This is a genomic window from Mucilaginibacter flavidus (genome assembly GCF_024055575.1).
Classification (GTDB): Bacteria; Bacteroidota; Bacteroidia; order Sphingobacteriales; family Sphingobacteriaceae; genus Mucilaginibacter; species Mucilaginibacter flavidus.
Window position 1 is genome coordinate 1 of sequence record NZ_JAMXOE010000007.1, and the last position, 57,671, is coordinate 57,671.

Here is a 57,671-nt window from a genome sequence, read left to right on the forward strand (position 1 = left end):
GCTGACGATAGTAAGCGGACCCGATTATGTAGATTATACAGCAACGGTACCTAATACTACATCGAGTGTTCAAATAATGCCTACATCACAAAGTGCTACTTCAACCATAAAGGTAAATGGTGTAGCGGTGGCCAGCGGGACAGCGTCGGGAGCGATAGCTTTAAATGTGGGAACTACTGTAGTTAATACCGTGGTAACAGCACAGGATGGTGTAACCACTAAAACGTATAGCATAACCTTTACCAGGACGGGGCCGATAGCGGCAATAATGAAGTATGACCAGCAGGAGGCGCCAATTACCGCCAATAGCTTGACTGTACACCAAAACGTATCGCCCAATGGGGACGGAATAGGTGATGTGCTTGTTATTGACGGCATAACAGCGTACCCGGAAAATAAAATACAGATAATGAGCCGCAGCGGCGCTTTGGTGTACGAGGCAAAAGGCTACGATAATGGAACAAAAGCATTTGACGGACACTCAAGCACCAATGGTAAATTACAACAGGCCGGGACTTACTTCTATTCGCTGGACTATAAGGTTGGAGAACAAACCAAACACAAAACAGGTTTTATTATATTGAAGTATTGAGTTGGTCGGAAGAGTTTGGGAATAGGATATGAATATTTTTTTTAGAGTTGGGATAAGGATAAATATGATTTTTGAAAAGGGTTTTTAAATAGAAAGACACTACTTCTCAGTGCCAAATTACCGGGGTTTATGACCGTAAAATTGGTGTATGAACATGCGAATATGAAATCCACGATAATAGTTTAAGCAACCAAGGCTGCAAATTGGTTCTTTGTCAATATTAAGCCGGTGTTTTGTAAAACTCCCATTTTCTATCTGATTTAATAATTTTTCTTAGAATGTGTGTTTAAAAATTATCAGTTTAATTTATTTCAATATTAATAAATACAACATTGCATATAAGTTAATTACTGATAATTAGCTATTTAATTAAAAAATATTGTTTATATTTTACTATTTAATTTACATTAATAAGTAAATCTCTTTCTGTTTCCCGATTGATAAATAGCAAAACAGATGTCGGATTTCCTTTTAATTGAAATTGGCAGGAGGTTTAATAATGGCAGGTTATTTACTATGCCCCGGTTTTTGTTGCCGGTTAGCGAAAAGAGGGATTCTATTTCATTAAGAGCGCATTATACTTCACCCGAAATCTATTTTAGGATGTAACCTGCGGCTTTCGTCCATTAGCAAGACCTTTTTGTTCATTTCCTTTTTGAAATCATAGGCTATCAGGTAATCAACTGTTAAGCAACCAAAAGCGGAAGAAAGCAGGGCTGTCAAGGGAACGTGGAATAAATGGCCAAGTGCGTGAAAGGCTTGCGGGTTTATGCCGCGAAAGCCCCTTTACTGCTTTACTTGCGGAGGCTATCTTTGTTGCAACAGTTGATTTTCTTCGCCGGTGAATCAAGTTCGGACGATCAGCCGATGGTTTTGCGTTCCGGGAATGTGTGTTTCTTTTTGCGAGCCGCCTGCGAGTGCGAGGCAACCCGGCCGGGAAAAGCCCGAAGCTTCTACCAGCGTAGGGCGGCCGGGTGCCAATCCCGCATGCGCGGGGTTGTGAGCCGGCCGGGGGCGGTTGCCGAGCCTGCAGGCGGGCCAAACAAAAGGCAGCGCCTGCAGGCTGTTACCTGCTTCTACCGGCAGGTTGCAGACAGGACAGAAGTAGCTGCCATGAGTAAGAGCGAGGAACGCAAAAAACATGACAGGCTTTCCCCGCTTCTACCAGCCGCTTGGGTTGGAAGCGCTTTTTATCCCCTTAAAAAACTAAGTCGATTCATAAAATGTACTGACCGACCTGGCGTGTATTTTGCTGCCGAGTGATGACGAATGCCTTATGATAATGTTTGTAGTTAATTTACTTACAATATTTAGAGATATATGTATATGCCTCTTTGTTTCCCTGTTCGCCAGAACTGCTCCAATCTTTACAAGCTTCGGTTTTTTGACCTGATTTAAAGTATGCGCGGCCTCTCAAAAGAAGTGAATTCATCGCTTTAGGATTTGAATTTATAACAACATTACAATCTTCAATACATCCTTTGTAGTCTTTTAGTTCCAATTTTAATTCTGCTCTAAATCGATAAGGCAACTTGTCTGTACCGCTAAGTTCAATTGATTTGTTAAAATCTGATAGTGCCAAGGTATATTGCTTTAAATGAGACCTGTCGTATCCACGGGAATAATATGCCTCGTAATTTTCGGGCTCTAAAAAAATTACCTTTGAATAATCAGAAATCGCGCCGGAGTAATCTTTCAATTCGTCTTTAGAGGATGCCCTATTCATAAACGAGTGAAGGTCGGTAGGGACTAATTCGATTGCTTTAGTATAATCGTTAATTGCGCCGCTTTGGTCTTTTAGTTCTACTTTGCAAACAGCCCTATTACTGTAAAAAACAGGGTTTCGAGAGTTCATATCTATTGCTTTTGTGTAGTCTGCAATTGCGGCCATATAGTCACCGAGATTATCTTTTACAATGGCCCTTCTATTATAATCATCGGCCGTTTGGTCACCAGATCTAAAGTAGATATCATAGTCTTTAAGGGCTAGTTCATATTTTTTTACAATTCGATAGGATTCGGCTCGAAAAGCATAAATATGTTTTTTAGCGTCGTCGTCAGTGTAGAGTTCAAGGGCAACACTGAAATCTTTAATGGCACCGTCGTAGTTATTATTTTAAAATTCCAAAATAGCTTGGTTAAAGTAGCCACCCGGTAATTGTGTGTTATATACTTGAACGTATTTTATAATGGTATCTTTTTCATCTGACAAATAGTGGGCACTCATACTGAAATTACCTTGGTGTCTTTTTCCGTAATCAACTAATTGGTCGAATTCCGATGCCCACGCATCACGAAAATCTTTTTCAAAAGGAGCGACTTTAGTTATAATATCATTTAGCCACCCTATTAAAGCTAAATAGTTGGCATAGTTTAGCTGATGCCTTTCATTGATAGTGGCTGCATAATTGATCAGAGCGTCTGAGAAGCCTGGAACGTATTGGCTGACGTATTTAGAATTTGTTTGCGTGTATCCTGAATAAAGGTCTGTTGTTTGAGCCTGTCCGCTGGTTGAAATAAATAAAGAAAAGCTCAAAAAGAAGGGTATTAAATGGCGAAGGTTAGTTTTCATGGTTTTACTGATTAAGTGGATAAAACACACCAAAATGACCCCTTTTGGCCCACTCAAAAAGGCCCCCTTTGCCAGTTGAAAGTGACCACGTTCGCCAAAGCAAAGTGACCCCTCTTCGCCAGGTGAAAGTGACCCCTTAAAAGAGATTAAAGTAATGTATTGATAGGTTTCTGCGGACAAGGTTTTTGTTTAGCTTTTTAGGTAAACAAAACCAGCGAATACATGTCCAATAAACCGATCAAGATGAATAGATTACGACAGATCATCCGTTTGTACTGTCAGGGTACAGGGATCAAAACGATCCACGGGATGGTGGGTATCTCCCGAAACACCATTAAAAAGTATGTCCGAGTGTGGCATACATTGGGCATGACGCACGAAGAGTTTGGCGCCAGGAGTGACAGTGAACTCGCTGTGTTGTTTACTACTCCGGAGGCCAAAGTCACTAGCAGCCCCCGTATGCAGGTATTGGAGGGCCTGCTTCCAGAGATAAGCAAGCGGCTCAAAAAGAAGGGTGTAACCCGTGAGATGCTGCATGCTGAGTACATAGAAAAGCATCCGGATGGCTATGGCCGTTCGCGGTTCAATAATGCAGTCCATACCTATCTTCAACTTTCCCGGCCGGTCATGCATATCGACCATAAGGCGGGTGATAAGATGTATATTGACTTCACGGGAAGCAAGTTACAGCTTACCCCGTCCGAAGATGTGGCGCATGATGTGGAGGTATTTGTGGCCATTCTGGGCTGCAGTCAGCTTACTTATGTGGAAGCTGTAGAAAGCCAGCGAAAAGAAGATCTGATCAAGGCATGTGAGAATGCTTTACACTACTTTGGTGGGGTTCCCGGTGCCATTGTTCCTGATAACCTGCGTTCTGCAGTAACCAGAGGAAGCAAATACGAAGCTATATTGAATGATGAGTTTGCGTCTTTTGCAGAGCATTATGCTGTTACTGTCGTTCCTGCACGCGTTTATAAGCCGCGTGATAAGGCTTTAGTGGAAGGAGCGGTTAAGTTGATCTACCGCAGCATATATGCCAGGCTGGAAGGCCGCAGGTTCAGTGACCTGGAATCGCTGAACTCGGCGATACGGCCTGCATTGGAGATCCATAACAACAAACCCTTCTCCGGGCGGACTTACTCCCGCAGGGAACGGTTCGAGGAGGTCGAAAGGGATGCGCTGGGCCAACTCAACCCATTGCGCTACGAGGTCAATAAACAAGTCATGGTTACCGTGATGAAGAACGGATATGTGCGTTTAGGAGAAGATATCCACTATTACAGTGTTCCTTACAACTACATTGGAAAGAAAGTGAAGGTCTTGTATACCTCCATTGCGGTGAAGATCTATTACCAATGCACTCTGATCGCTTCTCACCGCCGTAACCGGATCAAATACCGTTATACTACAGACGAGAACCACCTGGCCTCGCAGCATCGATATGCAACTGAATGGTCACCTGAAAAGTTCATTCAATAAGCAGAAGCTATCCATGAAGATGTGACCCGGTATATCATCAAAGTACTGGAACATAAGGTTTATCCTGAGCAAGCGTATAAGTCATGCTCAGGTATTCTAAGCTTTGCTCGCCGTGTCGGTGCCGGAAGGCTGGCTGATGCCTGCCGCTGGGCCGATAGCCTTGGCCAGTACAACTATCCGGTTATCGAAGAGATCCTCAAGAAACGACTGGACCAGTTACAGCACGAAGACGAACCCGTGTCGATCCCCACCCATAACAACATCAGAGGAAAAGAATATTACCAGTAAACCCCATAAAACATAGAACAAATGAATAATGAAACATTAGACAAGATGCGTCAACTTCGCCTTTACGGCATGTATGATGCCTTTAAAACCAATCTGGAGACTTCAGTAAAAGAATCGCTTACAGCCGATCAGTTCATCGCTTTGTTGGTCGCCAGTGAATGGGATGACAGGCGTAACCGTTACGTAGAACGGGCCATCAGGGGCGCAGGCTTCCGATATAAAGCCTCGCTGGAACAGATCGACTACGCTATCGACCGGGGCCTGGAAAAGAACCAGGTCCACAGGCTTGCTGCCCTGGACTTTGTTAAGGAACATAAGGACCTGTTCATTACAGGTTCCACCGGAACAGGTAAAAGCTACCTGGCAACGGCGCTTGGCTATCAGGCTTGTCAAAATGGTTACAAGGTCTTGTACGTCAATACAGCTAAGCTTATGGGCCAGCTGAAGCTGGCCAAAGCAAAGGGTACCATTCTGGCAGAACTGAAAAGAATAGAACGGGCCGATCTGCTGATCCTGGATGACTTCGGGTTACAGCCTTTTGATGCGCAGAGCAGGGCCTCTTTACTGGATATCATAGAAGACCGGCACCAAAAGCGCTCTACGGTAGTCACTTCGCAGATACCGGTTAAGGAATGGTATGATATTATTGGTGAGAAAACCATCGCTGACGCTATTCTGGACCGCATTGTTCACCATTCATTAAGGGTCGAACTTTACGGCGAATCACTAAGGAGAAGAAACTCTAAATCAGAAAATGTATTTTTGTAATAATAATAGTTGTTAAACCGGACAAAAACATCCGCTCTCAGGAGCCTATCTGTACAACAACTTTACTCTCTTTCAAACCCTAACTCAGAGGGGTCACTTTAGATTGGCGAAGAGGGGTCAATATCATTGGTATATCCAACAAGAGGGGTGAAAAGGGGATTTCGGTACACCGTAAAAGCATTGCGGCTTACAAGAACAAAATCCGGCAGATAACCTGCCGGAGCAAACCCTATGCAATGGAAGACCGGATGATGCAAATCAGGCGTTTAAACCAAGGCTGGGGGAATTACTTTAAGCGAAGCGAAATCTGTGTTTTCGGAGCTGGATGAATGGGTTAGAAGCCGTATCCGGCTATGCTACTGGAAACAGTGGAAGAAGGTGAAGACCCGTGTCAGGCAACTGGAAAAGTTGGGAATAAAACCCAACCAAGCCTACCAATGGGGTAATACCCGAAAGGGTCACTGGCGAACGGTACATAGTCCAATCCTTACCAGCGCCTTAAACAACGCACTTCTAAAGAGAGCGGGGTTTGTAAGTCTGAAAGACATCACAACCCCGCTGAAAACTGTTAATGTTTAATGAACCGCCGTATGCCGAACGGCACGTACGGTGGTGTGAGAGGACAGTAAGGGAAATAATCCCTTACTTCCTACTCGATGTCGGGTTTCGGATGTTCGATTTCGGAATTAGAAAAATCCAATAATTTCTAAATTCGCCTAAATTCGAAATAGAAACGACTATGAACCATCAACTACGAACTCCTCATAACTTTAACAATCTATCAACGGCTTTATCCAGCGTTTCTTGCCTTTTGGCGAAACAAAAACGTAAAACATGGTGGTCGGTACCCTGGGTGTAAAACACCGATGTGGGTATGGCTGCCACCCCAATTTCCTTTGTTAAGCGCAGGGCAAAGTCACTGTCTTTTTCGTCTGTTATTTTATTAAATGTTACCGATTGAAAATATGTTCCTGAACATGGCAGCAATTCAAACTTTGTCTGCTCCAGCCCTTTACGGAAATAATCGCGCTTTTGTTGGAAAAAATCAGGCAGCGACAAATAGGTGTTCTCATCCTTTAAATGTTCGGCAATTGCATACTGTAAAGGCGCGTTTACGCTGAACACCAAAAACTGGTGCACTTTCCTGAATTCCTGCATTAAAAAAGCTGGTGCCATACAATAGCCAACCTTCCAGCCGGTAGCGTGGAATGGCTTACCAAATGACGCCACAATAAAGCTGCGCTGCTGTAATTCCGGGTAACGGGCCATTCCATGGTGCATCTCCCCGTCGAATATTAAATGCTCGTAAACCTCGTCGCTCAAAATCAGTATGTCCTGATTTTTTACTAAGGCACTTAGCTCGTCGATGTCTTCCTTATGCAATATGGTAGCAGTAGGATTATGCGGCGTGTTAAGGATAATCATCCTTGTTTTGCTGTTTATCAGTCGTTTTACCATATCCCAGGGGATGCGGTAATCGGGCGGCGACAACTCCAGCGATTTCACAATACCGCCGGCCAGTTTTATGGCTGGGGCGTAGCAATCAAAAGCCGGTTCAAATATTATTACTTCGTCGTTGGGGTTAATAACGGCGGTTATAGCAGTAAAAATTGCCTGCGTGCCACCTGCAGTAATGGTAATCTCGGTGTCGGGGTTATAAACTGCGCCGTAAAGTTTTTCTGTTTTTTTTGCGATTTCCTCGCGCAGGGCCATAACGCCTGGCATCGGCGCGTATTGGTTATGCCCATTCTTCATTGCATTATTTACCAGCTTTATCAGTTCGGGCGAAGTATCGAAGTCGGGAAAACCCTGCGACAGGTTTATGGCTCCAACCTCGGCCGCCAGGGCCGACATTAAGGTAAAAATTGTGGTACCCACCTGGGGTAATTTAGAAATAATAGGTGTCATGCAGGGGCTAAATTACGTTTTTGAGGTGAAAGGTGAAAGGGAAAAGGCGAAAGGTGGGGATTTTGGGTATGCCCGGAGTGCAGGCCTGCGACCTGTGCTGGTGTATTGCGACCTTTCGGGCCTTTTATTTAAATACAATTGTTCCTAGCGGGTGTTGGCTCTAGAAGCGTAGAGAAACCTAGCCCCAACGGGGTGGCATTCGTCAGAGCGGGTCGCAGGCCTGCTCTGAAATACCGAAAAATGTATTTCCTGTCACCTTTTCCCTTTAACCTTTTGCCTTTCACCTCTATTTTCTACCTTAGTGCCATGAAGCACCTAAAATACCTTCCTGTAATTTTATTAACGGCTTTGATCGCATCATGCCAGCAAGGCGAAAAGAAAACAGAAATACCTGTTGTGGGTTTCGTCGATGCCTTCCAGGATGCATCGATTGCGCCGGCACGCACAGGTTTTATCGATGCCCTGAAAAAGAATGGCTTCGAGGACAAAAAGAATATAACCATCGACTATAGCAACGCCCTTGGCAGCATCCCTACGCTTACACAGATAGTAAACCGCTTTGTATCTCATAAAGTTGATTTAATGGCGACATGCACTACCTTATCGTCTATAACCGCGGCTCAGAAAACCAAAACCATCCCCATTTTTATGATGGTATCGCCAACAGTAAAGCTGATGAACATGGAAGACGCCAGCGGCAAAGGACAAGCTAACCTGTTTGGTGCGGTTGAGGACTTGAATTATATCGATACTTCATTTTCAAACATTCCAAAATTTATGAAGCCAAAGGCTGGCAAGCTGGTTGTGGGGATGATCTATAACCAAAGCGAGCCGCAGTCTGTTGATGCGAAAAAAAGGATACAGGCTGACGCTGATAAATTAAATATCACGTTGGTTGCATTGCCGTTAAACTCGTCGGCCGAGGCGCAGCTGGTTACCAAATCGTTATTGTCGAAAAATATTGATGCGTTTTTTGCTAATCCTGATAACAGTGTGTTCGCGTCCTTCGAAACCATTTTAAAGAGCTGCGACCAGGCCAACGTGCCTATATTTACCAGTGAGGCAGGTTTGGTACAGCGTGGTGCAGTTGCTGCCTTTGGCGCGGATATTTACCAATGGGGCTACCAGGCGGGCGAGCAGGCAGCGCAATATTTAAAAACAAAAAGTACTGCCGGCCTACAACCCGAAATGGTAAAAGTACGGCGCAGGGTGTATAATGCTGCTGCTGCAAAAAAATATAAAATTACCGTACCATCAAACTTCGAGGCTGTTAAATAATGGATTTTTACCTTACCGCGCTACTACAGGGGCTTTGCTTTTCGGCATTGGCATTGGGGATTTTTATATCGATGAAGATATTCAATATCCCCGACATCACTACCGATGGAAGCTACACGTTAGGTGGTGTGGTTACGGCGGTAATGATAACCCATCATCAGCCAGCATATATTATTTTACCTGCGGTGATAGTGGCCGGAGGTTTGGCCGGGGCGTTAACGGGCATAATCCATACCAAGCTGAAAATTAATGCCCTCCTTGCCGGGATTTTGGTAATGACAGCGATGTATTCTGTTAACCTTTCGATAATGGGCACCTCAAACCTGCCGTTAAATAGCTTGCCATCACTGTTTTCGTTGCTGCAGATCAGTGCCGATGCCAACCACAATGCATTTTTTATAGTAGCGACATTTGTGCTGGTAATAGTTGTTCTTATCAGTTACCTGCTTAAAACCGACTTCGGTATAGCCATGCGCGCAACCGGCAACAGTGAATCGATGATACGGGCGTTGGGCGTAAATACAGACAGGATGAAAATTACCGGCCTGGCGCTCGCCAATGCTTTAACGGCTGTCAGCGGTTACCTCATCAGCCAGTACCAGGGGTTTACTGATATTAGCATGGGCATTGGCATAGTGATTATCGGCCTTGGCTCGGTAATTATTGCCGAAACTTTGATTAACTGGTTTAAGATTACATCAGTTTGGTTGAGTTTAGGTTTAGTATTGACCGGTGCAATAATATTTCAACTGGTACTGGCATTAACGTTGGATGTTGGGGTGGATGCAAATTTGCTGAAATTGGTAACAGCGGCATTTGTGTTGATAATAGTGAGTCTGCCGAGGTTGAAATTTGGACGAACCAGGTAAGCATAGGGGTAGGGAATCAGTTTAAGAAAAGACGCAAAGCGTTCCATTTTTGCACGTGGAACACCCGGAACGTTATGAAACATGTTGATTATCAAGATGCTTCATTTTGTTCCAAATCTCAAAAATCGCTATAACGCCAACTCTTATATCGAACTTACGTTAATAGGCACTCCTAAGGGAACTTAAAAAAGGACTAAATGATAAACATTACCAACATCCATAAAATCTTCAACCCCGGTAAACCCAACCAGGTGAACGCCGTTAATGGCATCGACCTGAAAATAAATACCGGCGAGTTTTTAGTGATTGTTGGTTCCAACGGCTCGGGCAAAACAACCTTGCTTGATATGGTTGCCGGCAGCGTGTTCCCGACCTCAGGCACAATAGCCATCGACGACGAAAACGTAACCAAACTGCACGACTACCAGCGCAGCAAATGGATTGCCCGCGTTTTTCAAAACCCAATGAGCGGTACCGCATCCGATTTAAGCATCCTGGATAATTTTCGGCTGGCTGCTATCCGTACAAGGGCGAAGGGCCTCGGCATTGGTGTGAACGAAGTTTTTAAAAACCAGGTAAAAGAGAAGATTAGCACGCTCGGTTTAGGGCTTGAAAATAAAGTCGACCAGCAAATGGGCACACTATCCGGCGGGCAGCGCCAGGCGTTAACCTTGCTGATGAGCGTGATGGATAGCTGTAAAGTTTTATTGCTCGATGAACCCACCGCAGCACTCGATCCGCGGTCGGCAGACGTGGTAATGCGCACTGCCGATGAATTGATAAAAGATTACCGGCTAACAGCCATACTAATAACCCACAACCTTAAAGATGCTTTTACCTACGGTAACCGAATCATACTGATGGGCGAGGGGCACATCCGGAAAGACCTTGATACAAAAAACAAACAAAACCTGAAACAAAGCGATTTGTTCGATTGGTTCTCGTGAAGAGACGCAAGAAGTCAAGAATCAAGAAGTCAAGAATCAAGAAGAGAGCTTCATCATAAGCGGCGCAAACTGTGACTGCCACTTGTTTTTTTATCTTGACTCTTGACTTCTTGACTTCTTGTATCTGTTTTATCTTGATTCCTGGCTCTTGTATCTTGCTTCTGTTTTTTATCTTGACTCCTGATTCTTGACTTCTTCCATCTATTTTCTATCTTGCCTTAAAATTAACTGACTTCTATAAATGAAATACGCTAAACTACCCCTCTGCCTGTTGTTATTTGCAGGTATGTTCAATGCCCGTGCACAAAACGCAGATGAACCAAAATCAAATTACGATCAGCATAAAGTTTTTAATCCGCTGTTTTATCCCGAAAAAGGGAATGAATACCGTACTGCAAGTGGCGCGCCCGGTGCAAAATACTGGCAAAACCATGCTGATTATAAGCTAAATGTTACACTGGATACTGCCAAACATAGCGTAACCGGTACCACGCTGATAACCTATACCAACAACAGCCCCGATGCACTGGGCTTTTTATGGTTGCAGGTTGATCAGAATATCTACAAAGAAGATTCGCGTGGCGTGGCTACCAGCCCGGTTGAAGGCGGACGCTTCAGTAACAAAACTTTTACACAGGGCGATGAGATAAAAGGCGTTTACGTTGTAACAAACGGCAAAGCCGAAAAGGTGGACTACCTAGTTACCGATACCCGTATGCAAATTAAATTGAAAGATAATTTAGCTGCTGGCGGAGCAAAAATCCAGCTTAAAATTGACTACAAGTTTGATGTGCCTGAATATGGAACAGACCGTATGGGCCGCAAACTCTACAAAAATGGCTGGGTGTATGAAATTGCCCAGTGGTACCCCCGTATGGAAGTTTATGATGATGTTACGGGCTGGAACGTAATACCATACATGGGCGCATCCGAGTTTTATCTCGAATATGGCGATTTTGATTATACCGTTACGGCCCCGGCCAACCTGTTAGTTGTAGGTTCGGGCGAGTTGCTGAACCCGCTGGAAGTTTATTCGCCAAAGATTTTAGCGCGTGTTAATGCTGCTAAAATTAGCGACAAAACTATCATGATAAAGGACTCGGTGGATTTAAACAGCGCTGATTCTTATCCTAAAAAAGCAAGCGTGACCTGGCATTTCTTCTGTAAAAACGCCCGCGATGTTTCATGGGCCGCTTCAAAAGCCTTTATATGGGATGCAGCTCGTATTAATCTGCCAAGCGGAAAAAAAGCGGTTGCTCAGTCGGTTTATCCACTTGAGAGTAAAGGCCAGGGCGCCTGGAGCCGTTCGACAGAATTTGTAAAAGCCTGTATTGAACTGTATTCGTCTGAATGGTTTGAATATACTTACCCGGTAGCCACCAATGTTGGCGGTATAGTAGGAGGAATGGAATATCCCGGTATAGTATTCTGCAGCTCACAAAGCCAGGGTGGCGGTTTATGGGAAGTTACCAATCACGAATTTGGCCATAACTGGTTCCCGATGATAGTAGGCTCGAACGAGCGCAAATACGCCTGGATGGATGAAGGTTTCAATACCTTTATTAATGGGGTTGATACCAAAGTGTTTAATAAAGGCGAATACTGGGAACCGGCAGACCAGCAAAAGGCAGCAACAGCAATGTTTGCGCCTGGGGCAGATCCGATTATGAGTACGCCCGATGTGATACAACCTGATTATTTAGGCTATGCTGCGTACGAAAAACCGGCCTTAGGACTTAAAATTTTGCGTGAACAAATATTGGGCGAACAGCGTTTTGACTACGCGTTTAAAACCTATATTAAACGCTGGGCCTTTAAGCATCCAACCCCATGGGACTTTTTTCATACCATGGATAACGCCGCCGGCGAAGACTTAAGCTGGTTTTGGAATGAGTGGTTTACCAAAACGTTAACGCTCGACCAATCGGTAAAAGCAATTGACTATGTTGAAAATGATCCGACAAAAGGCTCGCTGATAACCATTGAGAACAACGAGGGTATGGCATTGCCGGCGATCATAAACATAAAAGAAGAAAACGGCAACTCAAGCACGGTTAAATTACCTGCCGAAATATGGCAGCGCGGTGGTGTCTGGACATTTGCGTGCAAATCAACATCAAAAATAACTTTTGCCACGCTCGATCCCGACCATGTTTTGCCGGACATTAAGCCGGACAATAACTCGTTAAGCGGTCTGTCGATGGCGAAAGATGTAACGGTAAACTCAGTGGTTAAAAAATATCTGGACGCCGTTGGTGGCGAACAGCGTTTAAAGGATATAACCGACCTGACTATAACTGCCGAAGGCAATGTACAGGGCTATACATTTGTAAAAGTGAGCAAATACAAAACTCCGAATAAGGAGCTTATTGATGTTACCGTGCCTAAGTACAATAACTTCAGCCTTAGCCATGTAATTGTTAATGGCGATAGCGTTACCGTTACGCAAAATGGCCGCCCTGCACCACTTGCAGGCAAAAGCGAAAAAGGAGCTGTGCTGGCCCGTTATAAACTATTCCCCGAATTGGATTTTAGCAAGCAGGGATACACTGCAGTGCTCGATACAAACTACCAGGTGGTAAACGGACAGCTGGCTTACCTGGTAACAGTAACCGGCCCCGATAATATAACCGTGAAGTATTTTTACGACCAAAAAACCGGGTTAAAGGTTAAACAATATACCGATGTTGTAAACGCTACGATAATGGAATTTAGTAACTATCAAAACGTAAACACCGGTATTAAACTTCCATTCAGCGAAATGAATAGTGTTAATGGCCAGCCTATTGAATTTAAGGTTCAAAGTGCAACGGCTAATACAGGAATTGGCGCCGATGTGTTTAAATAGTGAAAGTTGATTAAGGTGGATTGAGTTATTCAGGTTGATAAAGTTGAGAAGTACATTAGCAAAACAACGTGAACTCAATATATGAACACGATCCTATAAGTTGCGGGCGACACCACAATAGCTGGTCGTCGCCTTACCCTGCCCTCTCCAAAGGAGAGGGTTCTGAAAGGGAATTACTTAAGAGCGAAGCTCAAGTCGTCTCCTTTGGAGAGGATTTAGGTGAGGCCAAACGCAAGCTGTAAGTAAAACGATGTTGATTTATTAGTGCCCATTTTTATATCGAATTCATGTTAAACTATCTAACTTTTATTTCCATTTAAGTCTTTATTTTTATATTTATAAAAAATAGCGAGCAGGTATAATTTGTACTTGCCTGCTATTTTATAACAACCGTAAAATACCTTATTACCTAATCAATTGTTATGAAACCTGTCACATTTTTTTTAAGCTGCGCGTTTGCATTGTCAATTTGCTGTGGCTGTCACGGACCTAAGCATGAAGAAGAAACAGTTGCCGGCGCATCGAACGGGCATTGTCTTTTTATTTCAGATATGCACTTCAATCCGTTTTACACAAATGACGGAAAACACAATATCGATACTAAGCTGCGAGACGTGCTTGCGGCGGCTGACGTTACCAAATGGGATTCTATTCTCACCGCATATAATGGCGCCAAACTTGATACCGTTCGCGGGTTCGACTCAGATTATAATTTGATTAAGTCGGCTATGGATAATATTAGCGCAACCTATCCTCACCCGGATTTTATTGCGATAACAGGCGATTTTCTATTTCACAGCAATTATAATAGTACTGACACAATCCCTTTCAAAAACCCTCAGCAAGAACGGTTGCTAAGGTTCAAAACCATGGCTTTTTTAGCCGGTTTGTTTAATAAAAAATTTCCGGGAGTTCCGGTGATACCCGCATTTGGTAATAACGACACCGACAATGGCGATTACGTATTTCCGACAGATGCTTTTTTATCAGCTTATCTTAAAGATTGGAACCTGGTACCTTCGCCCACCAGTAAGTTCAAAGTAGATACATCAACTATTCATACCGGGGGCTATTACAAAGCGCAACTTGGTAACCAGGTTTTTTTATCAATTAATACCACCATACTAAGCAATAGCAAATCCAATGTGACCTATAGTCCCAAGGTTAATGCGGCGTTATTTGCGTGGCTCAATAAGGAACTGTCTGCACCTAACCAAAATGTATGGATAGTTTCACACATACCGCCAGGAGCTGATTTTTTAAAAGGCGCCGACTCTGACACGCTTGAATCTATAATTAAGGCACACAGCTCAAACGTGAAGCTTTACCTCGCAGCGCATACGCACTTTAATGACCTGAGGGTTATTTATAAGGACTCAACAACGCAGTATGCCTTTATACGTATGGTATCGTCCATCACAGCAGACCACAGTAATACGCCCGGTTATATTTACGCCGACTTTGATCAAAACGGAAATGTCACCAATGAGACCCAGCGCTATTTAGACTTTAAGAGCCTTACCTGGAAGACCGGGTTTGGTATCGGCACGCTGAAAATGGGAGAAGTTAACACAGCAAATGTTTTCAAATTTTTGCACACAACCCAGGATCCGTTTAAATCAACGCCTTATATACAGTTCCACAGTTTAGATAGCATTAACCGCGATAGTTACCTGAAACATACTTTTGCGCCTAATTTATTGCAAGTGAAATAAAGTTAATTGTAATAATTTGATTACGGTAAAAAAGTGCATCGGAGTAAGTTTGAATTGAAGATAATCTGAAAACAAATATTATCTTCATACTTAAATTATATCACGATGAATAAAATTTTACTTTTTTTGGTGTTCGGGATATTTCTTTCATCGGTAGCTATGGCGCAAACAGACAGCCTTGCTACGGAAAAAGTCTATACTTCTGTGGAGACTGTGCCGTCTTTTCCGGGAGGATTAAATGCATTTTATAATTTTCTAGGTAAAAATGTTCAATACCCCGTAGAAGCTGTAATGCATCATACGCAAGGTAAAGTAATAGTGTCGTTTGTTGTTGAAAAAAACGGGCGGTTAAGCAATGTAACGGTAACGAAGGGTATCGGAAGTGGATGCGATGAAGAGGCAGCAAGGGTACTGAAACATTCACCAAAATGGAAACCGGGAACACAGGGCGGTAAACCTGTAAGGGTAGCTTATAGCGTTCCGATATCCTTTTCACTAACAAACTAAACCCTTATGATAAAAATTGTTATCGCTTTAATTTTAAGCTTGTTTTTATATTCTGCTTCATTTGCGCAGCAAAGCAACCTGGTTTATTACCTCACTAATAAGGGCCGGCTGGTGCAGACAAAAGACAGCGCCGATTATTCAATGGTGGTATCGCCGCCTGACAGTAGTATTGACAAAACTATGTACGTTGTACGCGAGTACGACAAAAACGGGAAAGTGAGATTGGTAACCGGCTCAAAAACCAACGACGTTAACCTGCAATATTGGGGGCGTTATGTGGCCTATTATCCAACCGGCAAAAAGAAAAGTACAGGAACTTTTATTGACGGCAAACTTTCCGGTAGCCGTGTTGAATATTATCCGACCGGTAAGTTTTATAATTCGATTAATTGTTTGCCCGGTGACCGGGTATTATACAATACTTGTATGGATTCGCTGGGCAAAACCCTTGCCGAAAACGGTATAGGTGACTGGATTGATTTTAATGAAAGTTTTACTAAAATAATAGCACAAGGAAAAATAACAAATGGGGTTAGGGTCGGAGAATGGCACGAAAAAAAGAATGACACTGTAACCAAAATCAATAATTATAACAACGGAATGCTGGTGTCATCGGATGAGGTTGATACGATAGGTAAGAAAGTATTTAAACCTGTTGAGGTTGTTCCTTCATTCCCCGGTGGGCTGGAGGCGTTTTACCAGTTTATAGGCAAAAATACGAAATACCCCCGGACGGCATATGAAAACAACACGTCAGGCAAAGTCATAATTTCTTTTGTTGTTGAAAGGGATGGTAGCTTAACCGATGTAAAAGTCAAACGCGGAATTGGCGATGGCTGCGATGAAGAAGCAATGCGGATAATAAAATTATCTTCCCCGTGGATACCAGGTACGCAGGGGGGCAAACCGGTGCGAGTTGCTTACAGCGTTCCTATATCTTTCGGATTATCAAACTAGACTATAATGACAAAACCTATTATATCGTTAATTTTAACCTTGGTTTTGTACTTGCCTTCCTATGCCCAGCAAAGCGGCTTAATCTATTATCTTAAAAACAACGGTACCCTTGTCTCAGCAAAAGATAGCGCTGATTACTCAATGGTTGTTTTTCCGCCGGATACCAGCGCGGATAAAAACCTGTACTTAGTACGTGAATATTATAAAGATGGTAAGCTGAAATTAGTAACGACTTCAAAAACTAACGACCTTAACCTAAAATACCAGGGCGCTTATGTTTCTTATTTTTCTTCGGGACGTAAAATGAGGATTGGAACATTTGATAATGGTGAGCCGGCCGGCCATGAAATTGAATATTTTCCCAATGGCCAACTGTACAATACAAAAGATTATTCCACGGACAAAAAGGTGTTGCTAATGACTTGTAAAGATCAGGCGGGAGGAACGTTAGCCGAAAACGGTAACGGTAAATGGATAGAATACGATGAGAACTTTAAGGACACCACTGCACAAGGCGACGTGTTAGGAGGGGTTATGCAGGGTAAATGGCGAGGAAAGATCAATGATTCGGTAAGCTTTGAAAATGAATATATTAACGGACGATTAAAATCGGCTGCCAAAAGGTTCAAATACCAGCTGCCTAAAGATGTAATTGTTAAAGTTGACGTTTTTCCCCAATTTGTCGGCGGAATGGAAGCCTTTTACAAGTATCTTGGCCGCACCATGATGTACCCTGTAGCAGCACGGGAGAACAATATACAAGGCAAGGTGATAGTGTCTTTTATTGTAGAGAAAGACGGTTCACTATCAGATTTTAAAATGACGAGAAGTATTCCGGCCTTAGATGCTGAAGCTTTGCGGGTATTAAAATTGAGCCCACGCTGGTCACCGGGCCTTGTGAAAAATGAACCGGTTAGGGTTTTCTATAGCGTCCCGATTTCTTTTGCCTTAGCACCATAATTATTATGAATAAAACTATTTCAATTTTAACTTATTCTGCATTATTAGTGTCTCTGCTTGCCACAGGGTTCCGGGCACATGCGCAAAATCGCGAAGCAAAGTATTACAATAAAATATTCCCCTCCCATGCTCAGGAAGAGATGGACGTTAAACAGGTAGTGTTGCCACCCGACTCTAACTCAGGCCCGGGCATGTACCGTGTGAATGAATTTTTCTCTAACGGCAAACCTAAGCTGGTGACCACCTCCAGGACAAATGATGTTAATTTGAAATACGATGGCCCTTTCGTAGCCTACTATTATAAAGGCGGTAGAAAAACCATCGGCCGTTTTAATAATGGTGTGCTTTCGGGAAAAGTTTCTACTTTTTATCCTAATGGGAAGCTTTACCAGGCCCTTGTATATAAGGACGGAGACACAGTCCGTTACGGCGACTGCGGCGATTTGACTGGCGCCGGCCTGGCAGAAAACGGGAAAGGTAAGTGGATTGAATACAGTTATGATTTTAAACAAATTTACGAGGAAGGGCCTATAGAGAATGGCGTTAGGGCTGGAATATGGCGGATTAGCGGAAATAAAAAAAATATTATATTAGAGAATTACCAGGGTGGGAAATTGATTTCTGCGTCTTATGAAGATACTGTTATTCGTAATAAAGAATATCCACACACCGATCATATTCCAATATTTGCCGAAGGGATGCGAGGTTTTTGGAATTTCCTTACTAAAAATGCCCGCTATCCCGTATCTGCCCGCAGGGAGGGTATTTCCGGAAAGGTAGTGGTTGGATTTATGGTTGAGGTAGATGGCTCGCTAACAAATTTCAGAATTATTAAAGGCGTTAATGACGACTTAAACAACGCCGTTATCGACGCGTTAAAGCGATCCCCAAAATGGATTCCGGCCTCATACAAGGGTGTACCGGTTCGTGTTGAATCCCAGGTGCCGTTTACCTTTGCTCTATCTGACTAATTAACACAAAAACAAAAAAGGCTTCCACCAATTAGTGAAAACCTTTTCTCAATAAATAAAGTTCCTTATTAAATAACGCCGGTATCAACCAAAACCTGGTTCATGTTACGTACAGCGTCAGCGCTCTTATTAAACTCAGCCTGCTCGGCATCGCTTAATTTAAAGTCGAGGATTTTCTCCCAGCCGCCTTTGCCTAAAATTACCGGAACAACCAGCGAGATGTCTTTCTGGCCGTATTCGCCATCAAGGGCAACACCGCATGATATTAGTTTTTTCTCATCGCGTACAATGCTTTCAACCATTGCGGCAGTACCTGCGCCTGGTGCATACCATGCAGACGTACCAATCAAAGCTGTTAAAGTTGCGCCGCCAACCATGGTTGCTTTTACAACTTTATCCTGTTGCTCTTTGCTTAACAACTGTGTTACCGGGATACTGTTCCAGGTAGCGTGGTTAATTAAAGGTATCATTGTTGTATCACCGTGACCACCAATAACAACCGCGTTTAAGTCGGCAGGCGAGCAGCCAAGTTCCTGGCTCAGGTAATATTTAAAACGTGATGAATCCAAAGCGCCACCCATACCCAGAATTTTATTTTTGGGTAAGCCCGAAGTTTTAAGGGTAAGGTAGTTCATGGTATCCATTGGGTTTGATACCACGATGATGATGGTATCAGGCGAATACTTTAATATATTTTCGGTAACGCTTTTTACTATACCAGCGTTAACACCGATCAATTCTTCGCGTGTCATCCCCGGTTTGCGCGGCAGGCCTGAAGTAATTACTACAACTTCCGAACCGGCAGTTGCGGCGTAGTCGTTAGTAACACCTTTAATTTTAGTGTCGAACCCCAACAGGGCCGATGTTTGCATCATATCGATTGCTTTACCTTCGGCAACGCCTTCTTTGATGTCTAATAAAATAAGTTCTTCGGCCAATTCTTTCCTGGCGATATTATCTGCGCAGGTTGCTCCAACAGCACCGGCGCCAACAACAGTTATTTTCATAATATATTTGATTTTGCGGATAGAAAATTAAATTGGCCGAAGATAGATATTTATATTTTTTCCGCGTGTAAAAATTATACAATAAGTAGGAGAAGCGCAGATTTCGGATTTCGGATGTTCGATTTCGGATTTATTTTGGTGTATTGGATAATTTGCAGGTAAACAAACTAATTGATGGTTTGTATACATATAAAGCCTTTGTTATGAAAATCAACTATTTATTTTTAATTCTTTCCGCCGTTACTGCCTTATCGGCCTGCAATCGCTCCAAGCCTAAACCTATATCTAAAGACGTAACCAAAACAACCGTTAACATTAACGGGAGAAAGGACAGTGTTATTAACAATCCGCAAAAAAATTATGGCAACGCCACGGTTTCCGAACCCTGTGTTAAATGCCTGCTGCAGGTTATCCAAAATACGGCAAGCTATAAAACGACGACTGGTACCTTATCCGCCCAAAGTATTATTTATAAAGTAAACTGGATCACCTCATCAAAACCTGTTAATTTAAGTGATGGCAGCAAAATTATTAATGGAATGGCCGTTGATATTAACCAAAAAACCGGGAATTCTACAAAAAAGCTCATTACCTACCTTTATAATAATGCAAAAGGCACTATTTACACCTCCTTGAATGGTGATAATTTGCACAAGGACGAGAATGTTAGCGATACCTCGCTTAAGAAAATACGAAATAGTTGCTTTTGGGGCGTCGCATCCGCAAAATAGCTTTTATTGCGTTGGAAAAAAATAAGAAAATTACTTTTCAGTTGCCACTGTTTGCCTTTTGGGGATAATTTTTAATTGGTTGTTAATAACTTCTGGTATCAATACTCTGTTTTAGTGAATTTCGCAGTATAGATGCACGTTTTTAAAAAATATTAGAATTTTTTTAACATTTTATGATGAAATTTATAAAAATAGTTTAAATTCGCCTCATTATTCGTAGATAACTCTACAAAATTTAAGATTTCAACCCATATTATAAATTAATTAAACAATGGCAACTAAACTCGAGTACATCTGGCTTGATGGATACAAACCCACTCAAAGCCTGCGCAGCAAAACAAAAATTGTAAGTGATTTCGGCGGCACATTAGAAGAATGTCCAAACTGGAGCTTTGACGGTTCATCAACCGAGCAGGCACCGGGCGGTTCGTCTGATTGCGTGTTGAAACCTGTATTTATTTGTAAAGATCCGGGAAGGCTGGATGCTTACCTTGTAATGTGCGAAGTACTTGATTCAACCGGGGCAGCTCATGAGTCGAACGGCCGTGCGCTTATCCAGGATGATGACAATGATTTCTGGTTCGGTTTTGAGCAGGAATACTTCCTGTGGGATCCTGAAACCAACAAACCGCTTGGTTTCCCAGCTGGTGGCTATCCTGGTCCGCAAGGCCCTTACTATTGCTCGGTTGGCGCCAACAACGCTTACGGCCGCGACATAGTTGAAGAGCATCTTGACCTTTGCCTTGAGGCTGGTTTAAATGTTGAAGGTATCAACGCTGAGGTTGCTGCAGGTCAGTGGGAATTCCAGATATTTGCTAAAGGCGCTAAAGAAGCCGGTGACCAGATTTGGGTTGCACGTTACCTGCTTGAAAGAGTTGGCGAGGCTCATGGCGTTTCTATCAACTGGCATTGCAAACCGCTTGGTCAATTAGACTGGAACGGTTCAGGCATGCACGCAAACTTCTCGAACACTACTTTAAGAACTTGCGGAAGCCAGGATATCTATACCAAAATTTGCGAAGCTTTCCGTCCGGCTGTTGCTGAATGTATCGCTGTATACGGTGCCGATAACGATCAGCGTTTAACCGGTAAACACGAAACTGCTTCTATACATGACTACAGCTATGGTGTTTCTGACCGTGGTGCATCAATCCGCATCCCGCTTTACACTGTACAAAAAGGCTGGAACGGTTACCTGGAAGATCGTCGTCCTAACTCGGCTGCTGATCCATACAAAGTAGCTGCAGTTATTATCAAAACCGTTAAATCGGCAAAACTGTAATTCCTGACTAAAAACTGATATGTTCTTATCCCCTGGTGGTAACACACCGGGGGATTTTTTTTGTTGGGATTTTTCGCGGTTGATTGTTTTATAGGAGCTCAAGAGGGCTTCGCCGTTACACCGATTGGGGGATGATTTCACCGATTGCCACTGTAAACCCCCGATTCAATCAACCAATATTCATCCACAGGTAAATTGTATAAATAAACCCAACACTCAACTGTTGTGTCAGCCGCCTCTACCGAAACCAATTCTCTCACAAATAAGTTTGGCTGCGCTTCTTTCGGTCCAAACGCTTCGTAGTGATCCAGTTGTTTGAATACCTGTTTTGTATTGATCAATTGGTAAATTTTTCCATGGACATAACTACGGCCTTTGTTGTCTATAACAGCTCCGGGATATTCGCCCATATCATAAAGTCTGCCTTTAAATTTGCCATCAGCATAAAAAGTACAATTGGCGTTTAGGTACGCGCCAAATTCGTTCTGCTTATCCAGCAGTGTGCCATAGACAAATAAATAGGCGCTTTCGTTTTTCATTTCAACCGTAAAGATATTGCCTGTTGGCTACGGACGCAATATTTTCCGCCTTTGGTGAATGATTTCGTTATTGTTTAACACATTAATTTTATCTTGCTTAAATTGCCACGCCAATTAGTTGATGCGCCATGAACGAAGAACAGGTAAAAGCCTATATACAGGATAACGATATAAAAAAAATAAAATTTGCCTTTGCAGATATCGACGGGGTATTGCGGGGTAAGGTAATTCACCCCAAAAAGTTCCTGGACGGGCTTGAGGGTGGTTACGGTTTTTGCGATGTAGTATGGGGTTGGGATAGCAGCGACGCCTGTTATGATAACGTAAAGCTTACCGGCTGGCACACCGGCTACCCCGACCAAATGTGCCGTATCGACCTTTCAACTTTCCGCACTGTGCCATGGGATGAAAATATTCCTTTCTTTTTAGGGGACTTCAGCAAAGCAGATGGCAATGATTTGCCGGCCTGTGGGCGCAGCCTGTTAAAACGTATTGCTAAACAATGCGCTGATATGGGCTATCATGCAGAGTTTGCCCAGGAGTTTGAGTGGTTCAACTTTAGCGAAACACCGCAAAGCCTTAAGGAAAAGAGCTTTACCAATTTAGAAAGCCTTACACCGGGCATGTTTGGCTACTCGATACTGCGTACATCATTAAACGATGAGTTTTATAATGACTTGTTTGATTTGCTGCTACAATTTAACGTCCCGCTTGAAGGTTTGCACACCGAAACAGGTCCTGGCGTGTACGAAGCTGCCATACTGCATGATGGCGTTTTAGAAGCAGCCGATAAAGCTGTGCTTTTTAAAACAGCGGTAAAAGAGATTGCCAACAAACACGGCATAATGGCCACCTTTATGGCGAAGTGGAACGAAAACCTGCCCGGTTGCAGCGGTCACCTTCACCAAAGCCTTTGGACAAAAGACAAAGCAAAAAACCTGTTTTACAGCGCGGACGATGAGTTTAACATGAGCGACTTGCATAAGCATTACCTTGCCGGTCAGCTGCATTGCCTTCCGCAAATATTGCCCATGTACGCGCCTACAATAAACAGCTACAAACGCCTGGTTGAAGGCGCCTGGGCGCCAACCACTGTAACATGGGGCATTGATAACCGAACAACAGCGTTACGCGTTATCCACACATCCGAAAATTATACCCGGCTGGAAACCCGCATCCCGGGTTCTGATACCAACCCGTACCTGGCCATGGCCGCGGCACTGGCATCGGGCTTGTATGGTATTAAAAATAAACTGCCCTTAAATATTCCGGCAACAGTTGGCAATGGTTACCAGGATAAACGCAATGGCAGCCTGTCATCAAACCTATTTGATGCAACCAATATCATGAAAGATTCGGCACTGGCTAAAGAACTATTTGGAGAGGCCTTTGTTGACCATTTTACAAATACCCGGCTTTGGGAATGCAGGCAGTTTGGGAAAAGCGTTACGGATTGGGAGTTGAAAAGGTATTTCGAAATAATATAATTTGATGCTATAATCTCGGAATTGGGCTACTTTTGAATCCCGGTTCAGATAATTGGACAAATAAATAAAAAATCGTGACTGATATACTTGATATAAATTTAGAAGAATCCGAAAATACCATCCTTCCATCCTTCCCGGTTCGTGCATCTAAGGTTCAAATTAAAATTGATTATGAAGCCGTATTAAAAAAAGCATGGGAGGGATACGATTCGTCAAAAACGATAAGGGAAATAGAGGACATCAGTGCGATGGTTTCAACCAACCATGTGTTCCGAATTACGTTCGAGGATGATGATATCATTATTGCAAAGCTGTCGTATTTTGGTAAATATGAACACTTTAAAGAAGATCACCGTATTATCCATGCACTATCGAACAACCTGCTCTATCCTTTCGAAAACCTGCTTTCAAAATCACTTTTAAAGAATAACAGGGTATACGTTTATCGATACAAACAAGGTAAAACAGATGCCTGGGTTATTTTTTACAACCCAACGCGCATACTTGAACGTTTACCGCGGCGGCTGGAAGAACATCACATTATAAAATTAGGCCAACAGGTTGGCAAGTTCCACAAAGCCTGCTCAAGGGTAAAAAACGTGCTGCCAAAATCGTCGAAGACATTACGCACCGATATTTTTGCATTGCAAAAGGAACTGGAAACCAACGAAAAGCAGTTTGGTACCCCAATGCAGGTCGATTTGCTAAAATACCATTGTGATCTTTTCCTTAAAAACCGCTCGAAGTACAACATGCACTCCTTCGAAATTATACCGGTTTTTATCGATTGGAACATCGGCAATTTTTCGGTAACATCAGATTTGGAACTGTATTCGCGCTGGGACTATGACTGGTTCAGGATGAGTTACCGGATACTGGATTTTTACTTTTTCAGCCGTGTATGTTCCGACAGGGGCGACCGTACGGTATTCAGCTACGTGATAACTACCATGATGGAAGACAGGTTTATCCTGTTTTTAAAGGAATACCACAAGGTAAACCCCATAACTGCCGACGAAATTCGTTTTTTGAAAGAGGCTTACCGCTTTTTTATTTTAAATTACGTGATAAAGGATGGCAAATACTTTTTTAACGAACAATATGCCAAAAAACTGCAGTCCGAAGCTTTTTCAATCTACCTGCCATCAGTCGACCGTGATTTTGATGCGGAAAAGATAATTGCAGCTTTGGGTCTGTAGCTCATGGTTAATCCCGGACGTGCGGGATGGTTCATAGCCGAAGCGAAATATCGAATTAATTTTTAACTAATCTATAATCCCCAACCTCTAATCTCTACTCATGAAACGCATAGAAAACTTTAAATCGATAATTGATAAATACGATATCATATTTTTTGATGCGTTCGGCGTAATAAAAACCTACCAGGGGTTAATGCCCGGGATAGAAAAGACGTTTGAGTATTTACTGGCGCAGGGTAAAGAGTATTACATAGTAACTAACGATGCATCGCGCAGCCCGGCGCAGTTGGCCGAAAGCTACCACAAAAATGGCCTGTCCGTTATCACTGCCGATAGGATCATATCATCCGGCATGCTTACCAAAGAGTATTTGGATTTAAAGGTTGATGATGGCATTGTGGCTTTTTTAGGCACACCGGAGTCGTCGCATTATATCGAGAGTTCGGGACTGCATACCTTACCGGTTCGCGAAATTGACAGCAGCAATATCGACAAGGTTAACGCCCTTGCTTTTTTGGATGACGAGGGTTTCGATTGGTGTGCCGATTTAAATAAAACCGTCAACATCCTGCGTAAACGCACTATCCCGGTAATAGTTGCTAATACCGACAGGGCGTACCCGGTATCTATTCATGACGTGGGCATAGCGATAGGGGGTATAGCCGCAATGATTGAGAGTATTATCGGTAAACAGTTTATTCGGTTTGGCAAACCCGATTCGCAGATGTTTATGTTTGCTTATGATATGATACGGGAATACAGGCCAATTACCAAAAAACAAATAGTTATGGTGGGCGATACGCTACAGACAGATATTTTAGGCGGCAATAAATTCGGGCTGGATACAGTACTCGTATTGTCGGGCAATACACTGGCGAAGGACGCTGATAACCGGATAACATCTACCGGCATTGTGCCTACCTATATCTGTGATTCGGCAGTGATTGACATTAGCGGCTTAGGGTTTTAATGTTAATAGTTTTCGATATTTAATACCGTTAATTAAAATGGGAAGAGATTTAACAATTGAATTTCAGACGATAATAAAAACAGTTGTGTCGCCGCTTTTAAAAAGACGGGGATTTAAAAAGAAAAATTTTAATTATAACCGCGCAATCAACGGATTAGTTCAATCAATTAATATTCAAAGAAGTCAATATAATCATAGCGAAAGTATTTCGTTTACCATAAACCTTGGATTTTATAATAGTCGAATATTTCAGATATCAAAAAATAGGTTAGAACCCCAATTCGTGACTTCAGACAATTGCTTCGTTTGGGGCAGGAGCGGCATGTTAATTTATAATAAAGATTACTGGTATAAACTTAATTTAAATGACAGTTATAATTTGGTGTTACTGCAAGTTGAGAATGATTTTAATAATCACATAATTCCGTTATTTGCAAAATTGGATACCTTAACTTCGATCATCGAATTTTCACGAATTGACTATGAGAATCGACCATTTAGGCTAATTGCAAACATTGATGAGGTGTCAATTTTAGAATTAGAATATGGTGATTTTGATAGAGGTAAAGATATTTTAAGTAAAGAGTATAATAAAGCAATTATCCCGAAATCGACAAAACATACGACTGTCTATCCTGACGGCCGTGAAGAAATAAGGTGGTCTGAGCCAGGCGTGAATAAGTTCCATATTGAGTTACTGCAGCGGATAGCCAATAATTACGGCGTAGAATTGTAGAGAGAAACAGAAAAATCAAATTTTTTAGCAGGTTATTTAAATAAAAACCTACCTTTAAAATTCAACCAATTTTATAATCGAACACCCAAACCTGCTTAGGCAGGCCGCCTTTATGAAAAAACTTTTAAGTGTACTTTTAACAGTTCTGCTTTTTAATACTGCTTTTGCGCAAACTCATAAAGGTGAATTCACTAACCCGTTACTTCATTCAGGCGCCGACCCCTGGGTTATTTTTCACGGAGGGTATTATTACTATACAAATTCAATGGGCAGTAAACTGATCCTGTATGAAACAAAAAATATGGCTGATTTGAAATCGGCACCGAATAAAACCATCTGGACGCCGCCGGCCGGCACCATGTATTCAAAAGAACTTTGGGCGCCCGAACTGCACTTTATCAACCATAAATGGTATATGTATTTTGCTGCTGATGACGGCGATAACGACCATCACCGTATTTACGTGCTGGAAAATCCATCTGCCGATCCCATGCAGGGCGATTGGACTTTTAAAGGAAAGGTGGGCGACGAAACCAATAAATGGGCCATTGATGTTTCTGTATTTGAAAATAAAGGCAAACTATACATGATTTGGGCCGGCTGGGAAGGCGATAAGAACGGTGAACAGGATATCTACATCGCGCAGCTAAAGAATCCGTGGACAATCGGCAGTAAACGGGTTAAAATATCGAGCCCGAAATACGACTGGGAAAAATACGGCGACCTGGGCGAAAAGAGCAACCCGCCGCATGTAAATGTAAATGAAGGCCCGGAGATTTTAAAACACGGAAACAGGCTGTTCTTAATATATTCTGCTAGTGGCTGCTGGACAGACTATTATGCATTAGGAATGCTAAGCACATCGGCAAATAAAAACCTGCTTGATTCCGCGTCGTGGGCGAAATCGGATACGCCGGTTTTTAAACAATCCATCGCCAATAAAGTGTACGCACCGGGGCATAACTCGTTTTTTAAGTCGGCCGATGGCAAGCAGGATTGGATAATTTACCACGCCAATTCGCAGCCGGGGCAGGGGTGCGGCAAAGAACGCTCGCCGCGGATGCAGCAATTTATGTGGAATAAGGATGGTTCGCCAAATTTTGGTATGCCGGTTAAAGAGGGTGTTTATTTAAAAGCACCATCGCAATAGAGAATTATGAAAATAAAAAATGTATTGATTGCGGGTTTAATGCTGTTGAGCAGCGCCGCCAGTATCGCCCAAAAGCCACCTGTTCCGGGTTTATGGTCTGTTGAAAAAGCCAACGCCTGGTATGCGCAGCACAAATGGATAAATGGTGCTAATTTTACGCCCAGCACAGCCATTAATCAGCTGGAAATGTGGCAGGCTGATACATTTGACCCCACAACGATTGACCGTGAGTTGGGTTATGCCGAAGGTATCGGTATGAACACCATGCGTGTGTTTCTGCACAGCGTGGTATGGAAAGAAGACCCTGCCGGCTTTAAAACACGGATAAATAAATACCTCGCCATAGCTGATAAACACCACATACAAACCATTTTTGTGTTTTTTGATGACTGCTGGAACCCCAACGCGCATCCCGGTAAGCAGCCGGACCCAAAGCCGGGTATCCACAATTCTGGCTGGATGCAGGATCCCGGCGTGCCGCTTACCAACCCCGCGCAATATGCTGGTCTGCAAATTTATGTTAATGATATATTGACCACCTTTAAACACGACAAACGGATATTATTGTGGGATTTATACAATGAACCTGGCAATGGCGATAAAAATAAAATAGCGGCCACGCTTTTGGCTAAGGTGTTCGCGTGGGCGCATGCTATACGGCCCGACCAGCCGGTAAGTGCCGGCGTTTGGAACCAGGACCTGAAAGAACTTAACCAGGTACAGGTTGAAAATTCGGATGTAATAACTTATCATAATTACGAAACCCCCGACATGCACCAGCACGAAATTGACTTTTTAAAACTTTACCAGCGCCCATTAATTTGTACCGAATACATGGCTCGTCCGCGTAACAGTACCTTTGAAAATACGATGCCGATGCTGAAAAAGGATAATGTAGGCGCTATAAACTGGGGTTTTGTAAGCGGTAAAACCAATACCATTTATGCCTGGGATACCCCAATGCCTGACGGCAGCGAACCGAAAGTTTGGTTTCATGATATTTTCCGCAAGGATGGAACACCATACAAACAGGAAGAAGTTGCCCTGATAAAGCAATTAAACGATAAATAAATACTAACCTTAACAAAACCAAATAACTAAATTAGCAGCCCTATGAATCTTATTAAAAACATTTCAGCAATTATATTGCCTGCCTGCATTTTTACGATGGCAGCCTGCAATCAATCATCAACCGATAAAAAAACAACCACTATGACCGACAGTACAACACATGCTGCCTTGCCGGATACCGCGGCTTATTCAAAAACTATTAACGGGAAACAAACACACCTTTATATTTTAAAAAATAAGCACGGCATGCAGGCTGCTATAACCAACTATGGCGGCAGGGTTGTAAGTATTTTAGTTCCTGATAAAGCCGGTAAGATGACAGATGTTGTATTGGGATTTGACAGTGTGGGTGGTTTTGTTCATTCAACCGAGCGTTATTATGGGGCAACCATAGGCCGTTACGGTAACCGGATTGCGAAGGGTAAATTTAAGATTGACGGTAAGGAATACCAATCGAGCACCAACAATGCGCCAAATATGCTGCATGGAGGTAAAAACGGTTTCCAGGAAATGGTTTGGGATGGCAAACAAATTGATTCGACCACTTTAGAACTGACTTATCTTTCGAAAGATATGGAAGAGGGCTTTCCCGGAAATCTGAAAGTGAAAGTAACCTATTCGCTTACCGATGATAATTCTTTTAAATGTGAATACGAAGCCACTACCGATAAAACAACAGTAGTGAATTTAACCAACCACGCATTTTTTAACCTGAACGGCGAAAGCAGCGGAACTATTTTAAACCATACTTTACAGGTTGACGCTGATAACTATATCCCGGTTGACTCAACCCTTATTCCGTTTGGCAAAATAGTAACCGTTGCCAACACACCGTTTGACTTCCGTAAACCAACAGCAATAGGCGCGCGCATTAACGATGATAACGTGCAGCTAAAAAACGGTAAAGGCTACGACCATAATTTCGTGTTGAACAAACATGATATGAAAACCCCGATTGCCGCCATCACCGGCGACAAAAGCGGTGTAAAAATGGAAATATTTACTGAAGAGCCCGGGCTGCAGTTTTACAGCGGTAACTTTATGAAGGGCGCCAATGCGATGAAGAATGGCAAAAAAGATGAATTCCGCACTTCATTCGCGCTTGAAACACAACATTATCCCGATTCACCAAATCAGCCTTCGTTCCCGTCAACATTGTTGAAACCGGGGCAGGTTTATAAAACGCAATCGATTTATAAGTTTTCGGTGGTTAAGTAAACCAATTAAAAAAAGCAGCATCGTCATTGGGCAATGCTGCTTTTTTGTTTTATCGCATCACCGGCACATTAATAAAACTATCGTTCCCCCACCATATCTTCAGGGGTCCGCCGGCGTCTTTAATAGTTTCTTCACTTACATCTTTACCGGTTCCATAATTAACCTGGGCAAACGGGTTTTTATCTATGTTTAAAACAACCAGTAACCTGCTGCCTTTGCTTAGCCGCTTGCTCACCATGCGGGTACGGGTAAATGATATAGTTTCTTTAACACCCGGGTGCAATAAGCGGCGTACGCTCGCATCTTTAGCATAGCTCGCACGGCCTAAGTAATAGGAAAGTTCAAAACAATCGCCGTTGGGCATCACTTCGTAAAGCACCACGCCGATATCCATATCTTTTTTATTGATGATGGCTTTTAGTTCGCCTGTAAATATGCCATTAACCTGTATGGGCTTATCAAACGGCTTGCTGATGAAGAACAAGCCATTGCTGCGGTCAAGTCGCTTTTTAATGATAGGGTCGGGGTAATAATCGTTATTAGAAGTCGTGCGATCGGCAAGATTAACTTCCTGGTACAGCGAAGCTGGTTTGACCGGCTTCTTATCAACCATCAGGTAGTTGCTGTCGGCTTTAATGTTGGTGAGGTATAGCTTTAGGGTACTGTTGTACATTTTATCTAATGATGGTGCGTGTTGCCAAACATTGGCGCCCATCACTTCGTAATTTATTTTATCCTTTAAAATCGCGGGCTTTTTGCGGCCTTTCAGTATGTAATCAAACCATTCGAAAGTAATATCCCTGGTATGCATCGGCGCCACCGGATCGAGATGATAATCTCTTAAAACCGCTGTGCCGCCTTGCTGTGTACCAAAATGGTCGTATGGCCCTATAATTAGGTAATGGTTGGCTTTCGGGTTGTATTTATAATGATCCAGCAAATACTGCATCCCCGAAATCTGCCCGTCATCATAGTATCCTTCAAAAGTTAGCACCGGTATATTTATTTTGGCGAAGTCTGTTTTATAAGGCACCATAGCCTGCCAGTATTTATCGAACGAGGGATGTTTTAGCCATTTTTGCAGCCACGGGTTTGGTGTGCCGTCAATACTATCGATTTTATTGAATGCGGCCCCACTGTTGTACCAGTTATTGCGGAGGTTGTTCCAGCGCTGGTTGTCGTTATTTACTGCATCGTCGGTGTATTTGTTGTTGGTTACATAAAAAGCCCATTGGTAATTTACATTCAGGAAGATGTTATTTTCCATAGGTACGCCTTGCCCCGGTATGGCTGCCACATAAGGCACTATGGTTTTAAGGGCTTTGTTCATGTGTTTTGTTGCCGCCCATTGTGCAAAGCCCGAATAGCTGCCGCCGTACATGCCCACTTTGCCATTACTCCAGGGTTGAGCGGCTATCCAGTTAATTACCGTGTTTACGTCTTCATTCTCATGCTCGTAAGGTTCGATGGGGCCGGGGCTTAGCCTTTTGCCGCGCGTGTCGGCTACAATCCCAACGTAACCACGAGCGGCTGCGTTCTTTGCTTCGTACAAACTTCGCTCAAGGTTTGAGTAAATAAAAAACAGCATTACGGCCGGCTGCGGTATATTAATGCCTTTTTTCCGAACCACCACAGCTGAGAGTACTACTCCGTTTTTCGCTTTTATAAAAACACTATCCTGTATAATGTAACGGCGGTTATCGTCAGCCTTTTGTATCGTTTTGCTAAGCGGTTCTATGTTTTCAAGAACGTGCATGAGATTGTAGGTTTTGCAAAGTTCAATCGCATCTTTAATATCCAGGCTATCCTTTTGTTGTTGTTTAACTAACCCGCTTTTAAAGTCTGATTTTAAGTCGCTTATCCCACTTCTGCTGGTGAACGAAAACGATAACGAAACCGCGCTTTTATCATCCAGCGTTCTGAAAAAGTCCCCGGCCAAACCATAAAATGATTGCTTAAACGGAATTCCGTTGGTTTGTTTTGCGAGTTCGGCTTGGCAGAATAATTCGTATTGTGCATATAATACGGTGGGGTACTGCGTGCCATCGGTTTTTGCAATTTGGCGTAATGCGGCTATGCTGTTTAGCGCCTCAGTATATTTACCGGCAATAATTTGGAGCTTAAATAAATTATCGAGGTGGGCTTTTTTATCGTCGTTTGTTTGATATTGGTTAATCACCTCATTTGCCAAAACCTGCATTTGTTTGGCAATAGCAATGCTATCGGTACTGTTTATTTGGGGGAAATAGACGTTTTGCGCGCGACTGAAAGCGCTTATAATAAGGCATAGCAATGCCATACAGAGTTTCCTGTTCATGATTTTTTTAATTAAATGTTGCTTTGATTTATGTTTTCACCAGCTTTTTCAGCTTTACCGATTGCCGGTCGGATGCCTCGGGCGCATCGCCGGTTTTTAGTAATACTTTAAGTTTACCGCCTGGCAACGGTATTATTTTATCGATATAATTAAGGTTGATGATCTGTGCCCTGTTCACCCGGAAAAACAAAGATTCATCAAGTTTTTGTTCCAGTAAATTTAATGAGGTTTTTAAAAACACATTTTTATCGTCAAAAAATAAGCGCGCATAATTATCCATCGACTCAATTAAATGCACTTTGTTCCAGCTGATAAAATGATATTGCTGCCTGTCTTTTACAAATATCCTGTCATCATTTTTTGAGACTGATTTCATTTTTAGCTGCTCCATCGCTTTTGCAAAACGTTCTTCGCGGATGGGTTTCATCAGGTAGTCAATTGCGCTTACTTCGAAGGCTTTTACGGCGTATTGGTCGTATGCGGTGGTAAATATCACCTGCGGTACATTTTCCAATGATTCCAGCAAATCAAATCCTGTTTTTTCCGGCATCTGGATATCCAGGAACAACAGATCAGGCTTTTTTATGTCGATTTGTTCCTTTGCATCATCTGCATTCTTTGCTTCGCCAATTATTTCAACGTCCGGGTAGCTTTTCAATAAAAGCTTTATCTCCTCGCGGGCATTGCGTTCATCATCAATAATTAAAACTTTTAATTTTTTCATGCTGACGGGATGCTTATGGTGGCTAAAACAATATCATCCAGTTCGCCTGTTATAGCAAAAGTGGCGCGGCCTTTATATTCGAGCGCTAGTCGCTCTCTCAAATTTTTAAGACCAACGCCATCGTCGCCGGCTTCTAAATTGCCTGGATTTTGCACTGTAATTTTAACAAAGCCCCCGGTTTTTTCCGCGCATATGGTAATCAACCCGCCGTCCTTTCTTTTGGCAATTCCGTGCTTTATTGCATTTTCGACGAGGGTTTGTATACAAAGTCGGGGGATTTGGATGGCGGTCAAATCATCATCAACGTTAATTGCGAATTGCAGCCTTTCTTCAAATCTTAGTTTTTCCAGTTCAAGGTAGTCTTTAACCAAATTAATTTCGTCACGCAGGCTAATCTGCATTACTTCACCGTTGTAAAGGCTGGTACGCAACAGGTCCGACAGCAAATCAATCGCCCGCCTTGCCGATTTTGGGTTATCAATAACCAGCGCCTTGATATTATTTAATGAGTTGAACAAAAAGTGCGGGTTAAGCTGGGCCGATAAATTGCTCAATTGTGCCTCACGCGATATAATGGCCAATCGTGCATTTTCCTTGCTTGTCCGTATTTCCCGTTGTGCATAGTGATACATGTGATAAGCCAGTAACCAGATGGACATTAGCCTGGTGCCGCCTATAAAAATTGCTTCGGCATTTTGTCTGAAAAAATCAGCATAAGCTTCTGCGGGCGAGCGGAAAAACCACAACTGGAACAGGTACAGTTTAACAGTAGTTGCAAGCGTGTATGCAACGCCCATAACAACGGCGCCGGGGATAATGCGTTTAAGCAATTGCCCCAGGTTTAGGTTTTGGAAGTTATGCCTTAATGCATAATTGCGGTATAAATGTGTAAGCAAAATATAAATAACCACATCGCTTATAAATTGTAGGGCGGCCAATAACCAGCTAAAGTGCGTACTGCGTGTGAACCCACGGTACTCCCAATACAGGGCTGCAACACTCCAGCCAATAAACTGGCATTTCCAGTAAAGCGATATGTTTATTTTCGGGCTCAATTGTTGTTTCAACTAATATTTTAATCAAAGCAACGAAATTATTGGCAACTAGAAAGATAAAGTACAGGAGCGCGGTGTTTGGGGGATAGGCGGGGAGATATAGCTAAAATGACTACAATGAACGTTTTGCTGCGAAATTTGATTCAATAGCCACTGGATGTCGCCAAAATTTCACAAAAATGGCACTCAAAACAACCCGTTTAACACACCGTAAAACAACATTGATTTTAGAGTATATATATTATTGATTAACAGCTTTTTATAGCTATGCGATGTTCAGGTATTGATCCAGGTGGTGATCCAGGTCCTGTTCCAGGTAGCGTTACACTAAATAAAAACAAAAACCAAAACCAAAACAAGTAGTAGAAGTAATAGCGTAATTGTGTTTTTTAGGATGATATTTTATCAAACAAATAAGCGCCTGAACACCCCTTGATGCTGTACAAATAAAGAAAAAAGTTGCGCCAAAAAAGAAAGTAATTATACACATTCACGGTATTTATGGTTTACTTTTTTTTATTTTTTGTACTTTTGTATAGTGCCAATCCCGCACAATAGTATGCATTTTTTATATCCTGCCTTCCTATTTGCATTGGTAACGCTGGCCATACCCATTCTTATACACCTGTTTAATTTCCGCAGGTATCAGAAAGTATATTTTAGCAATGTGCAGTTTTTAAAGGACGTGCAGGAGCAGCAATCGCACCGGCGAAACTTAAAAGAACGGCTCATACTGGCGGCAAGGTTATTGGCTTTATTGTTCCTGGTGCTGGCATTTGCCCGTCCGTTTATCCCCGGAAAAAACGCAGCCAACGCCGGCAAACAACAGGCCGTAAGTATTTTTGTTGACAATTCATACTCTATGCAAACCCTTAACCGCGAGGGCACACTGCTTGATGAGGCCAAACGCCGCGCCAAGGAAATTGCATCGGCCTACAGTATAAACGATAATTTCCAATTACTTACACAGGATTTTGAGGGCAAGCACCAGCGCCTGCTAAGTCGCGATGAGTTTGATGATGCCGTTGATGCGGTAAAGATCAGTCCGCAAAGCCGTAGTTTGCAGCAGATAATCAGCAGGCAGCAAAGTCTGCTTGACATGCACCGCGGAGGTATTCGTTCAATTTATATCGTTTCTGATTTCCAGGACAACATGGCTGCCGGCCGGCCGGTTAAGGCTGATACAGGAACGCGAATAACGATGGTACAGCTAAAAGCCAGTACCCTGCCAAATGTTGCGGTTGATTCAATTGCTTTACTTAGCGCGATACACCGTCCCGGCGAAAGCGAAAAGCTGGTAGTGCGCTTGCATAACTATGCCGATAAATCTGCGGAAAAGGTACCTCTTAAACTAGTGATAAACGGCGAACAAAAGGCTTTGGGCAGTTATACCGTTAAGGCGCGCTCGGTTCAATATGATACTTTAACGTTTTCGGGCCTGAAACCGGGCTGGCAGCGGGCCGAAATAACCTTGCAGGATAACCCGGTAACTTTTGATAACCAGTTTTATTTCGCCTTTAAAGCCGCGCAGCAAATGCCTGTGTTATTGATTGACGGCGGCACGGCCAATCCATATTTAAAAGCTGTATTTGCTGCCGACCCATTTTTTGCCGCCAAACGTGTGCCTGATGGCAATGTTGACTATGCGGCTTTAAACACCTACCCATTGATTATTTTAAGCGATGTAGATGCCATTTCAACCGGGCTTTCGCAGCAATTGAAGAGCTATGTGAGCAAGGGTGGCACATTGGTTGTTTTCCCGTCGGTTAATGCAGATGTTGCCAGCTACCAGTCGTTGCTGCAACCGTTAAACGCCGCTTATCCGCAGAAAATAACTACCGAAGAAACAAAAGTGACCGCTATTAACCAGCAAAGCCAGGTTTTTAAAAGCATCTTCGAGAGTTTTCCGCAGAATCCAGATCTGCCGCTGGTAAAAAAATATTACGAGTTAAGCTCGTCAACCGGCAACCGTGCAGAAACTTTGATGGGCATGCCCGGCAACAAAGTTTTTTGGGCCGGCTACACAAGCGGAAAAGGCAAAGTATTCCTTTCTGCAGTGCCGCTCAACGAAGATTTCAGCAACCTGCCGCGCCATGCACTGTTTGTGCCGGTGATGTTCAGGATTGCCTTGCTAAGCGGGCATGACCAACCTTTGTTTTATACCCTCGGCAAAGATGAAAATATTGAAACCCTGCCCATACAAACCAACGAAAAGCAGTTGCTTAAACTGGTAAAAGGCACACAAAGCATTATCCCCGATACCAAACAGCAGGAGGGAAGCACCCTGGTTTACGTTGCCGACCAATTGCATGAAACTGGAATTTACGATTTGAAAAAGGTTGACAGCACCGTTGCCGTGCTGGCCTTTAACGATAACAGGAGCGAGTCGGACTTGAGTTATTTGACCAATGCCCAAATGACCATAGCCGTGCCACAGGTTGCCGAAATAATGGAGAGCGGCAAGGGCTCGTTAAAAGGGAACGTAACTGAAACAAATTTCGGGTTACAATTATGGAAACTTTGTATAATTTTGGCATTAATTTTCCTGGCTGCCGAAATACTGCTGATTAGGTTTTATAAAACTACCTATCGCAACGTAGAGCAACAGGTTTAAATGGATAAAAAACCCACCATTAAAGCATAATAAATGAATTTGCTTATTAAGTCCGCTACCGTTATTGACCCAAACTCACCGTTTAACCAAAAGGTTGTTGATATTTTAATTGAGAAAGGGATTATCACCAGGATAGCCCCCGAACTGGAAGCCGATGCGGAATTAGTTGAAGCAGAAGGATTATTTGTGTCGCCTGGCTTTTTTGATTTGAACTGCAATATCGGCGAACTCGGCCTTGAAACAAAGGAAGACTTAAAGACGGGTACCGCTGCCGCCACTGCAGGTGGTTTTACCGGGGTAGCTTTAATGCCAAACACCATACCGCCTGTACATTCAAAAGCAGAGATAGAGTATTTAATGAACCGGGCAAAAAGAAACCTGGTTGATGTATACCCGCTTGGTGCAATATCACATAAACGCGAAGGCAAAGACCTTGCCGAGATGTACGACATGTTTTTGAGCGGCGCCAAGGCATTTACCGATGGTAACCGCCCCGTGCAGGATGCGGGCCTTATGGAGCGAGCTTTACTGTATGCACAGGGTTTTGATGCGCTGATAATATCGTATCCCGAAGATACTGCCATTGCAGGCAAGGCCAAGGTTAACGAGGGCGAAATAAGCACCATCTTAGGCATGAAAGGCATCCCGCCGCTGGCCGAAGAACTGATGATAGCGCGCGACCTTTACCTGGCGGAATATACAGGCTCAAGAATACACTTTACAACTATCTCTACCACCCGCTCGGTTGAACTGATAAGGGAAGCTAAACGCAAAGGCCTTGAAGTTACCTGCGATGTTGCTGCCCATCATTTGGTACTTACCGACGAGGCGCTATTAGGCTTCGACAGCCTTTACAAGGTTAAACCACCACTGCGTACCCGCGACGATGTAAACGCGTTGTTAAAAGGGCTGAAAGACGGCACCATTGATGCCATAGTATCGCAACATACACCGCACGAGGTGGAGTTTAAAGATGTTGAGTTTGAGGTAGCCGAATTTGGTATTATTGGCTTGCAAACCGCGTTTGCCCTGGCATTAAAGGCCGGGTTGGACATCGAACTTATTATCGAAAAACTCGCTATAGCCCCGCGTGAGATATTAAACGTCGAAATACCTTCCATAGCCGAAGGAAATGACGCCAACCTGGTGCTGTTTGACCTGGGTGAAGAATGGGAATACACTAAAGCTAATAATAAATCAAAATCATATAACTCGCCGTACATAGGGCAGAACTTAAAAGGTAAAGTGTTGTTAACCACCAATAACAATCACTTTTATAAACAATAAAAACATGATAGACTCAAAAGTAGAATCAGCCATTGAGGCCGCCTTAACGGCTTTTTCGAAATATAGTAGCTTTGACGCTACACCTTTTTCCAGTGTGATCGACGAGGTTTTCGACTCGGAAGAAGATTTCATGAGCAAGGTTGCATTGCTCGACGAGGTGTTCGATGATTTTCCGCAATTGGAAGTATTGCGCGAGGTATTTTTTGATTTGCTGCTGGTTAATTTTTTCAGCGCTGATGTTAAAAAACTGGAAGAAGATTACCTTGATACCCCAGAGTGGGAAGCCATTGAAGAGGAAACCCTTGACCGTGGTACCGAGCTATTAAACCTGCTGCTTTACTTGAATGAATGTGAGGACGAAGATATTGAGCCGGGACTGGAAGACTACTTAAAAGAATTTTTACTGGTTGATGAAGACGAGTTCCAGGACGAATACCGCATTTATGAACCGGTTATAGCCCACCAGGTGCTGATGGAAAGCCCGGTTGCCGAGATAACAAAAGTAGCTAATAAACTACCGGATGATTCGGAATTGAAAGAACTGTTTTACCCTATAATGTGCTTTTTCCACAATACAGAGCCAACCGAAGAAGCAAAAAATAGCATAGCCGCCAATGCGATTGAAGTGGAGTTTGATATGGCTGTTTTAGAGATACTTATCAGCTTTAAATAGTTCAGAAATTGATGAGTAATATTGGACAAACTATAAGAATAAATGGCTTAAAAAGCGGTCTTGTTTTGGGGCTGATTATAACCGCGCTATACATATTTTATTTTTACTTTTTAGTTGACATTGCCGAGTCTGCGATAACGTTAGCAATGGGCCAGGTGGCTTTTTCGTATATGTTACCATTCTTTGCTATCACATATTTATGTTTTTGGTTTAGGGAAAAAATTGGCGGCTTTTGGAGTTTTAGACAAGCGACTACCGGTATTTTTATAATGTTTCTTTCGGCATATGCAGTCTATCTTTTAGGGTTCGGTTTGGTATTTAGTAAATTTATTGAGCCCAATAACGTACAAAAAACGGAGGCAGCCACAGTACATAAGAAAATTGAAATATTAAAAAAGAATGGAACAGATCCCAAAGTGATACAAGGCGTAATTGCTGATTTAAAGAAAGATTTTGCCGGTAAAGAAAATACTTCGGTAATTAAGTCAATCCAGGGAATAATTGAATACATAATCTTAATATTCGTTTTAGCCCTAATATTTGCAGCCTTGTTTAAGCGGGACCCACCCGGAATGGCTTCCAACGTATAACTTATTGCAGAAAAGTAAGATCTACCCGATCTTGCTTTTTTTATTCCCTAAACTTTTAAATCAAAATTATTTATTACATTTAAGAAAACTTAAAACCAAATAACAATGGAAAATGTCGCTCCCTCACCGAGTAGTGTCGCCATCAAATGGGCACTCATCGGTTTCTTCGTTTCAATAGTGATTACTTACGCATTCCAGCTTTTGAATGTAGATGTTAATTCACCGGTAAAATATATAAGCTACGTTTTTTTCATAGCTTTCTTACTACTAGGCCAAAAGGAGTTTAAGGACAAGCTTGGCGCTTCGTAACCTTTGGTCAGGCTTTTCTCGAGGGCTTTTTATTCTCGGTTTTCTATGGCATAATGGTAGCTATCTTCACGTACATTTACTTCACTATGTTAAGCCCTGCGGTTTGGGACCAGGCAATGAATGCCGCTCAAAAGAACCTGGAGGCGAAAGGCACTTTGTCATCCGATCAAATTGAGTCTGCTATGAACATCAGCAGAAAATACGGAATATTGATAGCGGTAGTTGGTGTGGCCATAGGAACTCCAATTATGGGTGCGATAATTGCATTAATAGGGGCAGCCATCTTTAAAAAGGAGCGCTCTCCGCTGGATATGGTGCAGGATAGTAATTATTCAGACCCGGCAGTTTAAGCCGGAACTATCAATAACAAAACAGGCCGCTTCTATTTGAAGCGGCCTGTTTTGTTTACTATCAGTTTGAAAATTTATTTCTTCATTACCTGCCGCACAATATCGTTGCCAAACACAAATACCATTAGTGTTATCAATAATACGAAACCTACTATCTGGGCACGCTCCAAAAACTTATCGCTTAGTGGTTTTCCCTTTATCATTTCAATTACCAGGAACACCGCGTGGCCACCGTCGAGTGCAGGTATTGGCAATAGGTTGGTTAACGCCAGTACCATCGATAAAAAGCCTACCAGGCTCCAGAAACGGATCCAGTCCAAATGACCGCCAAACATGGTTGCGATTGCTACAGGGCCGCTAACAGCTTTGTTTAACTTAACTTCGCCCTTAATCATTTTGCCAATACCTTTTGCGTTATCGGTAAATGTTCCCCAGGCTTTGGTAGCGCCAACCGGGAATGAACCAAAAAAGCCATAAGTCAGCCTGTCTTTTTTTGGAAGATCGGGATTTGGCGAAAAGCCCAATATCCCATCTTTATCTATGTGGGCAATTTTATGCTGCAAACTATCGCCATGTTTTATGGTAACCTGCACCTGTTTGTTTTTGAATTGCTGCAACTGCGCATGCAATTCATCAAAATAGGTGATTTTAACAGCGTTGATAGCCAATATGCTATCGCCCTTAACTATGCCCGCTTTTGCGGCGCCTGTTTTTGGGGAAACTGAATCGACGGAAAATTTAAATCGCGGGTCCCTGCTTATAAAATCTTCTATAGTGGAGTTAACGTCGCCAAGGTCATTGATTAAATTGCCGGGCACTTTAACATGAAGTGTTTGCCCGTTTCGTAGCACTGTTAAATCGGTATTGCCTAATATTACTTTTGTGCTGGTAAGCTCTTCAAAACGTATAACCTTTTGACCATTTATTGCAATAATGTTATCACCAGGCTGCAGACCTATTTTCATGCCTAGTTTGCCGGGAAGAATACCGTATTTAAGTGCAGCGTTTGGTGTATAGGTTTCGCCGTATTTAATGGTTAAAATCCAAAATATAAATATGCCTAATACAATATTTACAAATATACCGCCAAGCATTACAATAAGGCGCTGCCAGGCTGGTTTCGAGCGGAACTCCCAAGGCTGCGGCGGACCAGCTAGTTGCTCGGTATCCATCGATTCATCAATCATGCCGGCAATTTTTACGTAGCCGCCCAGTGGCAGCCATCCAATGCCGTACTCAACACCTTTGTAGTTAAATTTAAAAAGACTAAAGCCCCACGCATCAAAAAACAGGTAGAACTTATCTACCTTAATGCCGAAGGCCCTGGCGGCCAGGAAATGGCCAAGTTCGTGCAGAATTACTAAAATAGAAAGGCCCAGTATAAGCTGGCCCACCATAATCACTATACTCATTTATATATTATATTAAAATTGTAATGCTTTTAACGGCATTTGATGTATTAAATTTTGCGCAAAGATGCGTGTTTCTTTATCAGTATTCAAATAGTCGTCCAAAACAGGACTCTTAATAAAGGCAATATGTTGCATGCATTGTTCAATAACACTGCTCATGGCTAAAAAGCCTATACTTTTGCTTAAAAAACCAGCCACTGCAATTTCATTTGCAGCGTTAATTATACAAGGCATATTGCCGCCTTGTTTTAAGGCCTCGAACGCCAAAGCTAAATTACGGAAGGTAACCATGTCTGGTTTTTCGAACGTAAGGTTAGGGTAGTTGGTAAAATCGAACCGTTTGAAATCGTTTTTCACCCGGCCCGGGTAGGTAAGGGCATATTGTATAGGTAACTTCATATCCGGCAAACCCATTTGCGCTTTTATGGAGCCATCCTGGAACTGCACCATTGAGTGAATGACTGATTGCGGGTGTACGACGACATCAATCTGTTCGGCCTCCAAGTCAAAAAGCCATTTAGCCTCTATAACTTCCAGCCCTTTGTTCATTAATGAGGCCGAGTCGATAGTGATTTTGGCACCCATAACCCAGTTTGGGTGCTTAAGCGCATCCTCGCGGGTAACATTCTCTAAAAAAGCTAACGATTTATTCCTGAACGGGCCGCCTGAGGCAGTTAGTATTATCTTTTCTATCCTGTTGTTTTCTTCACCTGCAAGGCATTGGAATATCGCTGAGTGTTCCGAATCGACGGGTAAGATTTTAACTTTATGCTTCTTTGCGAGGGAGGTTATTAATTCGCCGGCAACCACCAATGTTTCTTTATTTGCTAACGCGATGTCTTTGCCAGCTTTAATGGCGGCTATTGTAGGTTCAAGCCCGGCAAAGCCCACCATGGCCGTTAGCACAATATCTATTTTTTTGTGGGTAACCGTTTCAATAATTGCTTCAGCACCGGCTAATACCTTAACATCAGTTTTGGCAAGTGCATCCTTTACGTATTGGTATTTACTTTTATCGCAAATAACCACGTACTGTGGATCGAATTGCAAGGCCTGGGCGATAAGTAAATCAGCGTTGCTTTGGGCCGTCAAGAGATAGGCCTGAAAAAGTTCAGGGTTATTGCCGATAACCTCGAGAGATTGTGTCCCGATACTGCCCGTGGAGCCTAATATCGCTATGTTTTTTTTGTTACTCAATCCTATAAATTTATGTAAGCGCGCAACTCATCCGCAATCTTCCTGTCATTCGAGAGTCGCGGCACTTTATTCTGTCCTCCCAGTTTCCCCTGGCTGCGCATATAGTTTATAAAGGTATCTTTTTTTACGCTTTGGATTACCAGGGGGCGCAAAATGTTACCGGTAATCAGGTCGAAATAGTAAATATTTTTTTTCTGTAAGGCTTTATCAACTTCAATAGCAAATGCTGCCATATCTGCCGGGGCCTTGCCAAACTCTATAAACCATTCGTGGTAAGGCAATTGACCAGCCGGCGGGTTCACTTCCGGGGCCACGGTGAACTCTATTACATCAACACCCTGCTGGTTTGCAACGCTCATCAATGCCTGCTCCACTTCTTCGCCAATAACATGTTCGCCGAAAGCGGATATGTAATGTTTGATACGCCCGGTAACCACGATTTTGTAAGGGTTTTTGGATACGAATTTAACAGTATCACCTAAGCTATAACCCCATAAACCGGCGCTTGTGTTTAGTATTAGGACATAGTTTCTGTCAAGCTCCACGTCTGCAAGGCTAATACGGGTTGGATTCTCGTTGAAGTATTCGTCAGTCGGGATAAACTCATAAAATATACCGGAATCGACCATCAGCAACAACCCTTTTTCTTTTTGCGAATCCTGGAAAGCTATAAATCCCTCGGAGGCAGGGTAGGTCTCGATCGAGTCTATTTTAAACCCGATGCTTTCTTCCATTCGTGCGCGGTAAGGTTCGTAATTAACGCCGCCATGCACAAACAACTTAAAATTTGGGAAAATGTCCTTTATTTTTTTACCTCCCGATACAGCCGACAACCTGTCGAAATACATCTGGCACCATGGTGGTATACCGGATATCAGGCGCATGTCCTGGTTTTTTGTTTCTTCAACAATAGCATCAACCTTTTGCTCCCAATCATCAATGCAATTGGTATCATAGCTCGGCATCCTGTTTTTTTGCAGGTAGCCGGGAACGTGGTGCGCTACTATGCCCGATAACCTGCCGGTTGGTATACCGGCCTTAACATCAAGCACCGGGCTGCCTTGCAGAAATATTAGTTTCCCGTCAACAAAATCTGCATTGCCGGTTTCATGAATATAGCTTAAAAGCGCATTACGGGCAGCTTTTATATGCTCGGGCATGCTTTCTTTCGAGATAGGGATATATTTTACGCCCGATGTAGTGCCTGAAGTTTTTGAAAGATAAGCCGGTTTACCCGGCCATAAAACATTTTCTTCGCCTTTGGTTACCCTTTCGATATAGGGGCGTAGCTGTTCATAGTCCCTGATCGGGACGTTTTTTTTAAAATTATCGTAGCTATTGATTTGGCTGAAGTGATGATCTGCACCGAAAGCGGTGCTTTTGGCTTTGGCAATAAGTTGTTGAAAAGTTTTTTGCTGCAGGGCGACCGCATTTTGGCGGAGTTTGTTTAACCGGCTGTTTACTATAGCGGCAAAAGGTTTGCTTAGTGCTGCCTTTAATCCCATAAATTATACAGTTTCGGTAATGTCATCGTCTACATCCAGGTGGCTGTAAACTAGTTTGCGGTAGGCAACCACCAGGAGAATGTTTACAAAAGGCACTACAAACACCATCCCGATAACGGTTATTGAGCCTAAAAACACCATCGCTTCAATCAGCAAGAATAACAACAGGTATTTTAAAAAGTTACCTTTTATAAGCTGGAAGCTTTGTATAACTGATTCAAACGGGCCGGAGTTGTCATCCACGATGAAGCATGCGCATATTGGGAAATAAAAAAGAAAGAAAACCTCAAAAAATATCGCTGAGAAAATACCCAGTATACTTTGCAGTATGCCCTCATCAAGGGTTTTTATACCTGCTGAAATAAATACTGTTATGGTACTTACTATTACCAGTAAAAGAATATAGCTCAATAGCATTTTTATCGTGGGTACAATATCGCCAAAGCCAAAGTCATAATATTCTTTGTCGATAAGCTGGAAAATAAGTTTGATAAAGCCAAGGAAAATAAAACTAATAAGGAAAATGGAAAAAATGCCGCTGATAGTGGCAATAACCATATCAATTAAAATAAACTTTACCAGCAGCCCGGTACCAAAAACAATCGCTACCGAAAGCAGGGTATATACAGCAACAGTGGCAAAATTCCTTTTGAGGATATGCCATGCAATACTTAGTGTTTCTGTTACCGAAAATGGATGGTACATATAATTATGATATTTTTAATATTACCCGCTTTATAAAATCCTGCATAAAACCTAAGCCATATGCAGTTAATTGTATAAAAGATGCTATAAGGCTCAAAAATGCAATTTTTACCGACTTATTTTTCACCAACGAATGAAAAAATATCAACAAAATAATAAGCGCAAGTATAAAGTTACACAACAGCGCAATTGGCCAGCCAAACACATTGGCTACAGCTGTAAACATTAGGGATAACGTAAATATAGCAGGAAAAAAGTGAATGGCCTTTAGCTCGGCAGGGAAAAACTTATAAACATTTATACGGGCCCGGCCGAAGAAATGTATCTGCTTGTAAAACTGTAAAAAGTTGGTTCGGCGTTTATGGTAAACCTTAGCTTCTGGTATCAATCCAATTTTAAAACCCATGGAATGGATGCGGATACTATACTCGATATCCTCGCCCGAACGGGTGATAATAAAACCGCCCGCCTTTTCCCAAACCCCGCGCGAAATGCCCATATTAAAGCTGCGCGGATGAAATTGGCCGATACCTTTTTTATTGCCCCTGATGCCTCCTGTAGTAAATGGCGACGTCATGGAGTAACTGATAGCCTTTTGCACCGGTGTAAATGACGGGTGCGCAGCATCCGGACCGCCATAGGCATCAAGCCAGTTTTCGTTGAGTGAATTGTTAACAATTTCCAGGTAATCCTCCGGTATCAGGCAATCCGAATCGAAAATAACAAAGTAATCGCCTTTTGCGCGTTCAAAGCCGTAGTTGCGGGTAAAGCCCTGACCTTCATTTTGTTTTACAAAATATTTAACGTCGAATTTGCCGGCAAAGCTTTTTACGATATCTGCTGCATCATCTTTTGAACCATCCTCAATCACCAAAACCTCAAACTGCTTATAGGTTTGCAGCACAAGGGTTTCCAGCAGCTCTTTTATCTCCTGCGGGCGATTGTATAAAGGTATGATGATGGAGAAAAACATAGATTAGTGAGCGGTTGATTGGGTTGAATAAGTTGATTGAGTTTTGTTGTGGTTAGTTAAATGTAAATCTGTAAATCCTCCTGTCATAACTTAATCAACCTATTCTAACACAATCAACCTAATCAACTCCCTTAAATAACTTCCTCCACCTGGTATTTATTACGCTCGTGGGCGCTGCGTGCTACCAGTTCGGCTACAAAGCCGGTTAAAAACAATTGAGAGCCTAATATTACAGCTACCAGGGCAATGTAGAATAGGGGTTGGGTGGTAACGTCCCTGTAGTGTATCCCTTTGGCAATGGCGCGCAGTTTATCAACAATCATCCAGATGGTAATTATAGTTCCAGCCAAAAAGCTTATCGTGCCCAGGGCGCCAAAAAAGTGCATCGGGCGCTTGCCAAATTTGCCCACAAAAAATATCGACATCAAATCGAGCAGGCCGTTTATAAAGCGGTTAAGGCCAAATTTTGTTTTGCCGTATTTGCGGGGGCGATGTTCAACTACCTGCTCACCAATTTTTGTGAAGCCGGCCCATTTGGCAATTACCGGTATGTAACGGTGCATTTCGCCGTATACTTCTATGTTTTTAACAACTGCGCTGCGGTAGGCTTTCAACCCGCAGTTAAAGTCATGCAGGTTATCGATGCCCGACATGCGGCGCGTTGCTGCATTAAATAATTTCGTTGGGATGGTTTTGCTAAGCGGGTCGTGCCGTTTGGCTTTCCAGCCCGATACCAGGTCGTATTTTTCTTCGGTAATGCGGCGGTAAAGCTCGGGTATTTCGTCGGGACTGTCCTGCAGATCGGCATCCATGGTAATAACCACGTTACCTTTAGTTGCTTCAAAGCCGGTATTCAATGCCGCCGATTTGCCGTAATTGCGCCTGAATTTGATACCCTTGATAAAAGGGTTTCCGGCATTTAGCTTGCGGATCATTTCCCACGAGCCGTCTTTGCTGCCATCGTCAACAAGTATAACTTCGTAAGTGAACCGGTTCTCATCCATTACTCGGCTTATCCATGAGGTAAGCTCGGGCAATGATTCTATTTCGTCGTAAAGTGGTACTACTACTGATATATCCATTTATTAGGAATGCAGCAGGCGGGGGGTATTACGCCGTTGCTGTCGTTCCGCAAAAATATAAAAAATTGGGTATATCTTTTTGGGATTGCACCGATTGTTAAAATGATTACACCGATAAATGGACTGTATTGCAATTTTTACAGAATGTAACTATCTTTGTAAAAAAATAATACAATGCAACGCTTTAATTTCTTCTGTGGTAAAAACCTTATGCAGCCCATGGGCTCGCAACAGAAAGCGTGTGCTTTAAATACACCTTTCTAACGGTCGGGCTTACATCAACCTTCCGAAAAACTACAATTATTAATTTTTATTTTAATATGACGGCTTACTTTATTGATGGCCGCACTATACTGTTTAAGATTTTATGAATACCTATTATACTATAGACGAGAAATATTTACAAGCCGTAGATAAATTAAGCTATGGACGAACGCCGAAAGCCTTGCAATTACTTAACGAAATTGTAAGTAACGACCCTTTGTACGCAAAGGCGCATTACCAGCTTGGAAAAATATATTATTACGATCTGGAAGACTACCAGGTAGCCGGTTACCATTTTAAAACCTGCATGGAACTGGAACCAGTATTCCCGGGTAATTATTATCATTACCTTAACCTGGCGGTTTTTTTAAATATGCAGAAACTGGTGAAAGCTATTGCTGAAAAGGCGTTGGTTGTGCCAGGCGTGGATGTCGCAGATATTTACGAGCTGGTTGGTTTATCGGCTGAGAAGAACAAAGAACTGGAAAAAGCCTTAGCGGCTTACAATAACGCTTTTGATACGGTTACAAATAAAACCGACAAAAGAAAAATTGAGGAAAGCATTGAACGCATAAACGCCAAAATGCAGCGTGTTAAGGCCTACCAGTACACTTTGGTTGAGTAGTCTTTTGTGATTCCACCGATTATTGAATGATTACACCGATTGTTATTAAATCGGTGTAATCCCTAGTTGGCCAGCCGAGCTTTTTTAACATCGACCACGGTTATCGAACTCATGTTAATATAATACCGGTTTTGCAGAATTAATGTGACAACACTAAAAATTACAGATGGTTATCCATATTAAAATATTGTAAGTGCGAATATGCTTCTGTTTTTTAAGAATTAAATTCTTCGTAATTGTTTTTTGTAAAAATTTAATTCTGTTTATGTATTTGGGTGTAATACATTAGCCAAGTTGCTTTAAACCTTTCGTTTTTTTTACCGTCCTAACTGTATAAAATTTGAAACGATAACAACACCATTTGCAGCAGCTGAATCGAGAAAGCAAATGAGGTTTAATCAATATAAAAACAAACAGCATGAAAAAGTTAGCAATATTATCAGCAATAGCATTAAGCGGTTTAATTTATAATACTGCCTCTGCACAAATAAGAATAAATTTTGGTTTACACATAAGGCCTGTTTATGCCCGTTACCACGCTCCGGTAGTTGTTGAGCAGCCTGTTTACCAGGAACCCGTTCAGGTTTATGACGATAGCAACGACGACGACTACTACTACCTACCCGAGGTAGATGCGTACTACAATGTAAATGCCGGTTGTTATTATTATAACGATGGCGACAACTGGGTTTCTGCAGCGTATTTACCAGGCGCTTATCGTAACTACGATTGGAGAAGTTCCCGCAGGTACGAAGTACGTGAGCACCGCCCATTTGCCCGCGCCGATTTTTACAGGTCGAGGTATAATGGCAGAGAGGTAGCCGAGTTCAGGAATTATCGTCACGATAATGATTCACGTGGAAGTTATGATCGTAACAACAGCTACTACAATCGCGGTAATGACAATCGTTATCACGACCGCGATGGCGGCTACAACAGATCAGAACAAAACCGCGGGTATGATAACCATTACGGAAACAGGGGCCAGGGAGGTTACAGCCAACCATCTTACCAGGGCCGCAATCAAAATAATGAGAACCATGGACAAGGTGGTTATGGCCAGCCTAACCAAAACAACGGCGGTCGCCAATGGGGTCAGGGCCATTCCGCTCAGCCGAGCCAAAATAATGGTGGCTCAGAAGGACGCGGCAGAGGTGGAAACGAGCACTTTGCACAAAATATGGGCATGGCCCACAGAATGGGTCGCAACTAAACACGATTGCAAGGATTGACAGGATTTGATAAGCGAGCGTTTAAACTTGCGGAGTTTCAGAAACTTCGCAAGTTTTTTTTGCGACATGCATCCTTTAAATCTTGTTAATCCTTAAATCGTGTTAAATCTTGTTAAATTGAGTATGTGCTGGCGCGGTTTAACAAATCTATAGCATCACTATTTAATTTTAGCGATACTGCTTTTGTCAATTCTTCCAGTTGTTTTACCGTAGTAGCACTGGCAATAGGTGCTGTAATTCCCGGCCGGGCCATTACCCAGGCAAGGGCTATTGTTGCTGGTGTTACGTCATATTCAGCAGCAACTTTGTCAAGCGTAGCTAAAATTTTAAAGCCGCGCGGGTTCATAAACTTTTTAACGCCCTGCCCGCGGCTACTTTTCGACAGGTCGTTTTCTGACCGGTATTTACCTGTTAAAAATCCACTTGCTAACGAGTAATAGCTAATAACGCCTATATTTCGTTCGCGGCAAACGGGCTCAAGTTCGGTTTCGTAATGCTCACGGCTGTATAAATTATATTCGGGCTGCAGGCATTGATAAGCGGCCAGGCTGTGGTCTTTGCTTACCTGTAATGCTTCTTTAAACCGTAGGCCATCATAATTGGATGCGCCTATTGCACGAACCTTGCCCTGTTTTATCAGATCGGTAAAGGTTTCAAGTGTTTCTAAAAGTGGGGTGTTTTTATCGTCCGCGTGTGATTGATAAAGGTCGATATAATCGGTTTGCAGGCGTTTTAAGGAGTCCTCAACGGCCTGGGTGATATATCGGCGCGATAGCCCGGTTTTGTCTTCGCCCATCGGTTTGCCTACTTTGGTGGCTACCACCACCTTATCGCGCTTGCCCGATCTTTTCAGCCAGTTGCCTATTATAGTTTCCGATTGCCCGCCTTTGCCGCCGTGTGCCCAGGTAGCGTAAACGTCGGCCGTGTCAATTAAGTCGAGCCCGGCATCAACAAAGCCATCCAATATTTTAAACGATTCTTTTTCATCAATCGTCCACCCGAATACGTTACCGCCAAAAGCAAAAGGATGTACTTTTATTCCTGATTGTCCTATTTCCCTTTTATCCATACGTTAATATAATAATTTAGACAACCTGCTGTGCAAGCTCGTCAATCCAACTACCCAAAAACGGCTCTGTTCCCGCCAGGCGCACCCAATTTCCCTCTTCATCCCGGGCGATTATTAGGTGTAAGCTATTATCAATCGATTCAAATTCGTATGCGTCCGGGTAGCCGTCAAAACTGATTTTTTGTACTGTTCCTTCAACCGGAAAGTCGGAGCCGGTAAGTGTTGCTGCAAATTGCTGTTTCATAAAATTTAGTATATAAATGTAATTGATATAACTTTTTTCTGTACAAATTGTGTGTCAGATAATGGTAATAGTACGCTTTTTATATGAACATGTAGCGCAGTGATTAAAACATGCCATAAATTGCAATAAGCTATTGTATATATTTACCGTGTGGAAAATATAAAGCCGGACTCGAACGTATTAGTGGAGATTGTACAAACTAAAATGCCCTTTGGTAAATATAAAGGCACGTTGGTAAGCGACATACCAGTTTCGTATTTGGAATGGATGCATAGCAAGGGTTTCCCACCAGGTAAATTGGGTATGATGCTGGCCACGGTGTACGAAATAAAAACTAATGGATTAACTGAGATACTTTTTAAGGTTAAGCGGGTGGTTGCGAAAAAAATAGAGCGGTTGTAAATGTTGAAATTGTTGTAAGGGTTTGATTTTTATTACGACTAACCTGACAAACGCGAATTGCCGATGGGCCATTGTTCAACATTTACAACTAGTTACAAACAAATGACCATCCACCACAACATCGCAAACGTATATTCAAGTATAAAATTTGAGAACAATATGAAACGAATTATTTTTTATGCAGCCGCTATATTACTATTTGCCGGCTGTGTTAACGGGCAACCGGGCAGCCGGAACGATTATGCTGATTTGCCAAAGCCTGCAGCAGGCGAAGCTGTTGCCACTTTTGGGGGAGGCTGCTTCTGGAGTATGAGCGAGGCAATGTCGGAACTTAAAGGTGTTACGAAAGTAGTTTCCGGTTACGCTGGCGGGGTAACAGTTCGCCCAAGCTATGAGGATGTAAGCTCGCGTACTACAGGCCATGCCGAATGTGTGCAGGTATATTACGACCCCAAAATTATCAGCTTTGCAACTTTGGCGAACGCTTTCTTTTTCGCGCACGACCCAACAGAACTTAACCGCCAGGGGCCGGACGAAGGTACAGACTACCGCTCGATAGCGTTTTACCGCACACCGGAAGAGAAAAATATTTTGCAGGAAACTATAAAAAGAATAAATGCTTCGAAGCATTATCCTGAAGCAATTGTAACCCAGCTGGCACCTTATAAAGTGTTTTACGCTGCCGAGAAATATCACCAGGGCTATTACAGGCTGAATATGGATAACCCATATATTACTGGTGTATCAGTACCAAAAGTGATGAAATTCAGGAAAGCTGAGAAGGCTGAGTTGAAGCCGGAGTTTGTTAAATAGAGATTAGAGGATAAAGATTGGAGATTAGTAAATATGTTTTTCAACTAATCTCCGGTCTCTTATCTCTATTCACTAATCCCACGTAACATCAAAGCCCCAACCGTAACATTGGTACGGCTATCGATAATTATAGCGCCGCCGTTGGCTTTATTAATCTGATACGGGTCGAAAGCTAAAGGTTCAGCAGTTTTGATGATGATGCGGCCGATATCATTCAGCTTGAAATCTTCATTAAACTCTTTCTCCAATGTGTTGATATTAACCTTATACAGCACTTCCTGTATTTTGCAACGTGTTACCTTGCTATTATGCTGTACAAAGTAAGTGAGTGAGGTATCTAAAACACGTGTATCCATCCAGCATAAATCAGCTTCAATTTGTTGTGATAATTCCGGCTGATAATCAGTGTTCACCAACACGTCTCCGCGGCTGATATCTATCTCATCTTTTAAATGAATAGTAACCGACATGCCGGCAAAGGCCTCAGTTGGTTCTGTATCCAGCAATTCTATTTTTTCGATGGTTGAGTGGAAACCAGACGGCAACACAGTAACCCTGTCGTTAACCTTAAATGAACCGCTTGATACGCGGCCTGCATAGCCACGGTAGTCGTGAAGTTCCTCAGTTTGCGGGCGTACTACCCATTGCACAGGGAAACGTGCGTGTGCGGTGCTGTCGTCAATTTTTAGTTCGATGGTTTCCAAAAAATGCAGCAGGCTTTTGCCCTCGTACCAATGCATTTTGTCAGACTCGTTTACGATGTTATCGCCCTTTAGCGCGCTAACAGGTATGTATTTTATGTTTTCCAGCCCAACTTTATAAGCCAGTGCTTTGTAATCGTTCACAATGGTTTCGTAAATGGCCTCGCTATAATCAACCATATCCATTTTGTTGATACAAACCACCACCTGCTGAATGCCAAGTAACGATACAAGGTAGGAGTGGCGTATAGTCTGCTCGATAACACCCTTACGTGCATCAATCAAAATAATAGCCAGGTTGGCATTTGATGCACCGGTAACCATGTTACGGGTGTATTGAATATGCCCCGGGGTATCGGCTATAATAAACTTGCGCTTATCTGTTTGAAAGTACTTGTAAGCTACGTCGATAGTAATGCCCTGCTCGCGCTCGGCTTTAAGGCCGTCGGTCAATATGGCAAGGTCAATGCTGCCATCGTCATTTTTACGGTTGGAGCTGTGTAACGCTTCTAATTGGTCAGCCAGGATCGATTCGCTGTCATACAGTAAACGCCCGATCAAGGTACTTTTACCGTCGTCTACACTGCCGGCTGTTATAAATTTTAGTATATCCATAATATCATTTTTTGATTTACGATTTACGAATTTTGATTTAGCCAATTTCTAAATCGTAACTCGTAAATCTAAAATCGTAAATTAAAAGTAACCGCCTTTTTTACGGTCTTCCATAGCCGCTTCGCTCACCTTGTCGTCCATTCTCGCGCCGCGTTCGCTGATTTTCGATTCGCTTATTTCATCAATGATGTCATCAATTTCAAAAGCGTATGATTCTACAGCTGCGGTACAGGTCATATCCCCAACGGTGCGGAAGCGCACGTTGCGGCGTTCGATGATATCTTCGTCATCCATATTTAAAAATGGTGACGCAGCCATCAACTGCCCATTGCGGGTAATTACATCGCGTTCGTGTGCAAAGTAGATAGACGGCAACTCGATTTTTTCGCGGCGGATATAGTTCCACACATCAAGTTCGGTCCAGTTACTTATCGGGAAAACCCTGACGTTTTCGCCTTTGTGTATCTTACCGTTAAATATATTCCAAAGCTCGGGGCGCTGGCGCTTGGGGTCCCACTGGCCAAATTCGTCCCGAACAGAAAATATACGCTCCTTTGCCCTGGCCTTTTCCTCGTCCCTGCGGGCGCCGCCAATGCAGGCATCAAAACCATGTTTCGCAATAGTATCTAATAGCGTGACGGTTTGCAATGCATTCCTGCTGGCGTTTTTGCCTTTTTGTTCAACCACTTTACCTTCGTCAATTGAATCCTGCACGTGACCGATAATCAGCTTTTCGCCAATGCGGTTAATCATCCGGTCGCGGTAATCAATAGTTTCGGCAAAATTGTGGCCGGTATCAATATGTACCAACGGGAAAGGAAATTTTCCGGGACGGAATGCTTTTTCAGCAAGCCGTACCAATGTAATCGAGTCTTTGCCGCCCGAAAACAGCAGGGCAGGTTTTTCAAACTGGCCGGCTACTTCACGCAGTATGTAAATAGCCTCTGCCTCTAACTCATCTAAATAGTCTAATTTATGTGTGCTCATTTTTCAATCACTTCATTAACCCCGTGCAATCCGCATTCTTTTTTACTTTGATCTTCCCACCACCAACGGCCTGCTCTAAAGTCTTCGCCTGGCTGTACTGCCCGTGTGCAAGGTGCGCAGCCGATGCTGGGAAAGCCCCTGTCGTGCAATGTGTTGTATGGGATATTGTGTTTTTTGATGTATTCTTTTACTTCGTCTAAGGTCCAGCTATAAATAGGGTGAAATTTAACTAAATTATTTTGTTCGTCCCATTCCACATTGTCCATAAACTGCCTGTTTGCCGATTGTTCGGCGCGGATGCCTGTTATCCAGCATTTGTTACCTGCCAGCGCGCGTTTTAGCGGCTCAATTTTGCGTATCCCGCAGCACTCCTTACGGTTCTCAACCGATTCATAAAAACTGCTCGGCCCCTTTGTGCTTACCATTTGTTCAACCAGCTCGGTTTTTGGATAGTATGCATGTATAGGTTTGCCATAAATTTCCATGGTGCGGTTCCACACATAATAAGTTTCCGGAAATAGCCGGCCGGTTTCGAGCGTGAAAACTTTAATAGGCAGGTTATTGGCAAATATCATGTGCGTTATTACCTGGTCTTCCCAACCAAAGCTGGTGGAGAAAACTATTTCATCATGAAAAATATCCGATAACTGCGTTAAAGCTTCTACCGGGTTTAATCCTGCCGTTTCCTGTTTTATATGTTCTGCAAGTGCACTCATCTTATATCACCTTAGTTATAAAGGCCACAATACTTTTTATACTTATTAAAATTACTATCACGCCAACAGCTACCATTATAGCTTTGGCTGATATGCGGTTCGATATTTTTGCCGCTATGGGCGATGCAACAGCACTGCCTATCACCAATCCTGCTACGGCTTCCCAGTGGTTACTGTTCAGCATGGTGATAAACGTTATCGAGCTCATCAGGGCAATAAAAAACCGGGACAGTTTTACAGTACCTAACGAAAACCGCGGATGACGACCACCCGCTATTAAAGTTGACAACACAATTGAACCCCAGCCGCCGCCGCCAACAGCATCAATAAAACCACCACCAAGGCCCAGTAACGGAATCTTTTTGATTTTTTCGTGCGATTTTTTCACAACCGGTTTAAACGCTTTCGAAAGAATAACCGTCCCCAATATCAATGTATATACCGATACAAATGGTTTGGTGTACTGGCTGTAGTGTTCCAATGATGACAGCAGGTAAGCTCCGGTAACCGCCCCGATGATGCCGGGAATAACCAGCATTTTGAACAGCTTCCAATTGATGTTGCCCATCCGGTAGTGCATCCAGCCGGCAATGCCGTTGCTCATGATCTCCGAAAGGTGCACGCCCATGCTTGCCGACGCCGGCGGTATTCCCATAGATAGGGAAAATGTTTGAGAAGTTACCCCGTACGACATGCCGATTGCGCCATCAATCATGGCGAACACAAAACCTGCAGCCAGGAAATAGTAAAATTCAGGCGTGATGGTTTGCGCATAGGCCCTGAAACCCGGTTCGTTATACCATAGGGCAGTAAATGCAATCAATAACGAAAGAATAATAGCGCCCCAGATATACCAGATCAAATTCTTCTTTTCAACCACTTTAGGCTCAACCAATACGGAGGTAACTTCGTTTAGTTTTCGCACTTTATAGGCAAAATCGCCACCTAATGAATTGCGTAATTCGCTCATTTGTTGCAGTGTGATATCCAGTTCGTCAGGTAAGCCTTCGTTTAATACCTCTTTAAGCCGTTTGGCAATGGTGGGCGATTTTCCATTGGTTGATATTGCTATTTTTAAATCACCTTTTTGAACGATAGAGCCGAGGTAGAAATCGCACAACTCGGGTTTATCGGCAACGTTTATCAACAGTTTCCTGTCGTGCGCCGATTGCCTGATGAAATTATTTAACTCACTGTCATTTGTAGCGGCGATAACCACGTCGGCGTTGTCCAAATCGCTATCGATAAACGATTTTTGAATGATGTTGAGCTTTTGGTACTTATCGGCAAGCAAATGCACTTCGGGCAAAATGGCCAGGGCAATAACGGTCACCTTTGCCTCCGGGCTGTTTTTCAGTATGGCAGTCAGTTTTTCCAAACCAACATTGCCACCTCCGATAACTACCGTATGCAAATCATTCAGCTTTAAAAAAACGGGAAACAATGGATTGCCTTCCGTTTTTTCGTCCTGAACAGGCAGCTTACTATTCCTGGGCAATAATGTCATAAAATTCTTTTATAGGTGCAAACTGCGGGTGCAGCGATACTACCTCACCAAATATAATTAATGCGGGCGATGTAATCTTCTTCTCTTCCACAATTTCAACAATCGTGTCTACAATGCCTATCGCAACCTTCTCCTCTTTTGTCGAGCCGCTTTGTATTACTGCAACCGGTAATTTACTCTTGCCTTCGCTTTTAAATATTTCGGCTATCTCCGCAAGTTTATGAATACCCATCAGAACCACAACTGTTGCATTGGTTTTAGCCGCCTGATATAAGTCGGGCGATATTTGATGAATGGCAGTGGTGCCTGTTACTACCCAAAAGCTTTCGCTTAAACCGCGATGGGTAACAGGTATATGCTGCATACCCGGAACACCAATAGAGCTTGAAATGCCCGGGATAACCTGCGCCGGTATGCTATATGAGGCAGCATAATCCAATTCCTCAAAACCGCGACCAAACACAAACGGATCACCGCCTTTCAGACGCACTACATGACCATAATTGATCGCGTAATCAATCATCAGTTTATTAACTGCATCCTGCGAATAGGAATGGTCGCCGCTGCGTTTTCCCACATAAATTTTTGTAGCATGTGCGGGAGCAAGTTCCAATAATTCGGCATTAACCAATGCATCGTACAATACAACGTCGGCTGTTTGTAATGCTTTTACGCCTTTAAGCGTTATCAGGTCGGCATCGCCGGGGCCTGCGCCTACAAGCGTAATACGCGGTTCTTTAATATTTTTGTTTGTTGATGTAGCTATCATTGTTGCACCAATTCCTCTCTTTTTATTTTAACAGTATTTAAAAATTCGCCGGCAGCCTGCAGGTAGGCGGTCGCAAATTCTTCTGATGGTTCGTTTTTGTTGATTTGTAAAACCAAATCGTTAAAACTGCCATCTAAATTGATCTCGCCAGTATTTACATAATTGTTATCAAATTCTTTTATAACTCCCGACTGTGTGCTTGTATTGATGTTTTTATCAAGCAGCAACGCCTTAGCCGAGCTTACAAATGTGTTATAGGCGTGGTAAATAGCGTCGGCCCAGCGGTTTTCGGCAAAAGCTTCGTTTGCCCAGCCAAACTTTTCCTCCGATTCGTAAAGCAATGTGGCTACCAAATCAATAATCACCCCGGCGCATTCGCCAACACCTATTGCGGTAGCAAAAGTTTCCTGGTGGCCCCAGTCAACAAATTCGTCGTCTGTCAGCGTTGTAAGGTCGGCAAGGGGTTTTAACAATTGGTAGAAATAATCTTTGCCGTTCCTGTCGTAATAGGCGTGGAAGGTTTCGTTTTCAGTTGCCCTGGCCTGGTAATCGTCAAGCACTTTACGTAGCACATGTGTGGCCCGTTTTGCAGGTACCTTAATTACTTTTTCGGCAGCGCGACCAACACCATCACCAACCGTACCGCCGCCAAGCAGCACCTGTACCGATGGTAGTACTTTAAGTCCCGCTTTCAATGAGCTACCGTGAAAACCGATATGCGCCAAACCATGTTGTCCGCACGAGTTCATACAGCCGCTTATCTTAATTTTTATTTCCTTGTTATAAATAAGGTCCTCGTATTCGTTGTAAATCACATCTTCCAGCACACGCGAAAGTGTCATACTGTTTGAGATACCGAGGTTACAGGTATCAGTACCGGGGCAA

The 57,671-nt window shown here is 42.9% G+C and carries 53 protein-coding genes and 2 pseudogenes (1 of these 55 running past the window's edge); 33 read left to right on the forward strand and 22 right to left on the reverse strand.

Features of this window, described 5'->3' with window-relative positions; genetic code table 11:
- Positions 1-592, forward strand: a 592-nt coding sequence (locus tag NAF19_RS12495; protein ID WP_252790393.1) for a T9SS type B sorting domain-containing protein, incomplete at its 5' end; no start/stop codon positions are given.
- A gap of 738 nt (positions 593-1,330) precedes the next feature.
- Positions 1,331-1,855 carry a hypothetical protein gene (locus NAF19_RS12500; RefSeq protein WP_252790394.1) on the forward strand — a complete coding sequence of 175 codons (525 nt, stop codon included), beginning with the start codon at positions 1,331-1,333 and terminating at the stop codon, positions 1,853-1,855.
- 34 nt (positions 1,856-1,889) lie between these two features.
- Here the strand turns inward: NAF19_RS12500 and NAF19_RS12505 are convergent, their stop codons facing one another.
- Both NAF19_RS12505 and NAF19_RS12510 read right to left on the reverse strand, forming a co-directional pair.
- The gene (locus NAF19_RS12505; protein WP_370362880.1) at positions 1,890-2,687 is read right to left on the reverse strand and encodes a tetratricopeptide repeat protein; all 798 of its coding nucleotides are present in this window, start codon (positions 2,685-2,687) and stop codon (positions 1,890-1,892) included.
- Between the two features lie 21 nt (positions 2,688-2,708).
- Positions 2,709-3,344: a hypothetical protein gene (locus tag NAF19_RS12510; RefSeq protein ID WP_252790396.1), complete on the reverse strand. Its 636-nt coding sequence runs from the start codon at positions 3,342-3,344 to the stop codon at positions 2,709-2,711.
- A gap of 42 nt (positions 3,345-3,386) precedes the next feature.
- On the opposite strand from NAF19_RS12510, the gene istA reads away from it, so the two are divergent.
- The 4 genes and pseudogenes from istA to NAF19_RS30760 all read left to right on the forward strand — a co-directional run bounded on the left by istA (position 3,387) and on the right by NAF19_RS30760 (position 6,278).
- Positions 3,387-4,643 (forward strand): IS21 family transposase, encoded by a 1,257-nt coding sequence (istA, locus tag NAF19_RS12515; RefSeq protein WP_252790397.1) that lies wholly within the window; start codon positions 3,387-3,389, stop codon positions 4,641-4,643.
- Positions 4,644-4,664: 21 nt separating this feature from the next.
- Positions 4,665-4,931, forward strand: coding sequence for a hypothetical protein (locus NAF19_RS12520; protein ID WP_252790398.1), 267 nt, complete (start codon positions 4,665-4,667; stop codon positions 4,929-4,931).
- 21 nt (positions 4,932-4,952) lie between these two features.
- A complete protein-coding gene (gene istB, locus NAF19_RS12525) occupies positions 4,953-5,699 on the forward strand; it encodes an IS21-like element helper ATPase IstB (protein ID WP_252790399.1) in 747 nt (248 codons plus the stop codon).
- Positions 5,700-5,878: 179 nt separating this feature from the next.
- A pseudogene (locus NAF19_RS30760) lies at positions 5,879-6,278 on the forward strand (group II intron maturase-specific domain-containing protein).
- Between the two features lie 183 nt (positions 6,279-6,461).
- Here the strand turns inward: NAF19_RS30760 and NAF19_RS12530 are convergent.
- A complete protein-coding gene (locus NAF19_RS12530) occupies positions 6,462-7,607 on the reverse strand; it encodes a methionine aminotransferase (RefSeq protein WP_252790400.1) in 1,146 nt (381 codons plus the stop codon).
- 306 nt (positions 7,608-7,913) lie between these two features.
- On the opposite strand from NAF19_RS12530, the gene NAF19_RS12535 reads away from it, so the two are divergent.
- From NAF19_RS12535 to NAF19_RS12575, 9 genes are all read left to right on the forward strand, one after another.
- Positions 7,914-8,885, forward strand: coding sequence for an ABC transporter substrate-binding protein (locus tag NAF19_RS12535; RefSeq protein ID WP_252790401.1), 972 nt, complete (start codon positions 7,914-7,916; stop codon positions 8,883-8,885).
- Positions 8,885-9,754 carry an ABC transporter permease gene (locus tag NAF19_RS12540; protein WP_252790402.1) on the forward strand — a complete coding sequence of 290 codons (870 nt, stop codon included), beginning with the start codon at positions 8,885-8,887 and terminating at the stop codon, positions 9,752-9,754. Before NAF19_RS12535 ends, NAF19_RS12540 begins: the two co-directional genes overlap by 1 nt.
- Before the next feature lie 197 nt (positions 9,755-9,951).
- Positions 9,952-10,701: an ABC transporter ATP-binding protein gene (locus NAF19_RS12545; protein WP_252790403.1), complete on the forward strand. Its 750-nt coding sequence runs from the start codon at positions 9,952-9,954 to the stop codon at positions 10,699-10,701.
- A gap of 241 nt (positions 10,702-10,942) precedes the next feature.
- Positions 10,943-13,549 (forward strand): M1 family metallopeptidase, encoded by a 2,607-nt coding sequence (locus tag NAF19_RS12550; protein WP_252790404.1) that lies wholly within the window; start codon positions 10,943-10,945, stop codon positions 13,547-13,549.
- Positions 13,550-13,971: 422 nt separating this feature from the next.
- Positions 13,972-15,264 (forward strand): metallophosphoesterase, encoded by a 1,293-nt coding sequence (locus NAF19_RS12555; protein WP_252790405.1) that lies wholly within the window; start codon positions 13,972-13,974, stop codon positions 15,262-15,264.
- 105 nt (positions 15,265-15,369) lie between these two features.
- A complete protein-coding gene (locus tag NAF19_RS12560; RefSeq protein ID WP_252790406.1) occupies positions 15,370-15,771 on the forward strand; it encodes an energy transducer TonB in 402 nt (133 codons plus the stop codon).
- Positions 15,772-15,777: 6 nt separating this feature from the next.
- Positions 15,778-16,728 carry an energy transducer TonB gene (locus NAF19_RS12565; RefSeq protein WP_252790407.1) on the forward strand — a complete coding sequence of 317 codons (951 nt, stop codon included), beginning with the start codon at positions 15,778-15,780 and terminating at the stop codon, positions 16,726-16,728.
- Positions 16,729-16,734: 6 nt separating this feature from the next.
- Positions 16,735-17,688 carry a TonB family protein gene (locus NAF19_RS12570; protein WP_252790408.1) on the forward strand — a complete coding sequence of 318 codons (954 nt, stop codon included), beginning with the start codon at positions 16,735-16,737 and terminating at the stop codon, positions 17,686-17,688.
- Positions 17,689-17,693: 5 nt separating this feature from the next.
- On the forward strand, positions 17,694-18,659 hold the full coding sequence (locus tag NAF19_RS12575) for an energy transducer TonB (protein WP_252790409.1): 966 nt from the start codon (positions 17,694-17,696) through the stop codon (positions 18,657-18,659).
- Positions 18,660-18,727: 68 nt separating this feature from the next.
- Here the strand turns inward: NAF19_RS12575 and mdh are convergent, their stop codons facing one another.
- The gene (mdh, locus tag NAF19_RS12580; protein ID WP_252790410.1) at positions 18,728-19,666 is read right to left on the reverse strand and encodes a malate dehydrogenase; all 939 of its coding nucleotides are present in this window, start codon (positions 19,664-19,666) and stop codon (positions 18,728-18,730) included.
- 203 nt (positions 19,667-19,869) lie between these two features.
- On the opposite strand from mdh, the gene NAF19_RS12585 reads away from it, so the two are divergent.
- Positions 19,870-20,397, forward strand: a complete 528-nt coding sequence (locus NAF19_RS12585) for a hypothetical protein (protein WP_252790411.1) — start codon at positions 19,870-19,872, stop codon at positions 20,395-20,397.
- Positions 20,398-20,668: 271 nt separating this feature from the next.
- Positions 20,669-21,679, forward strand: a complete 1,011-nt coding sequence (locus tag NAF19_RS12590) for a glutamine synthetase beta-grasp domain-containing protein (RefSeq protein ID WP_252790412.1) — start codon at positions 20,669-20,671, stop codon at positions 21,677-21,679.
- A 137-nt stretch (positions 21,680-21,816) separates the two neighbouring features.
- Here NAF19_RS12590 and NAF19_RS12595 read toward each other — a convergent pair whose 3' ends face one another.
- Positions 21,817-22,218 carry a gamma-glutamylcyclotransferase family protein gene (locus NAF19_RS12595; protein ID WP_252790413.1) on the reverse strand — a complete coding sequence of 134 codons (402 nt, stop codon included), beginning with the start codon at positions 22,216-22,218 and terminating at the stop codon, positions 21,817-21,819.
- Positions 22,219-22,346: 128 nt separating this feature from the next.
- On the opposite strand from NAF19_RS12595, the gene NAF19_RS12600 reads away from it, so the two are divergent.
- The 7 genes from NAF19_RS12600 to NAF19_RS12630 all read left to right on the forward strand — a co-directional run bounded on the left by NAF19_RS12600 (position 22,347) and on the right by NAF19_RS12630 (position 30,049).
- Complete coding sequence (locus NAF19_RS12600) at positions 22,347-23,705, forward strand: glutamine synthetase family protein (RefSeq protein WP_252790414.1); 1,359 nt, start codon at positions 22,347-22,349, stop codon at positions 23,703-23,705.
- Between the two features lie 74 nt (positions 23,706-23,779).
- Positions 23,780-24,904 (forward strand): hypothetical protein, encoded by a 1,125-nt coding sequence (locus tag NAF19_RS12605; protein ID WP_252790415.1) that lies wholly within the window; start codon positions 23,780-23,782, stop codon positions 24,902-24,904.
- A 100-nt stretch (positions 24,905-25,004) separates the two neighbouring features.
- A complete protein-coding gene (locus NAF19_RS12610; protein WP_252790416.1) occupies positions 25,005-25,874 on the forward strand; it encodes an HAD-IIA family hydrolase in 870 nt (289 codons plus the stop codon).
- Between the two features lie 37 nt (positions 25,875-25,911).
- Positions 25,912-26,610, forward strand: coding sequence for a DUF4304 domain-containing protein (locus NAF19_RS12615; RefSeq protein WP_252790417.1), 699 nt, complete (start codon positions 25,912-25,914; stop codon positions 26,608-26,610).
- A gap of 112 nt (positions 26,611-26,722) precedes the next feature.
- Positions 26,723-27,760: a glycoside hydrolase family 43 protein gene (locus NAF19_RS12620; RefSeq protein ID WP_252790418.1), complete on the forward strand. Its 1,038-nt coding sequence runs from the start codon at positions 26,723-26,725 to the stop codon at positions 27,758-27,760.
- Between the two features lie 6 nt (positions 27,761-27,766).
- Positions 27,767-28,831 carry a glycoside hydrolase family 2 TIM barrel-domain containing protein gene (locus NAF19_RS12625; RefSeq protein ID WP_252790419.1) on the forward strand — a complete coding sequence of 355 codons (1,065 nt, stop codon included), beginning with the start codon at positions 27,767-27,769 and terminating at the stop codon, positions 28,829-28,831.
- 42 nt (positions 28,832-28,873) lie between these two features.
- Entirely contained in the window at positions 28,874-30,049 is a 1,176-nt protein-coding gene (locus NAF19_RS12630; protein ID WP_252790420.1) for an aldose epimerase family protein, read from the forward strand.
- Positions 30,050-30,098: 49 nt separating this feature from the next.
- On the opposite strand, the gene NAF19_RS12635 is transcribed toward NAF19_RS12630, so the two are convergent.
- From NAF19_RS12635 to NAF19_RS12645, 3 genes are read right to left on the reverse strand one after another with little or no spacing between them, the layout of a single operon-like run.
- The gene (locus NAF19_RS12635) at positions 30,099-32,366 is read right to left on the reverse strand and encodes a CocE/NonD family hydrolase (protein ID WP_252790421.1); all 2,268 of its coding nucleotides are present in this window, start codon (positions 32,364-32,366) and stop codon (positions 30,099-30,101) included.
- A 28-nt stretch (positions 32,367-32,394) separates the two neighbouring features.
- Positions 32,395-33,090 carry a LytR/AlgR family response regulator transcription factor gene (locus tag NAF19_RS12640; protein WP_252790422.1) on the reverse strand — a complete coding sequence of 232 codons (696 nt, stop codon included), beginning with the start codon at positions 33,088-33,090 and terminating at the stop codon, positions 32,395-32,397.
- Entirely contained in the window at positions 33,087-34,157 is a 1,071-nt protein-coding gene (locus NAF19_RS12645) for a sensor histidine kinase (RefSeq protein ID WP_252790423.1), read from the reverse strand. Before NAF19_RS12645 ends, NAF19_RS12640 begins: the two co-directional genes overlap by 4 nt.
- Before the next feature lie 547 nt (positions 34,158-34,704).
- Between NAF19_RS12645 and NAF19_RS12650 the strand changes: the two genes are divergently transcribed.
- The 5 genes and pseudogenes from NAF19_RS12650 to NAF19_RS12670 all read left to right on the forward strand — a co-directional run.
- Positions 34,705-36,759 (forward strand): BatA domain-containing protein, encoded by a 2,055-nt coding sequence (locus NAF19_RS12650; RefSeq protein WP_252790424.1) that lies wholly within the window; start codon positions 34,705-34,707, stop codon positions 36,757-36,759.
- Between the two features lie 33 nt (positions 36,760-36,792).
- Complete coding sequence (locus NAF19_RS12655) at positions 36,793-38,046, forward strand: dihydroorotase (RefSeq protein ID WP_252790425.1); 1,254 nt, start codon at positions 36,793-36,795, stop codon at positions 38,044-38,046.
- A gap of 4 nt (positions 38,047-38,050) precedes the next feature.
- Positions 38,051-38,719, forward strand: a complete 669-nt coding sequence (locus NAF19_RS12660; protein ID WP_252790426.1) for a hypothetical protein — start codon at positions 38,051-38,053, stop codon at positions 38,717-38,719.
- 11 nt (positions 38,720-38,730) lie between these two features.
- On the forward strand, positions 38,731-39,309 hold the full coding sequence (locus NAF19_RS12665; RefSeq protein WP_252790427.1) for a DUF4199 domain-containing protein: 579 nt from the start codon (positions 38,731-38,733) through the stop codon (positions 39,307-39,309).
- A gap of 314 nt (positions 39,310-39,623) precedes the next feature.
- A pseudogene (locus NAF19_RS12670) lies at positions 39,624-39,968 on the forward strand (DUF4199 domain-containing protein); the annotation flags it as partial.
- Positions 39,969-40,042: 74 nt separating this feature from the next.
- Here NAF19_RS12670 and rseP read toward each other — a convergent pair.
- The 6 genes from rseP to NAF19_RS12700 all read right to left on the reverse strand — a co-directional run bounded on the left by rseP (position 40,043) and on the right by NAF19_RS12700 (position 46,842).
- Positions 40,043-41,380 (reverse strand): RIP metalloprotease RseP, encoded by a 1,338-nt coding sequence (gene rseP / locus NAF19_RS12675; protein WP_252790429.1) that lies wholly within the window; start codon positions 41,378-41,380, stop codon positions 40,043-40,045.
- A 12-nt stretch (positions 41,381-41,392) separates the two neighbouring features.
- Entirely contained in the window at positions 41,393-42,583 is a 1,191-nt protein-coding gene (locus NAF19_RS12680; RefSeq protein WP_252790620.1) for a 1-deoxy-D-xylulose-5-phosphate reductoisomerase, read from the reverse strand.
- Positions 42,580-44,082: a GH3 auxin-responsive promoter family protein gene (locus NAF19_RS12685; RefSeq protein WP_252790430.1), complete on the reverse strand. Its 1,503-nt coding sequence runs from the start codon at positions 44,080-44,082 to the stop codon at positions 42,580-42,582. The genes NAF19_RS12680 and NAF19_RS12685 overlap by 4 nt, the downstream gene beginning before the upstream one ends.
- 3 nt (positions 44,083-44,085) lie before the next feature.
- Positions 44,086-44,787 carry a hypothetical protein gene (locus NAF19_RS12690; RefSeq protein ID WP_252790431.1) on the reverse strand — a complete coding sequence of 234 codons (702 nt, stop codon included), beginning with the start codon at positions 44,785-44,787 and terminating at the stop codon, positions 44,086-44,088.
- Between the two features lie 4 nt (positions 44,788-44,791).
- Entirely contained in the window at positions 44,792-45,760 is a 969-nt protein-coding gene (locus NAF19_RS12695; RefSeq protein WP_252790432.1) for a glycosyltransferase family 2 protein, read from the reverse strand.
- A gap of 131 nt (positions 45,761-45,891) precedes the next feature.
- Positions 45,892-46,842, reverse strand: coding sequence for a glycosyltransferase family 2 protein (locus NAF19_RS12700; protein WP_252790433.1), 951 nt, complete (start codon positions 46,840-46,842; stop codon positions 45,892-45,894).
- 367 nt (positions 46,843-47,209) lie between these two features.
- Here NAF19_RS12700 and NAF19_RS12705 point away from each other — a divergent pair, with 367 nt between their 5' ends.
- Both NAF19_RS12705 and NAF19_RS12710 read left to right on the forward strand, forming a co-directional pair.
- A complete protein-coding gene (locus tag NAF19_RS12705) occupies positions 47,210-47,731 on the forward strand; it encodes a tetratricopeptide repeat protein (RefSeq protein ID WP_252790434.1) in 522 nt (173 codons plus the stop codon).
- 418 nt (positions 47,732-48,149) lie between these two features.
- The gene (locus NAF19_RS12710; RefSeq protein ID WP_252790435.1) at positions 48,150-48,944 is read left to right on the forward strand and encodes a hypothetical protein; all 795 of its coding nucleotides are present in this window, start codon (positions 48,150-48,152) and stop codon (positions 48,942-48,944) included.
- 131 nt (positions 48,945-49,075) lie between these two features.
- Here NAF19_RS12710 and NAF19_RS12715 read toward each other — a convergent pair whose 3' ends face one another.
- The gene (locus NAF19_RS12715; protein ID WP_252790436.1) at positions 49,076-50,032 is read right to left on the reverse strand and encodes an aldo/keto reductase; all 957 of its coding nucleotides are present in this window, start codon (positions 50,030-50,032) and stop codon (positions 49,076-49,078) included.
- Between the two features lie 16 nt (positions 50,033-50,048).
- On the reverse strand, positions 50,049-50,276 hold the full coding sequence (locus NAF19_RS12720) for a hypothetical protein (protein ID WP_252790437.1): 228 nt from the start codon (positions 50,274-50,276) through the stop codon (positions 50,049-50,051).
- A 150-nt stretch (positions 50,277-50,426) separates the two neighbouring features.
- Here NAF19_RS12720 and NAF19_RS12725 point away from each other — a divergent pair, with 150 nt between their 5' ends.
- Positions 50,427-50,678 (forward strand): DUF3820 family protein, encoded by a 252-nt coding sequence (locus tag NAF19_RS12725; protein ID WP_370362877.1) that lies wholly within the window; start codon positions 50,427-50,429, stop codon positions 50,676-50,678.
- Positions 50,679-50,837: 159 nt separating this feature from the next.
- Positions 50,838-51,491, forward strand: a complete 654-nt coding sequence (gene msrA / locus NAF19_RS12730) for a peptide-methionine (S)-S-oxide reductase MsrA (RefSeq protein ID WP_252790438.1) — start codon at positions 50,838-50,840, stop codon at positions 51,489-51,491.
- A gap of 65 nt (positions 51,492-51,556) precedes the next feature.
- On the opposite strand, the gene NAF19_RS12735 is transcribed toward msrA, so the two are convergent.
- The 6 genes from NAF19_RS12735 to NAF19_RS12760 all read right to left on the reverse strand — a co-directional run.
- Positions 51,557-52,807: a sulfate adenylyltransferase subunit 1 gene (locus NAF19_RS12735; RefSeq protein ID WP_252790439.1), complete on the reverse strand. Its 1,251-nt coding sequence runs from the start codon at positions 52,805-52,807 to the stop codon at positions 51,557-51,559.
- 81 nt (positions 52,808-52,888) lie between these two features.
- Positions 52,889-53,794: a sulfate adenylyltransferase subunit CysD gene (gene cysD, locus NAF19_RS12740; protein ID WP_252790440.1), complete on the reverse strand. Its 906-nt coding sequence runs from the start codon at positions 53,792-53,794 to the stop codon at positions 52,889-52,891.
- The gene (locus NAF19_RS12745) at positions 53,791-54,510 is read right to left on the reverse strand and encodes a phosphoadenylyl-sulfate reductase (RefSeq protein WP_252790441.1); all 720 of its coding nucleotides are present in this window, start codon (positions 54,508-54,510) and stop codon (positions 53,791-53,793) included. Before NAF19_RS12745 ends, cysD begins: the two co-directional genes overlap by 4 nt.
- Before the next feature lies 1 nt (position 54,511).
- Positions 54,512-56,017, reverse strand: a complete 1,506-nt coding sequence (locus NAF19_RS12750; RefSeq protein ID WP_252790442.1) for a TSUP family transporter — start codon at positions 56,015-56,017, stop codon at positions 54,512-54,514.
- Positions 55,995-56,786, reverse strand: a complete 792-nt coding sequence (cobA, locus tag NAF19_RS12755) for a uroporphyrinogen-III C-methyltransferase (RefSeq protein WP_252790443.1) — start codon at positions 56,784-56,786, stop codon at positions 55,995-55,997. Before cobA ends, NAF19_RS12750 begins: the two co-directional genes overlap by 23 nt.
- Positions 56,783-57,671, reverse strand: partial view of a ferredoxin-like domain-containing protein gene (locus NAF19_RS12760; RefSeq protein WP_252790444.1) — the 3' end only. The gene runs 1,205 nt beyond the window's last position; 889 of the gene's 2,094 nt are visible here — the last part of the coding sequence; its start codon lies beyond the right edge, outside the window — the gene reads right to left on this strand; its stop codon occupies positions 56,783-56,785. Before NAF19_RS12760 ends, cobA begins: the two co-directional genes overlap by 4 nt.

Bases quoted from the DNA above. Each gene is read 5' to 3' on its own strand.
- NAF19_RS12500 (WP_252790394.1), top strand. From the start codon at position 1,331: ATGGCCAAGTGCGTGAAAGGCTTGCGGGTTTATGCCGCGAAAGCCCCT.
- istA (WP_252790397.1), top strand. From the start codon at position 3,387: ATGTCCAATAAACCGATCAAGATGAATAGATTACGACAGATCATCCGT.
- istB (WP_252790399.1), top strand. From the start codon at position 4,953: ATGAATAATGAAACATTAGACAAGATGCGTCAACTTCGCCTTTACGGC.
- NAF19_RS12530 (WP_252790400.1), bottom strand. From the start codon at position 7,607: ATGACACCTATTATTTCTAAATTACCCCAGGTGGGTACCACAATTTTT.
- NAF19_RS12535 (WP_252790401.1), top strand. From the start codon at position 7,914: ATGAAGCACCTAAAATACCTTCCTGTAATTTTATTAACGGCTTTGATC.
- NAF19_RS12540 (WP_252790402.1), top strand. From the start codon at position 8,885: ATGGATTTTTACCTTACCGCGCTACTACAGGGGCTTTGCTTTTCGGCA.
- NAF19_RS12545 (WP_252790403.1), top strand. From the start codon at position 9,952: ATGATAAACATTACCAACATCCATAAAATCTTCAACCCCGGTAAACCC.
- NAF19_RS12550 (WP_252790404.1), top strand. From the start codon at position 10,943: ATGAAATACGCTAAACTACCCCTCTGCCTGTTGTTATTTGCAGGTATG.
- NAF19_RS12555 (WP_252790405.1), top strand. From the start codon at position 13,972: ATGAAACCTGTCACATTTTTTTTAAGCTGCGCGTTTGCATTGTCAATT.
- NAF19_RS12560 (WP_252790406.1), top strand. From the start codon at position 15,370: ATGAATAAAATTTTACTTTTTTTGGTGTTCGGGATATTTCTTTCATCG.
- NAF19_RS12565 (WP_252790407.1), top strand. From the start codon at position 15,778: ATGATAAAAATTGTTATCGCTTTAATTTTAAGCTTGTTTTTATATTCT.
- NAF19_RS12570 (WP_252790408.1), top strand. From the start codon at position 16,735: ATGACAAAACCTATTATATCGTTAATTTTAACCTTGGTTTTGTACTTG.
- NAF19_RS12575 (WP_252790409.1), top strand. From the start codon at position 17,694: ATGAATAAAACTATTTCAATTTTAACTTATTCTGCATTATTAGTGTCT.
- mdh (WP_252790410.1), bottom strand. From the start codon at position 19,666: ATGAAAATAACTGTTGTTGGCGCCGGTGCTGTTGGAGCAACCTGCGCA.
- NAF19_RS12585 (WP_252790411.1), top strand. From the start codon at position 19,870: ATGAAAATCAACTATTTATTTTTAATTCTTTCCGCCGTTACTGCCTTA.
- NAF19_RS12590 (WP_252790412.1), top strand. From the start codon at position 20,669: ATGGCAACTAAACTCGAGTACATCTGGCTTGATGGATACAAACCCACT.
- NAF19_RS12595 (WP_252790413.1), bottom strand. From the start codon at position 22,218: ATGAAAAACGAAAGCGCCTATTTATTTGTCTATGGCACACTGCTGGAT.
- NAF19_RS12600 (WP_252790414.1), top strand. From the start codon at position 22,347: ATGAACGAAGAACAGGTAAAAGCCTATATACAGGATAACGATATAAAA.
- NAF19_RS12610 (WP_252790416.1), top strand. From the start codon at position 25,005: ATGAAACGCATAGAAAACTTTAAATCGATAATTGATAAATACGATATC.
- NAF19_RS12615 (WP_252790417.1), top strand. From the start codon at position 25,912: ATGGGAAGAGATTTAACAATTGAATTTCAGACGATAATAAAAACAGTT.
- NAF19_RS12620 (WP_252790418.1), top strand. From the start codon at position 26,723: ATGAAAAAACTTTTAAGTGTACTTTTAACAGTTCTGCTTTTTAATACT.
- NAF19_RS12625 (WP_252790419.1), top strand. From the start codon at position 27,767: ATGAAAATAAAAAATGTATTGATTGCGGGTTTAATGCTGTTGAGCAGC.
- NAF19_RS12630 (WP_252790420.1), top strand. From the start codon at position 28,874: ATGAATCTTATTAAAAACATTTCAGCAATTATATTGCCTGCCTGCATT.
- NAF19_RS12635 (WP_252790421.1), bottom strand. From the start codon at position 32,366: ATGAACAGGAAACTCTGTATGGCATTGCTATGCCTTATTATAAGCGCT.
- NAF19_RS12640 (WP_252790422.1), bottom strand. From the start codon at position 33,090: ATGAAAAAATTAAAAGTTTTAATTATTGATGATGAACGCAATGCCCGC.
- NAF19_RS12650 (WP_252790424.1), top strand. From the start codon at position 34,705: ATGCATTTTTTATATCCTGCCTTCCTATTTGCATTGGTAACGCTGGCC.
- NAF19_RS12655 (WP_252790425.1), top strand. From the start codon at position 36,793: ATGAATTTGCTTATTAAGTCCGCTACCGTTATTGACCCAAACTCACCG.
- NAF19_RS12660 (WP_252790426.1), top strand. From the start codon at position 38,051: ATGATAGACTCAAAAGTAGAATCAGCCATTGAGGCCGCCTTAACGGCT.
- NAF19_RS12665 (WP_252790427.1), top strand. From the start codon at position 38,731: ATGAGTAATATTGGACAAACTATAAGAATAAATGGCTTAAAAAGCGGT.
- rseP (WP_252790429.1), bottom strand. From the start codon at position 41,380: ATGAGTATAGTGATTATGGTGGGCCAGCTTATACTGGGCCTTTCTATT.
- NAF19_RS12685 (WP_252790430.1), bottom strand. From the start codon at position 44,082: ATGGGATTAAAGGCAGCACTAAGCAAACCTTTTGCCGCTATAGTAAAC.
- NAF19_RS12690 (WP_252790431.1), bottom strand. From the start codon at position 44,787: ATGTACCATCCATTTTCGGTAACAGAAACACTAAGTATTGCATGGCAT.
- NAF19_RS12695 (WP_252790432.1), bottom strand. From the start codon at position 45,760: ATGTTTTTCTCCATCATCATACCTTTATACAATCGCCCGCAGGAGATA.
- NAF19_RS12700 (WP_252790433.1), bottom strand. From the start codon at position 46,842: ATGGATATATCAGTAGTAGTACCACTTTACGACGAAATAGAATCATTG.
- NAF19_RS12705 (WP_252790434.1), top strand. From the start codon at position 47,210: ATGAATACCTATTATACTATAGACGAGAAATATTTACAAGCCGTAGAT.
- NAF19_RS12710 (WP_252790435.1), top strand. From the start codon at position 48,150: ATGAAAAAGTTAGCAATATTATCAGCAATAGCATTAAGCGGTTTAATT.
- NAF19_RS12715 (WP_252790436.1), bottom strand. From the start codon at position 50,032: ATGGATAAAAGGGAAATAGGACAATCAGGAATAAAAGTACATCCTTTT.
- NAF19_RS12720 (WP_252790437.1), bottom strand. From the start codon at position 50,276: ATGAAACAGCAATTTGCAGCAACACTTACCGGCTCCGACTTTCCGGTT.
- msrA (WP_252790438.1), top strand. From the start codon at position 50,838: ATGAAACGAATTATTTTTTATGCAGCCGCTATATTACTATTTGCCGGC.
- NAF19_RS12735 (WP_252790439.1), bottom strand. From the start codon at position 52,807: ATGGATATACTAAAATTTATAACAGCCGGCAGTGTAGACGACGGTAAA.
- cysD (WP_252790440.1), bottom strand. From the start codon at position 53,794: ATGAGCACACATAAATTAGACTATTTAGATGAGTTAGAGGCAGAGGCT.
- NAF19_RS12745 (WP_252790441.1), bottom strand. From the start codon at position 54,510: ATGAGTGCACTTGCAGAACATATAAAACAGGAAACGGCAGGATTAAAC.
- NAF19_RS12750 (WP_252790442.1), bottom strand. From the start codon at position 56,017: ATGACATTATTGCCCAGGAATAGTAAGCTGCCTGTTCAGGACGAAAAA.
- cobA (WP_252790443.1), bottom strand. From the start codon at position 56,786: ATGATAGCTACATCAACAAACAAAAATATTAAAGAACCGCGTATTACG.